The 56,878-nt window shown below is 73.1% G+C and carries 51 protein-coding genes and 2 pseudogenes (2 of these 53 running past the window's edge); 22 read left to right on the plus strand and 31 right to left on the minus strand.

The features are described 5' to 3' along the window. Positions 1–761: the 5' portion of an MBL fold metallo-hydrolase gene (locus IEZ05_RS07870; RefSeq protein ID WP_189229287.1), read on the minus strand. The gene continues 82 nt to the left of window position 1, outside the view; 761 of the gene's 843 nt are visible here — the first part of the coding sequence; the start codon lies at positions 759–761; its stop codon lies off the left edge, out of view. A 192-nt stretch (positions 762–953) separates the two neighbouring features. Beyond that, positions 954–2,648, minus strand: coding sequence for an aa3-type cytochrome oxidase subunit I (gene ctaD, locus IEZ05_RS07875; RefSeq protein WP_189229288.1), 1,695 nt, complete (start codon positions 2,646–2,648; stop codon positions 954–956). 1,161 nt (positions 2,649–3,809) lie between these two features. On the opposite strand from ctaD, the gene IEZ05_RS07880 reads away from it, so the two are divergent. Both IEZ05_RS07880 and IEZ05_RS07885 read left to right on the plus strand, forming a co-directional pair. Next, positions 3,810–5,087 carry a cation:proton antiporter gene (locus tag IEZ05_RS07880; protein WP_189229289.1) on the plus strand — a complete coding sequence of 426 codons (1,278 nt, stop codon included), beginning with the start codon at positions 3,810–3,812 and terminating at the stop codon, positions 5,085–5,087. A gap of 451 nt (positions 5,088–5,538) precedes the next feature. Beyond that, a complete protein-coding gene (locus IEZ05_RS07885) occupies positions 5,539–5,970 on the plus strand; it encodes a hypothetical protein (protein WP_189229290.1) in 432 nt (143 codons plus the stop codon). 85 nt (positions 5,971–6,055) lie between these two features. Here IEZ05_RS07885 and IEZ05_RS07890 read toward each other — a convergent pair whose 3' ends face one another. After that, complete coding sequence (locus IEZ05_RS07890) at positions 6,056–7,210, minus strand: S1 family peptidase (RefSeq protein WP_189229291.1); 1,155 nt, start codon at positions 7,208–7,210, stop codon at positions 6,056–6,058. Positions 7,211–7,422: 212 nt separating this feature from the next. On the opposite strand from IEZ05_RS07890, the gene IEZ05_RS07895 reads away from it, so the two are divergent. The 3 genes from IEZ05_RS07895 to IEZ05_RS07905 are packed head-to-tail and all read left to right on the plus strand — an operon-like array spanning position 7,423 to position 10,431. After that, a complete protein-coding gene (locus IEZ05_RS07895; protein WP_189229292.1) occupies positions 7,423–7,917 on the plus strand; it encodes an SRPBCC family protein in 495 nt (164 codons plus the stop codon). Beyond that, the gene (locus IEZ05_RS07900) at positions 7,910–9,529 is read left to right on the plus strand and encodes a phytoene desaturase family protein (protein ID WP_189229293.1); all 1,620 of its coding nucleotides are present in this window, start codon (positions 7,910–7,912) and stop codon (positions 9,527–9,529) included. The genes IEZ05_RS07895 and IEZ05_RS07900 overlap by 8 nt, the downstream gene beginning before the upstream one ends. Before the next feature lie 29 nt (positions 9,530–9,558). After that, complete coding sequence (locus IEZ05_RS07905) at positions 9,559–10,431, plus strand: SDR family oxidoreductase (RefSeq protein ID WP_189229294.1); 873 nt, start codon at positions 9,559–9,561, stop codon at positions 10,429–10,431. A 29-nt stretch (positions 10,432–10,460) separates the two neighbouring features. Here IEZ05_RS07905 and IEZ05_RS07910 read toward each other — a convergent pair whose 3' ends face one another. From IEZ05_RS07910 to IEZ05_RS07920, 3 genes are read right to left on the minus strand one after another with little or no spacing between them, the layout of a single operon-like run. Further along, positions 10,461–12,014: an FAD-dependent oxidoreductase gene (locus IEZ05_RS07910; protein WP_189229295.1), complete on the minus strand. Its 1,554-nt coding sequence runs from the start codon at positions 12,012–12,014 to the stop codon at positions 10,461–10,463. Then, positions 12,011–12,742, minus strand: a complete 732-nt coding sequence (locus tag IEZ05_RS07915; protein WP_189229296.1) for a methyltransferase domain-containing protein — start codon at positions 12,740–12,742, stop codon at positions 12,011–12,013. Before IEZ05_RS07915 ends, IEZ05_RS07910 begins: the two co-directional genes overlap by 4 nt. Before the next feature lie 17 nt (positions 12,743–12,759). After that, a complete protein-coding gene (locus tag IEZ05_RS07920; protein WP_189229297.1) occupies positions 12,760–13,962 on the minus strand; it encodes a lycopene cyclase family protein in 1,203 nt (400 codons plus the stop codon). 453 nt (positions 13,963–14,415) lie between these two features. Here IEZ05_RS07920 and crtI point away from each other — a divergent pair, with 453 nt between their 5' ends. From crtI to IEZ05_RS07945, 5 genes are all read left to right on the plus strand, one after another. Next, positions 14,416–15,918 (plus strand): phytoene desaturase family protein, encoded by a 1,503-nt coding sequence (crtI, locus tag IEZ05_RS07925; protein WP_189229298.1) that lies wholly within the window; start codon positions 14,416–14,418, stop codon positions 15,916–15,918. After that, positions 15,915–16,910, plus strand: a complete 996-nt coding sequence (locus IEZ05_RS07930; protein ID WP_189229299.1) for a phytoene/squalene synthase family protein — start codon at positions 15,915–15,917, stop codon at positions 16,908–16,910. Before crtI ends, IEZ05_RS07930 begins: the two co-directional genes overlap by 4 nt. Further along, positions 16,907–17,917, plus strand: coding sequence for a DUF5914 domain-containing protein (locus tag IEZ05_RS07935; RefSeq protein ID WP_189229300.1), 1,011 nt, complete (start codon positions 16,907–16,909; stop codon positions 17,915–17,917). The genes IEZ05_RS07930 and IEZ05_RS07935 overlap by 4 nt, the downstream gene beginning before the upstream one ends. A 16-nt stretch (positions 17,918–17,933) precedes the next feature. Next, a complete protein-coding gene (locus IEZ05_RS07940; protein WP_189229301.1) occupies positions 17,934–18,416 on the plus strand; it encodes an MSMEG_6728 family protein in 483 nt (160 codons plus the stop codon). Between the two features lie 94 nt (positions 18,417–18,510). After that, a complete protein-coding gene (locus IEZ05_RS07945; protein ID WP_189229302.1) occupies positions 18,511–19,449 on the plus strand; it encodes a DMT family transporter in 939 nt (312 codons plus the stop codon). Here the strand turns inward: IEZ05_RS07945 and IEZ05_RS07950 are convergent. The 7 genes from IEZ05_RS07950 to IEZ05_RS07980 form a co-directional block, all read right to left on the minus strand. After that, positions 19,413–20,900: an MFS transporter gene (locus IEZ05_RS07950; protein WP_189229796.1), complete on the minus strand. Its 1,488-nt coding sequence runs from the start codon at positions 20,898–20,900 to the stop codon at positions 19,413–19,415. The two genes, IEZ05_RS07945 and IEZ05_RS07950, sit on opposite strands and share 37 nt — an antisense overlap. Positions 20,901–21,194: 294 nt before the next feature. After that, positions 21,195–22,520 carry a lipase family protein gene (locus tag IEZ05_RS07955; RefSeq protein ID WP_189229303.1) on the minus strand — a complete coding sequence of 442 codons (1,326 nt, stop codon included), beginning with the start codon at positions 22,518–22,520 and terminating at the stop codon, positions 21,195–21,197. Positions 22,521–22,816: 296 nt separating this feature from the next. After that, positions 22,817–24,886 carry an iron ABC transporter permease gene (locus tag IEZ05_RS07960; protein ID WP_189229304.1) on the minus strand — a complete coding sequence of 690 codons (2,070 nt, stop codon included), beginning with the start codon at positions 24,884–24,886 and terminating at the stop codon, positions 22,817–22,819. Between the two features lie 7 nt (positions 24,887–24,893). Continuing rightward, the gene (locus tag IEZ05_RS07965; protein ID WP_189229305.1) at positions 24,894–25,877 is read right to left on the minus strand and encodes an iron-siderophore ABC transporter substrate-binding protein; all 984 of its coding nucleotides are present in this window, start codon (positions 25,875–25,877) and stop codon (positions 24,894–24,896) included. Next, positions 25,874–26,734 carry a siderophore ABC transporter ATP-binding protein CdtA gene (gene cdtA, locus IEZ05_RS07970; RefSeq protein ID WP_189229306.1) on the minus strand — a complete coding sequence of 287 codons (861 nt, stop codon included), beginning with the start codon at positions 26,732–26,734 and terminating at the stop codon, positions 25,874–25,876. The genes IEZ05_RS07965 and cdtA overlap by 4 nt, the downstream gene beginning before the upstream one ends. A 103-nt stretch (positions 26,735–26,837) precedes the next feature. Continuing rightward, positions 26,838–27,401: an MSMEG_1061 family FMN-dependent PPOX-type flavoprotein gene (locus IEZ05_RS07975; RefSeq protein ID WP_229869603.1), complete on the minus strand. Its 564-nt coding sequence runs from the start codon at positions 27,399–27,401 to the stop codon at positions 26,838–26,840. Between the two features lie 94 nt (positions 27,402–27,495). Continuing rightward, the gene (locus IEZ05_RS07980) at positions 27,496–28,689 is read right to left on the minus strand and encodes a spore photoproduct lyase family protein (protein WP_189229308.1); all 1,194 of its coding nucleotides are present in this window, start codon (positions 28,687–28,689) and stop codon (positions 27,496–27,498) included. A gap of 179 nt (positions 28,690–28,868) precedes the next feature. Between IEZ05_RS07980 and IEZ05_RS07985 the strand changes: the two genes are divergently transcribed. Beyond that, positions 28,869–29,045 (plus strand): hypothetical protein, encoded by a 177-nt coding sequence (locus tag IEZ05_RS07985; protein WP_189229309.1) that lies wholly within the window; start codon positions 28,869–28,871, stop codon positions 29,043–29,045. Between the two features lie 22 nt (positions 29,046–29,067). Here IEZ05_RS07985 and IEZ05_RS07990 read toward each other — a convergent pair whose 3' ends face one another. The 7 genes from IEZ05_RS07990 to IEZ05_RS08020 all read right to left on the minus strand — a co-directional run bounded on the left by IEZ05_RS07990 (position 29,068) and on the right by IEZ05_RS08020 (position 37,886). Then, complete coding sequence (locus IEZ05_RS07990) at positions 29,068–29,859, minus strand: SAM-dependent methyltransferase (protein WP_189229310.1); 792 nt, start codon at positions 29,857–29,859, stop codon at positions 29,068–29,070. A 110-nt stretch (positions 29,860–29,969) separates the two neighbouring features. Continuing rightward, positions 29,970–30,155, minus strand: coding sequence for an LbetaH domain-containing protein (locus IEZ05_RS07995; protein ID WP_229869604.1), 186 nt, complete (start codon positions 30,153–30,155; stop codon positions 29,970–29,972). A gap of 92 nt (positions 30,156–30,247) precedes the next feature. Further along, the gene (locus tag IEZ05_RS08000; protein ID WP_189229311.1) at positions 30,248–32,278 is read right to left on the minus strand and encodes a glycoside hydrolase; all 2,031 of its coding nucleotides are present in this window, start codon (positions 32,276–32,278) and stop codon (positions 30,248–30,250) included. A gap of 147 nt (positions 32,279–32,425) precedes the next feature. Continuing rightward, a complete protein-coding gene (locus IEZ05_RS08005) occupies positions 32,426–34,471 on the minus strand; it encodes a beta-galactosidase (RefSeq protein WP_189229312.1) in 2,046 nt (681 codons plus the stop codon). Between the two features lie 87 nt (positions 34,472–34,558). Further along, the gene (locus IEZ05_RS08010) at positions 34,559–35,902 is read right to left on the minus strand and encodes an ABC transporter substrate-binding protein (protein WP_189229313.1); all 1,344 of its coding nucleotides are present in this window, start codon (positions 35,900–35,902) and stop codon (positions 34,559–34,561) included. 99 nt (positions 35,903–36,001) lie between these two features. Next, the gene (locus tag IEZ05_RS08015; RefSeq protein WP_189229314.1) at positions 36,002–36,952 is read right to left on the minus strand and encodes a carbohydrate ABC transporter permease; all 951 of its coding nucleotides are present in this window, start codon (positions 36,950–36,952) and stop codon (positions 36,002–36,004) included. 7 nt (positions 36,953–36,959) lie between these two features. Beyond that, the gene (locus IEZ05_RS08020; RefSeq protein WP_189229315.1) at positions 36,960–37,886 is read right to left on the minus strand and encodes a carbohydrate ABC transporter permease; all 927 of its coding nucleotides are present in this window, start codon (positions 37,884–37,886) and stop codon (positions 36,960–36,962) included. A 194-nt stretch (positions 37,887–38,080) separates the two neighbouring features. On the opposite strand from IEZ05_RS08020, the gene IEZ05_RS08025 reads away from it, so the two are divergent. From IEZ05_RS08025 to IEZ05_RS08035, 3 genes are all read left to right on the plus strand, one after another. Further along, positions 38,081–39,148 carry a LacI family DNA-binding transcriptional regulator gene (locus tag IEZ05_RS08025; RefSeq protein ID WP_229869605.1) on the plus strand — a complete coding sequence of 356 codons (1,068 nt, stop codon included), beginning with the start codon at positions 38,081–38,083 and terminating at the stop codon, positions 39,146–39,148. Between the two features lie 142 nt (positions 39,149–39,290). Then, complete coding sequence (locus IEZ05_RS08030) at positions 39,291–41,093, plus strand: thiamine pyrophosphate-requiring protein (RefSeq protein WP_189229316.1); 1,803 nt, start codon at positions 39,291–39,293, stop codon at positions 41,091–41,093. A 65-nt stretch (positions 41,094–41,158) separates the two neighbouring features. Then, positions 41,159–42,238 (plus strand): SDR family oxidoreductase, encoded by a 1,080-nt coding sequence (locus IEZ05_RS08035; RefSeq protein WP_373298733.1) that lies wholly within the window; start codon positions 41,159–41,161, stop codon positions 42,236–42,238. 35 nt (positions 42,239–42,273) lie between these two features. On the opposite strand, the gene IEZ05_RS08040 is transcribed toward IEZ05_RS08035, so the two are convergent. From IEZ05_RS08040 to IEZ05_RS08055, 4 genes are all read right to left on the minus strand, one after another. Continuing rightward, complete coding sequence (locus tag IEZ05_RS08040) at positions 42,274–43,074, minus strand: ribonuclease BN (RefSeq protein ID WP_189229317.1); 801 nt, start codon at positions 43,072–43,074, stop codon at positions 42,274–42,276. Between the two features lie 315 nt (positions 43,075–43,389). Further along, the gene (locus IEZ05_RS08045; protein WP_189229318.1) at positions 43,390–43,791 is read right to left on the minus strand and encodes a hypothetical protein; all 402 of its coding nucleotides are present in this window, start codon (positions 43,789–43,791) and stop codon (positions 43,390–43,392) included. Positions 43,792–43,914: 123 nt separating this feature from the next. After that, positions 43,915–45,135, minus strand: coding sequence for a cytochrome P450 family protein (locus IEZ05_RS08050; RefSeq protein WP_189229319.1), 1,221 nt, complete (start codon positions 45,133–45,135; stop codon positions 43,915–43,917). 113 nt (positions 45,136–45,248) lie between these two features. Beyond that, a complete protein-coding gene (locus IEZ05_RS08055) occupies positions 45,249–45,938 on the minus strand; it encodes a GAF and ANTAR domain-containing protein (RefSeq protein WP_189229320.1) in 690 nt (229 codons plus the stop codon). A 590-nt stretch (positions 45,939–46,528) separates the two neighbouring features. On the opposite strand from IEZ05_RS08055, the gene IEZ05_RS08060 reads away from it, so the two are divergent. Continuing rightward, positions 46,529–47,041 (plus strand): GNAT family N-acetyltransferase, encoded by a 513-nt coding sequence (locus IEZ05_RS08060; RefSeq protein WP_189229321.1) that lies wholly within the window; start codon positions 46,529–46,531, stop codon positions 47,039–47,041. 276 nt (positions 47,042–47,317) lie between these two features. Here the strand turns inward: IEZ05_RS08060 and IEZ05_RS08065 are convergent, their stop codons facing one another. After that, on the minus strand, positions 47,318–47,542 hold the full coding sequence (locus IEZ05_RS08065; RefSeq protein WP_189229859.1) for a hypothetical protein: 225 nt from the start codon (positions 47,540–47,542) through the stop codon (positions 47,318–47,320). An 11-nt stretch (positions 47,543–47,553) separates the two neighbouring features. Continuing rightward, positions 47,554–48,840, minus strand: coding sequence for a hypothetical protein (locus IEZ05_RS08070; protein WP_189229322.1), 1,287 nt, complete (start codon positions 48,838–48,840; stop codon positions 47,554–47,556). A 375-nt stretch (positions 48,841–49,215) separates the two neighbouring features. Here IEZ05_RS08070 and IEZ05_RS08075 point away from each other — a divergent pair, with 375 nt between their 5' ends. The 3 genes and pseudogenes from IEZ05_RS08075 to IEZ05_RS08085 form a co-directional block, all read left to right on the plus strand. Beyond that, the gene (locus tag IEZ05_RS08075) at positions 49,216–49,398 is read left to right on the plus strand and encodes a hypothetical protein (protein ID WP_229869606.1); all 183 of its coding nucleotides are present in this window, start codon (positions 49,216–49,218) and stop codon (positions 49,396–49,398) included. 160 nt (positions 49,399–49,558) lie between these two features. Beyond that, positions 49,559–50,017: a GNAT family N-acetyltransferase gene (locus IEZ05_RS08080; RefSeq protein ID WP_189229324.1), complete on the plus strand. Its 459-nt coding sequence runs from the start codon at positions 49,559–49,561 to the stop codon at positions 50,015–50,017. 19 nt (positions 50,018–50,036) lie between these two features. Continuing rightward, positions 50,037–50,185, plus strand: a pseudogene (locus IEZ05_RS08085) (IS5/IS1182 family transposase); the annotation flags it as partial. Between the two features lie 88 nt (positions 50,186–50,273). Here IEZ05_RS08085 and IEZ05_RS08090 read toward each other — a convergent pair. Beyond that, positions 50,274–50,687, minus strand: a complete 414-nt coding sequence (locus IEZ05_RS08090) for a hypothetical protein (protein WP_189229325.1) — start codon at positions 50,685–50,687, stop codon at positions 50,274–50,276. Between the two features lie 231 nt (positions 50,688–50,918). After that, positions 50,919–52,130, minus strand: coding sequence for an MFS transporter (locus IEZ05_RS08095; protein WP_229869607.1), 1,212 nt, complete (start codon positions 52,128–52,130; stop codon positions 50,919–50,921). 438 nt (positions 52,131–52,568) lie between these two features. Here IEZ05_RS08095 and IEZ05_RS08100 point away from each other — a divergent pair. After that, positions 52,569–52,927, plus strand: a pseudogene (locus tag IEZ05_RS08100) (ATP-binding cassette domain-containing protein); the annotation flags it as partial. Positions 52,928–52,940: 13 nt separating this feature from the next. Here IEZ05_RS08100 and IEZ05_RS08105 read toward each other — a convergent pair. Then, a complete protein-coding gene (locus IEZ05_RS08105; RefSeq protein ID WP_189229326.1) occupies positions 52,941–53,372 on the minus strand; it encodes a hypothetical protein in 432 nt (143 codons plus the stop codon). Between the two features lie 149 nt (positions 53,373–53,521). On the opposite strand from IEZ05_RS08105, the gene nsrR reads away from it, so the two are divergent. Together nsrR and IEZ05_RS08115 are read left to right on the plus strand one after the other, a co-directional pair. Next, entirely contained in the window at positions 53,522–53,968 is a 447-nt protein-coding gene (gene nsrR / locus IEZ05_RS08110; RefSeq protein ID WP_189229327.1) for a nitric oxide-sensing transcriptional repressor NsrR, read from the plus strand. A 72-nt stretch (positions 53,969–54,040) separates the two neighbouring features. Further along, positions 54,041–55,237, plus strand: coding sequence for a globin domain-containing protein (locus IEZ05_RS08115; protein ID WP_189229328.1), 1,197 nt, complete (start codon positions 54,041–54,043; stop codon positions 55,235–55,237). An 84-nt stretch (positions 55,238–55,321) separates the two neighbouring features. On the opposite strand, the gene IEZ05_RS08120 is transcribed toward IEZ05_RS08115, so the two are convergent. Beyond that, positions 55,322–55,672 (minus strand): hypothetical protein, encoded by a 351-nt coding sequence (locus IEZ05_RS08120; protein WP_189229329.1) that lies wholly within the window; start codon positions 55,670–55,672, stop codon positions 55,322–55,324. 246 nt (positions 55,673–55,918) lie between these two features. Between IEZ05_RS08120 and IEZ05_RS08125 the strand changes: the two genes are divergently transcribed. Further along, positions 55,919–56,608 (plus strand): adenosylcobinamide amidohydrolase, encoded by a 690-nt coding sequence (locus IEZ05_RS08125; protein WP_189229330.1) that lies wholly within the window; start codon positions 55,919–55,921, stop codon positions 56,606–56,608. Between the two features lie 59 nt (positions 56,609–56,667). Here the strand turns inward: IEZ05_RS08125 and IEZ05_RS08130 are convergent, their stop codons facing one another. After that, positions 56,668–56,878: the 3' portion of a hypothetical protein gene (locus tag IEZ05_RS08130; protein WP_189229331.1), read on the minus strand. 50 nt of this gene lie beyond the right edge of the window; the window shows 211 of its 261 coding nt (coding positions 51–261); its start codon lies off the right edge, out of view; the stop codon is at positions 56,668–56,670.

The raw sequence follows: 56,878 nt of genomic DNA on the forward strand, positions 1-56,878 counted from the left end.
CCCTTGCGATCGGCCTCGGCGAGGAAGGCGTCGAGCGGCGAGCGGAAGACCGTGTAGTCGTCGTAGTGCACCGGAAGGATCCGCCGGGGGCCCAGGCGCCGCGCCAGATCCGCGCCCTGGCGTCCGTCCATGGTCACCACGAAGCCGCCCGGCAGCGTGGTGCCGCCCAGGTGCAGCACGGCCAGGTCCAGGTCGGGGAAGCGGCGGGCGATCTCGTCCAGGCCGTCGAAGAGCAGCGTGTCCCCGGACACGTAGAGCCGGTGCAGCGGCGGCCCGTCGGCCGGTCCGAACTCCAGCAGGCTGCCCATCACCGGCGGCAGCAGGCGCCGCAGCGCCGGGTGCCCGGCGTGGCGGCCGGGCAGCGCCGTGACGCGTGCCTGCGCGTCCCCGTGCCGCACGGTCTCCTGCTGCCAGGTGCGCAGTCCCACGGCACGGTGGAATCCGTGCAGGCCCTGGAGCCGGCGGGAGGCGTGCGGGGTGGTGACGATCGGCAGCGACCGGGAGAGCCTTCGCCGGGCCACCCGGTCCCAGTGGTCGCCGTGCAGATGGGACAGCAGTACGGCGTCCAGGTCCGGCAGGTCGCGGGGATCGAGGGCGGGCTCGGTCAGACGGCGGCTGGTGAGGCCGTGACCGAGGTAGGCACGCTGCCCGCGGTGGAGGAAGTTCGGGTCGGTCAGCAGGCTCAGCCCCCGGTACCGGAGCAGCACGGTGGCGTTGCCGATGAAGTGGATCCGCAGACTGTCGTCGGGGGACGGGGACATCGGCGTGCTCCTGTCCGGGAGTACTCGCCGGATCCGGCCGGCCCGGATCCTCGTGGAAGCGGGGAGTACCCCTCGTGCGGGCGTTCACCCGGGCACCGGCGGACGGCGCCGGAGGTGTCCGCGAGGCGGACCGGGGCACGCGGGCCGCGCGGCGTCGTCGTCATCACCGGCGTACGCGGCCCTGGCGGCCTGTCACTCGCCGGGCTCCACGGCGTCGCGTCGCCCGGTCGTCTCCTTCTGGTCCCGCTGCGCGAGCTCGGGATGGTGCAGGTCGAAGGCGGGGGACTCCGAGCGCACACGCGGCAGCGCGTGGAAATTGTGGCGCGGCGGGGGACACGACGTGGCCCACTCCAGGGAGCGGCCGTACCCCCAGGGGTCGTCGACCCCGACCGGCGTGCCGTACCTGGCGGTCTTCCACACGTTGTACAGGAACGGCAGCGTGGACAGGCCCAGCAGGAAGGCCCCGACGGTGGAGACCGTGTTGAGGGCCGTGAAGCCGTCGGCGGCCAGGTAGTCGGCGTACCGCCGCGGCATGCCTTCGACGCCGAGCCAGTGCTGCACGAGGAACGTGGTGTGGAAGCCGGCGAACAGCGTCCAGAAGTGCACCTTCTCCAGCCGGTGGTCGAGCATGCGCCCCGTCATCTTCGGCCACCAGAAGCTGAACCCGCCGAACATCGCGAACACGATCGTGCCGAACAGCACGTAGTGGAAGTGCGCGACCACGAAGTACGAGTCGGTGACGTGCCAGTCCAGCGGCGGTGAGCCGAGGATCACCCCGGTCAGACCGCCGAAGAGGAACGTGACCAGGAAACCGGCCGCCCACAGCATCGGCGGCTCGAAGGACAGGGACCCCTGCCACATCGTGCCGATCCAGTTGAAGAACTTCACCCCGGTGGGCACGGCGATGAGATACGTCAGGAACGAGAAGAACGGCAGCAGCACCGCGCCCGTGGCGAACATGTGGTGCGCCCAGACGGTGGCCGACAGACCGGTGATGGCGATGGTGGCACCGATCAGGCTCACGTAGCCGAAGAGCGGCTTGCGCGCGAAGACGGGGATGATCTCGGTGACCACCCCGAAGAACGGCAGCGCGAGGATGTACACCTCGGGATGGCCGAAGAACCAGAACAGGTGCTGCCACAGGATCGGCCCGCCGTTCTGGGCGTCGAACACATGCGCACCGAAGTGCCGGTCCGCCTCCAGCACCAGCAGGGAGGCCGCCAGCACCGGGAAGGCCAGCAGCACCAGGACCGAGGTCAGCAGGACGTTCCAGACGAAGATCGGCATGCGGAAGATCGTCATGCCGGGGGCGCGCATGCAGATGATCGTGGTGATGAAGTTGACCGAACCGAGGATGGTGCCGAACCCCGACAGCGCCAGCCCCATGATCCACAGGTCGCCGCCGAGGTAGGGGGCGCCGGCGGGGCCGCTGAGCGGGGTGTAGGCGGTCCAGCCGAAGTCGGCGGCACCCTGCGGCGTGAGGAAGCCGGCCAGCACGATCAGCCCGCCGAACAGGAAGAGCCAGTACGCCAGCATGTTCAGCCGCGGGAACGCCACGTCCGGCGCGCCGATCTGCAACGGCATGACGGCGTTGGCGAATCCGGCGAAGGTCGGGGTGGCGAACAGCAGCAGCATGATCGTGCCGTGCATCGTGAAGGACTGGTTGTACTGCTCGGAGGAGAGCAACTGCAGGCCCGGCCGGGCCAGTTCCGCCCGGACGAGCATGGCCAGCACCCCGGCGACCAGGAAGAACCCGAACGACGTGATGAGGTAGAGGTGGCCGATGCGCTTGTGGTCGGTCGTGGTCAGCCAGGAGATGAGCACCCGTCCCCCGCGACGGCGCGGTGCCGCCGGGCCCGGTGCGATCGGTTCGGTCTGAGTCGCCATCGGTCCAGGGCACCGCAAGCCTTTCCGGCTGTGTCGATGCCACGTCACACACCCACCGATGTAGGGCTGATTGGCTGATCGTTTCTATCCGTCCGGGTGCGTCGTAGGCCCTAAGGAGCGAACCGGCCGTCACCCGAATGGCCCCCGCGCGCTATTGGTGACGGGCGATCCGGTGTCTCCTGGAGTGTGTCAGCGGCGTCCAGGCTGGGAGGCCGGTCATGTACGAAATGTGCGTGGGCCCGGAAAAGACGGGCGGAGCTTTGGTGTGGCACGTGATGGCCAAGCAGGCCGCGGCCACCTTGTGCGGACAGAAGCTCCGCGAGCGTATCGAGGCATCCGACGGTGAGAGGGCGCGTCACTGCCCTGACTGCATGGCTTCGTTCGAGAGGCTGATGACAGCAACTCCATGCTGACGGACCGTCCGCGACGTCGACCGCCCCGCCGCATCCCGCGGCGGGGCGGTCGACGTGTCGGCGGGTCCGGGGGTGTTCCGACGACCACTCGCACGGCGCAGTGTCACGGCGTCCGGCCGGGGAAGGCGCGGATCGTGCCGGGCGCGCGGTCCTCCCGCGCCCGGCGTGGCAGGGTGTGCCGCGGCCGGGATCCCCGAGTCGGCCGCGGCGCACCCTCTCTGCCGGCACACCCCTTCGCGGCGCGGCCTCTGCGCCGTACTCCCGCGACCCCGCCGCACACCGCGCCGCGGTACGGCGGGTGCGGGGCGGCCGTGATGGGTGTCGGCCACCGCGGGTTTTGGGTGCCGTCCCCGATGGTGGCCCGGGGACGCCGCGTGTGACCGTGGAACCGCGCCGCGCCCCGGGGCCGGGAGCGTCACGGGGGAGCCCGTTCCTGCCGCCCGTTCAGCGGGTGGCGCCGGCGGCCCGGTCCAGGCCCACCGGCCACGCCCGGGCGTCGAGGCGCCCGGCGGTGGCCGAGGCGTCCCGGAGTGGGCGGCCCGGAGAACCGGGCTCGGGGCCAAAGGCCCGTACCCCCTCGCCGTCTCGTCCACGACCCCGCGGGTCCGGGAGCGGCGCCGCCTCACGCCGGCGGCCGACGGCGTTCGAGCGCAGGACGGCCGACCGCGTCACACACGAAGGAGAACGCGCATCCCTTACCGTCGACCGAAGCCCTTCCGACCCTCCACGCGGCCCGAGGCGGTGGCCCGTGGGACACGCTGACACCCTGCTCGCCATGGGCGGCGCCTTTCTGGCCGCCGCGTTCCTCGCCCGCCTCGGCGGCAGGATCGGACTTCCGACGATTCCCCTGTTCATGCTGGCCGGCATCCTGCTCGGCCCCCACACACCCGGCTTCGTCCTGGTAGAGGACGCGCACGACTTCGAGATGCTCTCCGCGCTCGGACTGGTGCTGCTGCTCTTCTACCTGGGCCTGGAGTTCCACCTCGACGACCTCAAGAGCGGCGGTAGACGGCTGCTGACCGCAGGCGGCATTTACCTGCTGCTCAACGTCGGCGCCGGCCTCGGCTTCGGCTTCGCACTGGGCTGGGGGGTGCGCGAAGCGCTGGTGCTCGCCGGTGTCCTCGGCATCTCCTCGTCCGCGATCGTCACCAAGATCCTCATCGACCTTGGCCGCATCGGCCGCCCCGAGACCCGTCTCATCCTCGGTGTCATCGTGGTGGAGGACATCTTCCTCGCGCTGTACCTGGCCGCGCTCCAGCCGGTGATATCGGGCGCCCACGGCGTCGCGGACACGGTGTTGCAGGCCGGCAAGGCGTTCGGGTTCCTGCTGGTGCTCGCCGCCGCGGCCCGCTGGGGCACCCGGCTCGTCGGACGCCTGATCGAGACCCGCGACAACGAACTGCTCGTCATCAGTTTCCTCGGCGCCGCGGTCCTCGTCGCCGGCGTCTCCGAACTCCTCGGCGTCGCCGACGCCATCGGCGCCTTCATGGTCGGTCTGATCCTCGCCGGCACCCCCTCGGGACCACGGATCCGGGAACTGGTGCACCCGCTGCGCGACGCCTTCGCGGCGATCTTCTTCTTCGCCTTCGGACTGGCCATCGACCCCGGCGACCTCGCCTCCGTGGCCGGGCCGGTCGCCGCGGCGGCGGCACTGACCCTCGTCATGAACGTCGTCGCCGGACTGTGCGTGGCCCGCGTGTACCGCTACGGCGCCGAACCGGCGGCGGAGATCGCCACCACCCTGGTGGCGCGCGGGGAGTTCGCGCTGATCCTGGCCGCGATGGCCGCCGGCGCGGGACTCGACGCTCGGCTCGCCCCCTTCATCGCCGGTTACGTCCTCGTCCTCGCCGTCCTCGGCCCCGTCGTCGCGGGACGGGCTTACGTGCTCGCCGGCGCCCTGCGGGCCGGGCGGAGGCTGCTGCCGGGCGGCCGTGCCTCCGGGCAGCCGGCGCGGGAGCGGCCCGGAGAGGACACGGTGGCCGGCGACTGCGCGTCGACGCCGGTCCACGCGGACGTCGAACGGTAGGACCGGTCGGAGCCCGAACGCCCCCGACGGCGGCATGGCAACGGCACTTTCCGGAGCCGCCGTCCGGGGTCCCGGCGACGTCGGCGCCGCCGGGGCAGGAGCGGGCCGGCGTACCTCCCCGCTCCTCGGCACTCTTGACGGTTCGTCGCTCACGCGCGGCCGACACCGCGCACGGCACGGTCGCCGTGGCCCTCCGGAGCGGGCGCGTCGGTCGCCGTGGTGTTCCGGAAGGAGACCCGCCGGTCTCCGGGGACCGGGTCCGCCGGTCGCCGCGGTCCTCCGCGACAGGACGGCCGTACTCCCGGCCCCGCACAGCGGGCCGCGTCGGCCCGCCGAGGGCCGGCCGGACTGCACCCCCGGCCCGCGGGCCGCCCCGTACCCCAGTGGGACAATCTGCCCGCAGGGGCGGCGCTGTGGTCGGGGCCGTCCGGGAGCGGAAGGAGCCGAGAGCATGATCGAGTGGGTCCCCCTGGGCAGCGGTGCCAGACCCGTTCCCCGGCCCGTCGCGGCTCCGCTGGTGTGGGCGGGAGCCTTCGCCGGCGCGCTCGTCCTGGTGGCGCTCCTCAACGGCACCGTGGGCTCCGGACGTCCGGGACTGGCGCTGGCCGTGCTCTCCCTCCTGGCGGCCCTGCTCGGCCTGTGCGCCCGGTTCACCGCCGCCCCGGGCACGGCCGTCCTGTGCTGGCTGTCCCTCAACGGCTTCGCGATACCGCCCGCCGGGGTGCTCACCTGGGCCGGACGCCGGGACGCGCTCTGGCTCGCCTGCCTGTTCGGCGCGGCCCTCGTCGGCACCGCCCTGGCCCGCCTGGTCCACGCCCGCGCCGCCTACCGCCGGCTCACGGCCCAGCCCGGCCCCGGGACGACGGCGCCGGGCGACATGTGACACGGCGGCAGGTGACGCGTATCCGTCCGGTACGGGAGGGGTCCCGCCGGGTGCCCGGCGGGACCCCTGGTGGGGCTGCGTTCGCTCAGGCCGTGTGCAGGGTCAGCCCGTAGCGGTTCAGGATCTCGTTGACCGGCTGGAACCAGGTCTCCCCGCCGCCGGAGCAGTTGCCCCAGCCGCCCGAGGTGACGCCCTGCGCCTGGTCGCCGCTGATGAAGGAGCCGCCCGAGTCGCCGGGCTCGGCGCAGACGCTGGTCTTCGTCATCTGGTGCACGGCGCCCTGGCTGTAGTTGACCGTCTCGTTCTTGGCCAGCACGGTGCCGCAGTGCCAGTGGGTGGTGGAACCGGAGCGGCACACCGAGGCGCCGACCGGTGCCTCGTTCGAGCCGCGCACCAACTGGTCCGGGACGGTGCCCCAGCCGAGCACGACCGGCACCGTCCACCAGCCGCTGCCCACCGAGACCCAGGCGTAGTCGTTGTCCGGGAACGAGGAGCCCTGGAACGTGCCCACGTACGACCGGTCCCAGCCGCTGACGCCGGCGCCGGCCCGTCCGCAGTGCCCGGCGGTGACGAAGCCGCCGTGCACCGAGAAGCCGATGGAGCAGCGGACGTTGCCGGTGTAGTACGGGTCGCCGCCGACCGTGCCCGCCGCGAAGGTCCGCGGTGCGGACGGGACCGTCCGCACGGTCACCGGGCCCGCCGCGCGGGCCCGGGCCACGAAGCGCCGGACATCGTTGTCGGCGCGCTCGTCGGCGACGACGTCGACGACCACCGTGTTGGCGGCCGGGTCGACGTGCCAGCCGCTGACGCCGGCGGGGGCGGCCAGACGGTCGACGCGCCGCTTGGCGGCGTCGAGGTGCCGCGCGCTGTGCGTGACGGTGCGGACGTCGGCGCCGGTGGAGCGGACGGCCCGGACCGTGGCGGGGGCGGCGTCCGCGGTGACGGCCACGGTCAGCCGCCCGCGGCCGGCGTCGAACCACGAGCCGCCGAAGTCGTCCCCGGCGGCCCGGCGTGCCGCGGGGGCGAGGTCGGTGGCGTGCCGTTCGGCCGCGAGCCGGTCCTCGGCCTGGGCCCGGGTGAGTCCGAGGTCCCGCTGCATGGCCTGGAGGAGACCGGCGGAGGCGGTGGGGGAGCCGGCGGGTGAGCCGGTCGCGGCGGCGGGCAGTGTGCCCGCCGCGGTCCAGCTGCCGAGGACGAGGAGGGTGGCCAGGCCACAGTTCCTGAGTCTGCTGCGTCTCACAGGGGTGCCCTTCGTCGTTCCAGCGAGGTGGGGGTGGAACAACCGCGGTCTGAGAGCGCTCTCAACGGGTTGCTTCGAGCTTAGCCACGCCCCCTTATCAGGTCCATGCCAATGCAGCGATTTTTCCGGAGCGCCGCGCCCGCCCTGGTTGGCCCCTCGCGGGAGGGGCACTCAGTGCTGAGTCCTGGCCAAGTTCGGACATGGAGGAGCGCGTGGCAGTTCGGCATCGGTTGATCAAGACGACTCCGCGGGCGGTGTGGGAGGTCCTGGCGGACGGCACCCGCTACGCGGACTGGGTCGTCGGCACGTCGTCCTCCACCCCCGAGCGGGGACAGTGGCCGCAGGTCGGCGCGACGATCGGCTACGAGGTGTGCATCGGTCCCCTCCGCCTGCACAACGAGACGGTCGTCAGACGCTGCGAGGAGGGCTCCGTACTGGAACTCGAGGCGATCGCCGGCCCGCTCGGCACGGCGCGGATCGCCATCGAGCTCCGTCCCTGGGGCGAGCAGTGCCTGGTGATCGTGGACGAACACCCCCTGCGCGGCGCCGGCGGACTGCTGCACAACATGGGCGTCGAAGCGATGATCCAGCTCAGGCACCGGGCCATGCTCGCCCGGCTGGCCAGGCTGTGCGAGGACAGAGCCGGTGAGCAGCAGCAGCGGCCGGACCCGGCGTCGTCACCCGAACCGGGAGTCGGCCATGCCTGACGCCGTCGTGATCGGCGCCGGCCCCAACGGACTGGTCGCGGCGAACCTCCTCGCGGACGCGGGCTGGAGCGTGGAGGTCCTGGAGGAGCAGCCCGAACCGGGCGGGGCCGTGCGCCACGACAGCGAGGTCGCCCCCGGCTTCGTGAACGACCTGTTCAGCTCCTTCTACCCGCTCGCCGCCGCCTCCCCGGTGCTGGCCGGACTGCGGCTGGAGGAGCACGGGTTGCGCTGGGCCCACGCGCCCCACGTCCTCGCCCACCCCCTCACCGACGGCACGTGCGCGGTCCTCGACCGCAGCGTCGGCACCACCGCCGCCTCCCTGGACGTCTTCGCGCCCGGGGACGGCGCCGCCTGGGAGCGCCTGCACGACGTCTGGGACCGCTACCGGGCCGACATCCTGGACGCCCTGTTCACACCGTTCCCGCCGGTCAAGGCCGCCGCCCGGCTGGCCCTGCGCCTGCGCGGCGCGGGCGGACTGCGGCTGGCCCGCACCCTGGTGCTGCCGGTGCGCCGTCTGGGCGAGGAGGAGTTCCGCGGCGAGGGCGGCAGACTGCTCCTGGCGGGCAACGCCCTGCACGCGGACCTCGCGCCCGAGGCCGCGGGCAGCGGCGGCTTCGGCTGGCTGATGTCGATGCTCGGCCAGACCTACGGCTTCCCCGTGCCGGTCGGCGGCTCCGGAGCCCTCACCGAGGCCCTCGTGCGCCGCCTGCGCTCCCTCGGTGGCACCCTGCGCTGCGGGCAGCGCGTCGACCACGTCGTCGTCCGCGGCCGGCGTGCGCTGGGCGTGCGCACGGCCGGCGGGGAGACGGTCGCCGCCCGGCGCGCCGTCCTCGCGGACGTGTCCGTGCCCGCCCTGTACGGGACACTTGTCGACCCGGCGGACCTGCCGGGCCAGGTCCTCGCCGACCTCGAGCGCTTCCAGTGGGACTTCGCCACCTTCAAGGTGGACTGGGCGCTGGACGGCCCCGTGCCCTGGCAGTGCGCCCAGGCTGCGGGCGCCGGGACGGTGCATCTGTCCGACGGCCTCGACGAACTGACCCGGTTCGCCGCCCAGATCGCCATGCGACAGGTCCCCGACCGCCCCTTCGCGCTGTTCGGCCAGATGACGACCACCGACCCGTCCCGCTCACCCGACGGCACCGAGTCCGCCTGGGCGTACACCCACGTCCCGCAGGACATCCGGGGCGACGCCGGCGACGAGGGGATCGGCGGCAGCTGGGACGCCAAGGAGCAGGAACTCATGGCCGACCGGGTCGAGCGCCAGGTGGAGCGCTTCGCCCCCGGCTTCCGCTCCCTGATCAGGGCCCGCCGCATCCTGGCCCCGCCGACCCTCCAGTCGATGGACGCCAACCTCCACGGCGGCGCCATCAACGGCGGCACCACCGCCATGCACCAGCAGCTCTTCTTCCGGCCCGTGCCCGGCACCGGGCGACCGGAGACACCGGTGGCCGGCCTCTACCTCGCCTCCGCGGGAGCCCACCCGGGAGGCGGCGTGCACGGCGCGCCCGGCGCCAACGCGGCGCGGGCCGCACTGCGTCAGCACCGGCTGGCCGGCCTCAGCCGGGTCCAGCGCGTCCTGACCCGCCGCGACCGAGCCGGCGACAGACGATGACCGCCGGGCCACGCGCCAAGGGGCGGCCGGTGACCGGCAGCCCGTTGCGCGACCGCACCGTCGTGGTGACCGGAGCCGCGCGCGGACTCGGCGCCGCACTGGCCCTGGAGTGCGCCCGCCGGGGTGCCCGGCTCGCGCTGCTCGGCCACGAGAAGCCCCGGCTGGACGCCCTGGCGGCGGCCCTGCCGGCCCCGGCGCTCGCTCTGGAGGTCGACGTCACCGACGCCGCCGGGCTGGACACCGCGGCGCACGAGGTGCGTGCGCGCCTCGGACCGCCGTCGGTCGTGGTGGCGAACGCCGGCATCGCCGAGGGCGGGCCGTTCGCCGGGTCCGACCCGGCCGAATGGCGCCGCGTCATCGACGTGAACCTGACGGGCAGCGCCCAGACCGCGCGTGCCTTTCTGCCCGACCTGTTCCGGACGTCCGGGTACAGCCTCCAGATCGCCTCGACCGCGTCGCTCGGCGCCGCCCCCATGATGAGCGCCTACTGCGCCTCCAAGGCCGGCGTGGAGGCCTTCACCCACGCCCTGCGCGCCGAAGTGGCGCACCACGGCGTCGCCGTGGGCATCGCCTACCTCAACTGGATCGACACCGACATGATCCGTGACGCCGACCGGTACGCCGTCCTGCGCGAGCTGCGCGCCCACATGCCCGCCCCGGCCCGGCGCACCTACCCGGCCGACTTCGTCGCCGCCCGCCTGGTGCGGGCCGTGGAACGCCGCCGCACGTCCGTGTACGTGCCCGGATGGCTGCGGCTGGCGCAACTGGCCCGCCCCGCCCTGCCGTCCGCGGTCATGCGGGTGTCCCGCCGTGAACTGCCCGGACTGGAGGCCGCGGGCGACATGAACGCCACCGGCCCGCTCGGCGCGGGCGGGCGGGCCGACCGCACGGCGGGGGAGTAGCGCCGTACACGGCCCACGCGCCGGGCCGGTCAGCGCGGCCCGTACCGCCGTGCCAGGGCGCGCAGCGGGGCGGACCGCCCGCGGTCGGGGACCGTCCACAGCGGCTCGCCCCGCACCCCCCACCGCTCCAGCAGGGCGTTGGCCGCCAGGATCCCGGACGTGGCGGCGCGCTCCATCAGCGCCACGGGCAGGTCCGTACGGACCAGGTCCCCGGCGACGACGAGCGACGGGTCGGGCGTGCGGACCGTCGGACGGTCGCCGTGGCCCCCGACCGTGAACAGGGGACAGTCCGCCCGCCACTCGTGCCGCGCGGCGACGACCCGGGCCTGCCGCGTCTCCGGGTAGACCCGGTGCAACTGGCCGACGAGGCGTTTCTCCTCGACGTCCCGGACCACCGTCGACGGCAGCGCGTAGGCGTGGAGTTCGACCACCGACCCGCCCGTGCGGGCCGCCCAGCGGGCCGCCTCGCCCTCCCAGCGGGACAGCACGCTGACGTTGTCCAGCGAGCCGAAGCCGCTGGTGCCGAGGAAGCCGGGACGGCCGGCCGCGACGGGGCGGTCCAGCCACAACCGGGAGACCAGGAACGGCGGCGCCGTCCGCAGCCGGGCCACCCGCTCGCGCCAGGCGGCGTCCCCCAGTCCCGGCGATCGACCCACCACGGCCCGCAGACCGTCGGTGTCCAGAGCCAGCACGACGGCGTCGTACGCCCGGGCGCCGGCGCCGTCGGTGACCAGGTGTCCGCCGGACGGTCCGGGGCGGACGGCGTCGACGGGCGCTGCGGTCCGCACCTCGGCCCCGTACCGGGTCAGATGCCCGGCGAGGGGGTCCCACAGCGCCTGCGGGAAGGGCTCACGGGGCACGTCGAACAGCAGGCCCTCGCCGGAGCCGAGGAAGTAGATGTGGAACATCAGGGCCATCTCGGCGGCGGACAGCCGCCGAGGGTCCGCGAAGAAGCTGCGGGAGAACACCTCGAAGGCCAGATGCCGTGCGGCGGCGGGGAAACGCAGGGTGTCCAGGAATTCATGGGCGCTGACGTGGTCCAGCTGCTCGTACACGCGGCGGGTGCGCACGTCGAGCAGGGGCAGGGCGGCGGAGGGCCGCAGGGCGAGCAGGTCGCGCGGCCGGAAGCTCGGACTGAGGAGGGCGAAGCCGAGGGCGCTCCACGGGGGAGTGCGCGGCACGCGGCGGAAGCCGTCGCGCAGGCCGCTGCTGTGCAGCAGTGGATAGTCGGGCAGCCCGGTCAGCATGGCCAGCGCGGGATCGGTCCGGCGCAGCAGGGCCCGCAGGTTGTAGTACTGGCGGAAGAACGCGTGGAAGCCCCGGCTCATCGTCGCGGGCGTCCCGTCGGGCAGGGCGACGGGCCATCCGGACACCCGCCCGCCGAGCACCGGTTCGCGTTCGTGCAGCACCACGCGCGCCCCCCGTTCGGCGAGCACCGTCGCCGCCGCGAGGCCCGCGACGCCGCCGCCGATCACCGCCACGGACGGCGGATCACCGGCGATCCGGTCCCGGCCCGGCCGGGGCGCGATGAGCCGGGCGTGCCGGTCCCGCCCCGGAACCCGGGCCCCGTCGCGCCGGCTCACCGGACGGCGCCCGTCGCCTCGGCGGCACGCCGGCCGAGGAAGGTGTGCGTGATGCCCGTCTGCCACCCGGGCAGCGGCAGCACCCTGACCCGCTCGAAGCCGGCCCGGGCCAGCCGGGCGACGAAACCCGGCGCGGTGTCGAACTCGGCGACGCTGCGCCGCAGATGCCGGTACAGAGCGCGGTCGCCGGTGGCCGTGCCCAGCGGCACGATGACGCCCCGGCACACCGCGGACCACACCAGGCGGTCGGCGCGGCGCCCGCTGAGCGCGTACTCGTGCACCGCCAGCCCGCCGCCCGGCACGAGCAGCCGGTGCACCGACCGCAGGACGGCGTCGGGGTCGGCCAGGTTGCGGAAGAGGTAGGCGGCGAAGACCGCGTCGAACGGGCCGCTCACCCCGGCCGAGTGGAGCTCCTCCACCGGGGCGTGGACGAAACGCACCCGCGACGGCCACGGCTTGGCCCGCGCCGCGCGCAGCATGCCGGACGAGGCGTCGACCCCGGTGATCTCGGCGGCGGGGAACGCCGCGGCCAGCGCCGCCGTCGACGCGCCCGTGCCGCACCCCAGGTCGAGCACCCGGCGTCCGGCGCCGCCGTCCACGAGGGCGAGCCGCCGGGCGGAGCGGCGCAACTGGGCGTGGTAGCCGGGATTCAGCGCGACCAGCCGGTCGTAGCGCCCGGCGCCCCGGTCGAAGGCGGCGGCCAGCGCGGCATCGCGCAGCAGGGACATCGATGGCTCCCGAGGGGTCAGCGGGCGGTGGTGGGGCGGCGGGGCAGCCACGGCAGTTCGGCCGCCGTGCGCAGCATCGGCAGGACGGGGGTGCGCACGCCGACCGCGAGGTCCTCGTGGAGCCGGGTCCGCCCGTCGAGGAAGCGCAGCAGCCGCCGGGCGGGGACCCGGTCGAACAGCCGGAAGAAGAGATCGGGGCCGTCGACCCGGCCGGTGTCCAGCGCACGCAGCAGCACCGCGTCCATCAGCCGCGCCCGGGCCGGGTACGGGGCCGGCGGAACCGGGCTGCGGCCCGCGCGGACGGCGCGGGCGACGGCCTCCGACTGACGCTGTACGGCGGCGAACGTGTAGCCGGTGGAGGCCCGCGTCGCCCCGCCCGCCGTCCCGATCCGGAAGACGGTGCCGGAGCCCCCGGCCTGCCGCTCGAACAGCGCGTCGGTCATCGGGATCACCCCCTGCTCCGTCGACAGGACCTCCGCGGCGCCGGTGCGCAGGACGCGGCGCGTGTAGTCCTCGAGGGCGCCGTCGTACTGCTCCCGCGTCAGCGGCTCGGGGCCGAACTCCGTGTACTCGACCAGCGCGGTGTGCCGGCCGGTCGGCAGGACGTAGCCGAAGGACAGGCCGCGCGCCGGCTGCCGGGTGCGGAAGTCCATCAGGTCGACCACCGACGGGTCGAAGACCGGCCGTTCGGTGCGGACGAACCAGCCGCGGAAGTGCTGGAGGAGACGGGTGCGGGCGGCGGCCGGGCGGCCGGGCGGGCGGGAGTCGAAGACGCAGCGGGAACACAGCGAGACGGGTGCGCCGGCGGCGTCCGTGGCCGACAGGTGCGCGGTGCCGTCCGGCAGCGCGGTCACCGTGTCGACGGTGGCCTCCAGCCGCCGCAGCCCCGGCCGGTCCTTCAGATCGCGGTCCACGAGCGCCTCGAAGTCGTCCGAGCGGATCATCTTGTAGCGCGCGGGTGCGATGTGGCGCCGGACGGCCGTCCCGTCCCGGCCGCGCACCCGCAGCCACTCCCACGACGCCGTCACCGCCGGGTCGAAGCGGCCGGGACCCGTCTCCCAGAAGCACCAGGTGCGCGGCGGCGGCCGCAGCGCACCGGCGGGCGGCTCGATCAGGACGACGGAGGGGGCCGGACGGCGGGGTGTGCCCGCCGGGAGCCGGTGCGCCAGGGAGAGCCCCGCGGCCCCGGCACCGACCACGACGATGTCCGCGTCGACCACGCTGTGCCTCCTCCTTCCCGCCCCTGCGGCCGCCGTTCCGGACGACGGCGCGCGACGACCCGCACGGCCCGGCCGGCGAGCGCGCGACGGCTCGGCTGCGGCGGAGTATTCCCTCCCCGCGCCGCCCGTGGACGCACGGCGCGCTGGACGGAGCCGGGCGGGCACCCACCGGGGGCCCGGGTACCCGCCGGGCGGGTGACTGCCGGGAGTGAACGCGCCCCGCCGGCGTCGTGCCGCGGGCAAAGAGGGAAAGGCTGACGCCGACCCGCTCCGCGGGCCGGTGCCGGACGGTGCGTCCGCGGCGCGCCCGGCCGAAGCGGGCACGGCCAGCCGGTGAACCCCGCGCGGCACACCGCCGGGGTCGACGACGAGAGGACCCGCGATGCTCCCCAGCACGGCCGGCGACGGCAGGGACCGGCCGGGGCATCGGCCGCACGCGGGGGAGGACCCGCGATGACGCGCACGGTGCCCGGCCGCACCGGCCACGTGGTGGTCGTCGGGGCGGGACTCGCGGGCCTGTCCGCCGCCCTGCACCTGCTGGGCGCCGGACGGCGGGTGACGGTCGTGGAACGCGACCCGCTGCCCGGCGGCCGAGCCGGACGACGCGAACTCGGCGGCTACCACCTCGACACCGGCCCGACCGTCCTCACCATGCCCCACCTGGCCGACGAGGCGTTCGCGGCCGTCGGCGAGCGGCTGCGCGACCGCGTGGAACTCCTGCCCCTGCATCCCGCCTACCGGGCGTGCTTCGCCGACGGCGGCACCCTCGACGTCCACACCGACGCCGCCGCGATGGAGGCGGAGGTGGAACGGTTCGCCGGGCCCCGCGAGGCGGCCGGGTACCGGCGGCTGCGCTCCTGGCTCCAGCGGCTGTACGCCGTGCAGATGCGCCGGTTCATCGACGCCAACTTCGACTCGCCGCTCGGCCTGCTCACCCCCGACCTGGCCCGGCTCGCCGCCCTCGGCGGATTCGGCCGGCTGGACGCGCGCATCGGCCGCTTCCTCACGGACGAACGCCTCAAGCGGGTCTTCTCCTTCCAGGCCCTGTACGCCGGTGTCGCACCGGCCCGCGCCCTGGCCGCGTACGCCGTCATCGCCTACATGGACACCGTGGCCGGCGTGTACTTCCCGCGCGGCGGCATGCACGCCCTGCCCCGTGCCATGGCCGCCGCTGCCGCCGACGCCGGGGCCGACCTGCGCCTCGGACGGGACGTCACCCGCCTGGAGCGGTCCGGGAACCGGGTCACCGCGGTCGTCACCGCCCACGAACGCATCCCCTGCGACGCCGTCGTCCTCACCCCCGACCTGCCCGTCGTCCACCGGCTGCTGGGCCGCCGCCCGCGCCGCCCGCTGCGGCTGCGCCACGCGCCGTCCGCCGTCGTCCTGCACGCCGGCACCACCCGCACCTGGCCGCACCTCGCCCACCACACGCTGTCCTTCGGCGCCGCGTGGCGGCGGACCTTCGACGAACTGACCCGGACCGGCGCCCTCATGACCGACCCGTCCCTGCTGATCACCCGGCCCACCGCGGGCGACCCCGGCCTCGCCCCTGAGGGCCGCCACCTGCACTACGTCCTCGCCCCCTGCCCCAACACCGACATCGGGCCGGGCGCCGAAACCTGGACCGACCTCGCGCCCCGCTACCGCGACCGTCTGCTCGCCACCCTCGAACGCCGGGGACTCACCGGGATCGCCGCCGCCGTGGAGGCGGAGTGCCTGGTGACGCCGGCCGACTGGGCCGCCCAGGGCCATGCCGCGGGCACCCCCTTCTCGGTCGCCCACACCTTCGCCCAGACCGGGCCCTTCCGGCCCCGCAACCTGGTGCGCGGCACGGACAACGCGGTCCTCGCGGGCTGCGGCACCACTCCGGGCGTCGGGGTACCGACGGTGCTGATCTCGGGGAAGCTGGCCGCCGCCCGCATCACCGGCACGGCCACGGGGGGCGGGCGCCGATGACCCGCCGCGAACTGGACGCCGCCGGCATCACCGACCCCGTGCTGCGCGCCGCCTACGCCCGCTGCCGCCGCCTCAACGCCCGCCACGGACGCACCTACTTCCTGGCGACCCGCCTCCTGCCCGCCGACCGCAGACCGGCCGTGCACGCCCTCTACGGCTTCGCCCGGTGGGCCGACGACATCGTCGACGACATGGGAGCCGACGCGGCACCCGCCGAGCGCGCCGCCGCGCTGAACCGCCTCGAGGAACGCCTGCGGCAGGCGCTGGCCGGCGGCCGGCCCGACGGGGAGCCCGTCGCGCTCGCCGTCGCCGACACCGCCGCCCGCCACGCCATCGACCCCGCGCACTTCACCGCCTTCCTGGCCTCCATGCGCAGCGACCTCACGGTCACCGACTACGCCACGTACGAAGACCTGCGCGCCTACATGCACGGCTCGGCCGCGGTCATCGGCCTGCAGATGCTGCCCGTCCTCGGTACCGTCACGCCCCGCGCCGAGGCCGCCCCGCACGCCGCCGCGCTGGGCGTCGCCTTCCAGCTGACCAACTTCCTGCGGGACGTCGGCGAGGACCTGGACCGCGGCCGGATCTACCTCCCCGCGGACCTGCTGGCCGCGCACGGCGTGGAGCGGTCCCTGCTGCGCTGGAGCCGGCGCACCGGCCGTCACGACCGGCGCATCACCGCCGCACTGCGGGCGGCCGAGGACCTCACCCGGGCCGTCTACCGCGACGCCGCGCCGGGCATCGCGATGCTGGACCCCGTCTCCCGGCCCTGCATCCGCACGGCCTACGTGCTCTACCGGAACATCCTCGACGCCGTCGCGGACGGCGGGTACGCGGTACTGCACCGGCGCGCGGTGGTGTCCCGCGGACGGCGCGCGGCCGTCGCGGCGGACGGGCTCACCCGGGTACTGGCCGCGCGGCTCAGGGCCCGGGGCACGCAGTCCGCCTCACGTCCCCCGACGGTGCCCCACGAGACCGAGGAGGCCCGGTGAACCAGGCCCCCCGCCCCCGCCGGGGCCGGTACCCCCTGCGACTGCGCCGCCGCCCCGTCCCCTGGCAGCGGCAGCGCCCCACCTGGCGCGAGGCCAGGCCGGCCGTCATCGCCGGGGCCCTCGAGCGAGCCCTGGCGCGTCCCTCGGGCAACTGGTACGTCGTCGGCGCCGCCACCGACGTACGCCCCGCCCGCCCGCTGGCCGCGACGGTCGCGGGGCTGGAGGCCGTCGTCTGGCGGGACGCACACGGTCGCCTGGTCGGGGGTCCCGGGACCTGCCCGCACCTCGGTGCCCCGCTGGCCGACAGCCCGGTGCGGTGCGGCAGGCTCGTGTGCCACTGGCACGGACTCGCCCTGGACGGCGCCCCCTTCGCCGGCTGGGAACCCCTGCCGGTCCACGACGACGGCGTCCTGCTGTGGGTGCGGCTGGACGGCGTGGGGGAGGAGCCACCGGCCCCGGCCCCGGTCGTGCCCGCCAGGCCGGACCCGGCGCTGTCGCTGACGTCCGTCTGGCGCGGCACCGGCGTCTGCGAGCCGGAGGACGTCGTCGCCAACCGGCTCGACCCGTGGCACGGCGCCTGGTTCCACCCGTACTCCTTCGTGGACCTCACCGTCGTCCGGACCCCCGACGACACCGGCGCCGACGACCGCTTCGTGGTCGACGTCTCCTTCCGGCTCACCGGCCGGCTCGTCGTCCCCGTACGGGCCGAGTTCACCGCGCCCGAACCGCGCACCGTGGTCATGCGCATCACCGACGGCGAGGGCGCCGGGTCCGTCGTGGAGAGCCATGCCACGCCCCTCGGCCCCGACGACCGCGGCAGGCCGCGGACGACGGTGACCGAAGCGGTGCTGGCCACCTCGGACCGGCCCGGCTTCCCCGTGGCCCGCCGCCTGGCACCGGCCCTGCGCCCGCTGATGCGGGCCGCCGCGGGCCGTCTGTGGCGCGACGACCTCGCCTACGCCGAACGGCGCCGGGACCTGCGCCGTCGCGGCCTGTTCCCCGGCTGACCGGAGGAGGACCGTCATGCAGACCTTCCTGCCCCACCCCGGCTTCCGGGAGTCGGCGCTCACCCTGGACCGCCGCCGGCTGGGCAAGCAGCGGGTCGAGGCCCTCCAGGTGCTGCGCGGCCTCACCGTGCCCGGCTACGGCTGGCGCCGGCACCCGGCGGTGCGGATGTGGACCGGCTACGAGGAGGCCCTCGTCCGCTACGGCCTGGAGATCTGCCGGGTCTGGCGGGAACAGGGACACCAGGACAGCTGCGCCGCCCAGCTCGTCGCCGGCCTCGCCGCCTCCCGCCCCGGCACCCCGGTGCGCGACCAGCCGGAGCTGGCCGCCGCCGGGGAACTGCCGCCCTGGCTCGGCGACGACGCCTTCCACCGCAGCCACCGATCGGCACTCGTGCGCAAGGACCCGGACGCCTACGCCGGACTGTTCCCGGAGGTCCCGGACGACCTGCCCTACGTATGGCCGGCCTCGGACCGCGAGCCGGGGGAAGGGGGAGCGTAGTCCCCGAGCGAGGACGCCCCGCGCGGATTGGTCCCCGATGGCGCCCGGGAAGTGGACCTCATGGCGGACCGCCCCGCTCCCTAACGTCGTGGCCATGAACGCCACCACCACGCGCGGGTCCCTGCTCGCCGCGCTCGCCTGTGTCCTCGTCGGAGGCTCCTTCACCGCCAACAGCCTGCTCGGCGACTATCCGTACGCGGGCGGCCAGTTCCTGCGCTACGGCCTGGCCTTCCTGCTGCTCCTCCCGCTCGCCGGCCCCGGTGCCGCGGCCCGGCTGCGCACGCTCGGGGCGGGCCGGTGGCTCCGGCTCGCGCTGCTGGCCGCCGTCGGCATGGTCGGTTTCAACCTGGCCGTCCTCGCCGCCGAACGCACCGCCGAACCGGCGGTCCCCGGTGTCTTCGTCGGCTGCGCGCCCGTGGTGGTGGCCGTGCTCGTCCCCCTCCTGGACGGGCGCAGGCCGCAACGCGCCGTGCTGTACGGGGCGACGTTCGTGGCCGTCGGGGCGTTCACGGTCCAGGGCTGGGGCCGCACCGACGGCGCGGGCATCGCCTTCTCCGTGTGCGCCCTGGCCGGCGAGGTCGGGTTCGCGGTGCTCGCCGTGCCCGTCCTGCGTCCCCTGGGGCCGCGGCTGCTGTCCACGGTGGTGTCCGGGATCGCCGCAGTCGAGTCCGCGATCGCCGGAGTGCTGCTCGACGGCGCCGGGTGGCTGCGGCGGCCGGACGCGGTGGAGACCGGGGCGCTGCTGTGGCAGGCGGCGGTGGTCACCGTCGTGGGGTTCGTGTGCTGGTACATGGGCATGCAGCGCATCGGAGCCGAACGCGCCACCCTGTTCTCCGGTCTGATCCCGGTCGCCGCCGCCTGCACGGCCCCGCTCGTCGGCACGGGCTCCTACGGTGCCGCGCAGGCCGCGGGCAGCGCCCTCGTCTTCGCCGGGGTGGCGGTGGGCTCGGGGGCCCTGGCCGCCCGGTTCCCCCGACGCGGCGGCTCCGGGACGGGTCACCGGCTGGCGGAGCGCTCCTTGGAGAAGCTGTAGAGGTCCTCGGACGTGCTGATCAGCTCCCGCTGTTCGCCCCGCGAGCCGACCATGGGCTGCGATCCGCGCAGCGGCACCTGGGCGCTCTCCGGCAGGAACTTCACCGTGACCAGGCCGATGGCGCCGGCCGCCATCAGGTAGTAGGCGGGCATGAGCTCGTCCCCGGTGATGCTCACCAGTGCCTCGGTGACCAGGGGCGTGGTGCCGCCGAAGGCGGCGACGGCGAAGTTGAAGCCGATGCCCATGGCCGCGTAGCGGACGGCGGTCGGGAACAGGGCGGGCAGGGTGGCCGCGCTCGGCGCGGCGAAGCAGGCCAGCAGCGTGGACAGGATCAGGACCCCGAGGACGGGCGCCGCGGTGCCGTCCGACTTGAGCAGCAGGAACGCCGGCACGGCGAGGACGATCATCGCGGCGGCGCCGACGGCGTAGAGGGGGCGTCGGCCGACATGGTCGCTGAGCCGTCCGAGGAAGGTGATCAGGACGACGATCCACAGCATGCCGATCAGCACCAGCACGTCGGCGAAACCGCTGGAGCGGTCCAGGGTCTCGGTCTGGTACGTCGGCAGATAGCCGGTGACCATGTAGTTGGTGACGTTGTAGAGCAGCACGATGCCCATGCACAGGAGCAGCGGGCGCCAGTGGTCCTTGACGATGGTCCTGAACTCGCTGCCCGCCGACTCCTGGGCGAGGCTCTTCTCGTGCTCGTCGAGCTGCTGCTGGAAGGCGGGGGACTCCTCCAGCTTGAGCCGCATGTACAGGCCGATGACACCGAGCGGACCGGCGATCAGGAAGGGCAGTCGCCAGCCCCAGGAGAGCATCTGGGCGTCGGTCAGCCACAGGTTCAGGGCGGTGACCAGTGCCGAGCCGAGGGCGTAGCCGACGAAGGTGCCGAAGTCGAGCCAGCTGGACAGGAAGCCGCGCCGCCGGTCGGGCGAGTACTCGGCGACGAAGGTGGTGGCCCCGCCGTACTCACCGCCGGTGGAGAAGCCCTGGACCATCCGGGCGAGCAGCAGCAGGATCGGGGCGGCGATGCCGATGGTGGCGAAACTGGGGATCAGGCCGATGGAGAAGGTGCCGGCCGCCATCATGATCATGGTGGTGGCGAGCACCTTCTGCCGCCCGATGCGGTCCCCGAGGGGGCCGAAGACGAGACCGCCGAGCGGACGCACCACGAAGGCCGCGGCGAAGGTGGCGAACGACGAGATGACCTGGGCGGCCGGGGAGGCACCGGGGAAGAACACCTTGCCGATGGTGGCGGCCAGGTAGCTGTAGACGCCGAAGTCGAACCACTCCATGCAGTTGCCCAGGGCCGACGCGCCGACCGCGCGTTTCAGCAGGGGCTTCTCGACGACCTGGACGTCCTCCTCGCGGAAGGCCCGCTTGTTGCGGCGGAGCCGGCGGGTCAGCTCCTCACGCACCTGGTGCGGCAGTGCCGCGACCGTGCTCGGCATCTTCACCCGGCCGAGGGGGCCGGACCGGCCGTCAGGCTTCGCGTCCGTCACGCTGCTGCCTTTCTGTTGCTTCACCACGTTTCGCCTGAGCGAATTCTGCGCCGCAATGATCGTCCGGCGCATGCCAGAGCTGCTGCCCGTGTTCGCGCGGGTCACACCGGCGACCGGGCGATTCGGGGCCGCCCGGGTGCGTGACGGTGCCCGAGCCGTTTGCGGATTCGAATGTCCGGGCGAACGTGCGCGCGTACCCCGGCGGCCGTTCGCCGGGGTGCGCGCGGGTCGGTGCGGGGGCGCTCAGGGCTGTGCGGGCATGGTCCAGCAGTTGGAGCCGGCCGGCTTGCCGTCCAGCCGGTCGGTGAGCCACGAGATGGCGGTGCCCTGGTCGGTGAGCAGCGGCGCGGCGTGGTTCAGCAGGCCGCTGCCGACGCCGGGGAGCAGGACCGGCGCGTAGGTGACCTGGCCGCCCCTGCGGCACCAGTCGACGGCCAGCCGGCGGGCCTGCCCGTGCGGGACGAGGTCGTCGCTGACGCCCGTGGCCACGCGCACCGGACCGCTCGGCTTCGAGGTGCCGATGCGCTGCTTGTCGAGGAACGCCTGGAGTGCGGGCTCGGCCCGGACGATGTCACCGAGCGACTGGCCGGTCTTCGTCCAGGACGCGCTCTCGTCGCCTCCGTAGGAGAAGAGCGCGTCGCCGATGCACATGGTCGACAGGTCCTCCAGCGCCTTCTCGCCAGCGCTGTTCACGTACCGCTCGGCGATGGGCCGCAGGGCCGGTTCGCTCTGGAGGAAGCCGTTGAGCGACCAGCCCAGCGCGCCCGCGAGGTCGCTGCCGTCGATCGCCTCGGTCACCTTCGCCAGGTCGGCGGGCGGCGCGCCCGCGTAGGTGCCGGCCAGCTCGACGTCCGGGGCGTAGGTCGGCTGGAGTTCGGCCGCGGCGGCCGTCGCCCCGCCGCCCTGGCTGTAGCCGAACAGCCCCACGCGCGAGTCGGCGGTGACGGACGCCGAGTCCAGGGCGCGTGCGGCGCGTACGGCGTCCAGTACGGCATGGGCCTCGTCCACGCGGTTGACGTAGGTGTGCAGTCGGTCGGTGGTGCCGAGGCCCGCGTAGTCCGTGACGACGACCGCGACGCCGCGCGCGAGGAGGCGGTAGACCGACAGGTCCTCGTACCCGACCGAGACCGTCTCGCCGTTCAGCCGCAGCGGGTGCTCCAGGCCCATCGACGCGGCGCACTGGTCGCCCTGGCCCATGGTGCCGGGGGCGACCACGACCAGCGGGCGCGGCCCGTCGCCGCGCCAGCGGGCCGTCGGCTCGATGTAGGCGCCGGTGACGGCGACCGGTTCGCCGTTCGCGTCCGTGGACTTGTACATCAGGCGGGTCGCCCGTCCCGGCAGCGGGCCGCCGATGCTGGGCAGGCTCAGCGCGAGGCGGAGCGGCTCGCTGCGGATCAGGGTGCCGTCGGCGTCGGGCAGCGTGGCGGGCGGGGTGTAGAAGGCGGGGATCTCGATGCCGCGGGACACCACCGCGGCGGGACCGTCGGTGGCGGCGGCCGGGACGGCCTGGGCGCCGAGCGCGAGAGCCGCGGCGACGGCCGCGGCGAGCATGCGTGGGCGTGAGGGCATGGCGAACCTCCTGGGGAAGGGCCGGGCCGGTCGTCCGCCGGTCCGGTGGGTGAGGGGCCGTGTCGCGCTGCTCCTGTGGGGTGTCGGGACCGTAACCGGACAAGGGTTACCGCAGGTAGCGGTCGACTGGTTACGGTTCAGTAACTTGACGCTTCGTCCAACAACGGTCACGCGGCGAGCCGAAGCCGGTCGGGGAACGCACCACGCCCGGGAGCGGGCGGTCCGACACCGGAATCCGGTGTCGGACCGCCCGCTCCCGGGCGTCGTTCAGCAGACCGCCGAGGTCCCCGCCGCGGCTACCGCCTGCTGCGTACCAGCAGGTAGAGGAAGTACGGCGTCCCGATCACCGCCGTCATGAGTCCCGCGCCCAGCTGGGCCGGGGCGATCACCGTGCGGCCCAGCAGATCGGCCGTGCAGACGAGCGCGGCGCCCAGCAGCATCGCCACCGGGACGACCCGCACGTGCCGCCGGCCCACCAGGGCGCGTGCCGCGTGCGGCGCCACCAGGCCCACGAAGCCGATGGTGCCCGCGCAGGCCACGGCGGTCGCGCTGAGCAGCACGCTCAGCACCAGGAAGCCGAGCCGGCCCGGGCCCAGCGACAGGCCGAGCAGCCGGGGCGTGTCCTCGTCCAGGGAGAGCAGGTCCAGCTCGGTGCGCCGGGCCACGGCGACGACCGTGCCCACGGCCAGCACCAGGGCGACCGGCAGCACGTCCGGCATGCCGCGCCCGTAGGTGGAACCGGACAGCCAGGTCAGCGCCTTGGTGGCGTTGAACGGGTCGGTGAGCACGATCAGCAGGCTGATCAGCGCCGTCGTCGAGGCGGCGACGCCGATGCCGACGAGGACCAGCCGGTTCTGCTGGAAACCGCCCCGCGCGGCGAGCCCGAAGACGACGAACGCCGTGACTGCGGCCCCCGCGAACGCGGCACCGGCGACGGCCCACCCCCCGGCGACGGGCGCGGTCGTCACCAGGAGCACGGCACCCAGCGCGGCCCCGCCAGAGACGCCCAGGACGCTGGGTTCCGCCAGCGGGTTGCGGGTGACGGCCTGCACCAACGTGCCGGACAGGGCGAGCGCCGCACCCGCGCACAGCGCGGCGAGCACCCGCGGAACCCGGGTGTCCAGGACGAACGAGACGGCCCGCCCGGCGTTGCCCTGAGTCCAGTTGACGACGTCACCGAGGAGCAGCTTGCTGTCGCCCAGCAGCACGGCGGCGACGACCAGCCCGGCCAGGACGGCCACGAGAACGGCCACCGTGGCGAGGAACACCGCCCGGCCCGGGATGCGCAGCCGGTCCGGCGCACCGGCCCCCGCGGTGTCCCGCAGCCGCAGCGCCATCACGACCAGGAACACGGCGCCGACCAGACTCGTGACGACACCCGTGGGCACGGCCACCGACAGGTCGTCCGGCACCAGCGCCCGCAGCAGCACGTCCGACCCGAGCACCAGGGCCGCGCCGGTGAGCCCGGCGGCGGGCAGGGCCGTACGGGAGTACGCGTACCCGCGGAACCGGCGGGCGAGCGGGCGCACCAGGGCGGGCGCGGCCAGGCCGACGAAGCCGATCGGGCCGGCCAGCGTGACCGCCGCGGCGGACAGCAGCGCCGCCAGCACGACGACCGTGACGCGCGTGGCCCGCACCGGGACGCCCACGCCGCGCGCCGCGTCGTCGCCGAGGGCGAGCGCGTCCACCCGACGGGCGGTCAGCATCAGCCCCACCAGGCCGATCACGGCGACCGGCAGCATCTGGAGGACGCCGTCGAAGCCGTTCTGCGCGATGCTGCCCTGGTTCCACGCGTAGAGGCCCTTCGTCTGCTCGGGGAACAGCAGGAGCAACCCCTCGGTGACCGAGGTCAGGCCCAGCATCAGCGCGGAGCCGGCCAGGACGAGCCGGACGGTGCCCGTGCCGAGGCCGGACAGGCCGAGCACGACGGCCGCCGCCGCCAGGCCGCCGGCGAAGGCGACACCGGAGGAGGCGATCATCGGGAGCGAGACGCCGGTGGCGCCGACCAGCCCGAGGGCCAGGTACGAACCGGCGTTCACCGCGAGGGTGTCGGGCGAGGCGAGCACATTGCGGCTCACCGCCTGGAGCACGGCACCGGCCGTGCCGAGCACGACGCCGACCAGGAGGCCGGCGGTCATGCGCGGCAGCCGGGACGCGACGACGACCGACGCGTCGTCGGGGTCGGCCCGGCCGGTCAGGGCCTTGAACACCTCGGCCGGTCCGACGGCGGCGGTGCCCTGGGTGATGTCCACGACCGCGAGGACGGCGACCAGGAGGACGAGCCCGGCCGTCACCGCGGCCGCGCCCGACCGGGACGTGGGAGCCGTCGACGGACGGGCGACGGGTTTCGTTGCGGTGACGGCCATGGCCTCGCTACTTCGTCAGCGCGCCGACGAGGGCGTCGATGTACGCCGACATCGAGGCCGGACCGCCGAACATCCAGATGCCGTCGTCGAGCCGGTGCACGTCGCCGGCCTTCACGAACGGCAGGGACTTCCACACCGAGTTCTTGGCCAGCGCGCCGGTGAACGGGGTGGCGTTCGGGTCTTCGTCGTTGCCGATGTAGGCGAACTGGACGCCCTCGGGCAGCGCGGTCAGGCCCTCGACGTCGGTGGAGCCGAGACCGTAGGCCTCGTCGCCCTTCACCTTCCAGGCGTTGTTCAGGCCGATCGCCTCGTTGACCTCGCCGATGAGCGACGTCGCCGTGTAGGGGCGGACGGAGACCTGGTTGGAGGTGACGTAGCCGTCGGCGAAGGCGATGTCCTTGCCGGCCAGTCCCGCGCCGGCCAGGGCCTTCTTGCCCTCGGCGACCTTCGCCTCGAAGTCGTCGCGGACGGTCTTCGCCTTGTCGGTGGTGCCGGTGGCCTTGGCGATGAGGTCGACGTTCTCGAGCATCTGGCCGATCTGGTCGGTGCCGTCGGCGGACGTGACCTCCAGCACCGGGGCGACCTCGCGCAGCTGCTTCACGGCGGCCGGCGGCAGGTCCGTGGTGGCGACGATCAGGTCGGGGGCGAGCGAGGCGACGGTGTCCATGCTCGGCTCGCCGCGCGTGCCGATGTCCTTGGGCTCGTTCCTCAGCGGGGCGGCGGTGTCCCAGGTCTCGTAGCCCTTGACGTCCGCGACGCCGACCGGGTCGACACCGAGCTGGACGAGGCTCTCGACGACGTTCCACTCGGTGGCGACGACCTTGGTGGCCGGGCCGTCGAGCTTCACCTCGGTGCCCTTGCCGTCCTTGAGGGTGATGGCCTCGGAGGCCTTCTTCTCCGTCTTGTCGGCGGCGGGTTCGGTGGTGCCGCAGGCGGCGAGGGTCAGCGCCGCGGCGGTGGCGGCTGCCGCGGTGAGCAGGAGGCGTCTCATGAGGTGGTGCCGAGCCTTTCGGTTCGTATGTGGTGGCGGCCGATCGGGCGGGTGCGCAGCCGGCCGGTCAAGGGGTCGGTGTCGACGTCGATCCGGATGCCGTAGACGGCGGTCAGCCGTTCCGGCGTCAGGACGTCCTCGGGCGGGCCGTCGGCGACGATCCGGCCCGCTTCGAGCAGCGTGATCCGGTCGGCGACGGCCGCCGCCTGGTCGAGGTCGTGCAGGACGACTCCGACGGCGATCCCGTGGTCGTCCGCCAGGTCGCGGATGAGGTCGAGGAGTTCGATCTGGTAGCGCAGGTCCAGGTAGGTCGTCGGCTCGTCGAGGAGCAGGACACCGGTCTCCTGGGCGAGGCAGCTCGCGAGCCAGACCCGCTGCAACTGCCCGCCGGACAGGTGGTCGGCGCCGCGGCCGGCGAGGCCGTCGACGCCGGTGAGCGCGAGCGCCCGGTCGACGGCGGCCGGACCGTCCGGGTCCGGCCGGCCCCAGCGGCCCCGGTACGGATAGCGGCCGAACTCGACGACGTCCCGTACGGTCAGCCCGCCCGGGGTCGGCCTGCCCTGCGTCAGCAGCGCGACGTACCGGGAGAACTCACGTGCCGTCAGCGCCAGGCCGTCGGTGGTGCCGTCGATGCTGAGCGTGGCACTGCGGGCCCGCTGCAAGCGGGCGATCGTCCGCAGCAGCGTCGACTTCCCGCTGCCGTTCGGGCCCACCAGGACGGTCACTTCGCCGGGCCTGAGCCCGACCGCCGCGTCGTGCACGACATCGACGCCGTCGTACGACACGGTCACGCCCGTGGCCGACAGCTCATGGCCCCGCAGGCGCGGGGTACCGGCTGCGTCTTCACCAGATCTCACGTCGTGAAGGTTAGCCTAACCTAAGAAGTGCTGGTAGCGCCGGGTGTCGGAGACCTGGAGCGGGAGGCGGTCGGGTCCGGGCGGGGATCCCGAGGAGTGGTGGTCAACTCGCCTTCGGTGCCCTGGACTTCCACAGTCCGGCGCGGTTCAGGGAGGCCGGGCAATGGAGGTAGATCTCGTCGATCTCCAGGAGCAGCGCCAGATCCGGGCGCCGGCCCTCCCGTGCCATCGCGTCGAAGAACGGCGCGCCGGTGAGGACGCGGGCCCGGCCGTTGATCCGCAGCACCTCCTTACCGCCGGGGATCAGGTAGAGCAGTCCGGCGTGCGGGTTGTCGAGGACGTTGTGGAAGCTGTCCCCCCGCCGGTTGCCCGGCCGGTCCGGCAGGGCGAGGGTCCCGGCGTCCAGGACGTGTGTGAAGCCCGGGGCGTCGCCGCGCGGCGACACGTCGCAGTTGCCGTCCGCGTCGGAGGTGGCGAGGAGGCAGAAGGGGGAGCGGGCCAGCAGGTCCCGGTCGTCGTCCGTGAGCCGGTCGTGGACCTTGTCGATCACGACGGGCCAGGGCTCGCCCAGCAACTCGCGCAGTTCGGCGCGGGAGCCGACCTCGGTCCAGCCCCGGTCGGTGACGGCGTAGGGCCGCTCTCCGGTCGTGTCGATCGCGTGCGGCAAGGCCGACCCCCACAGGTGTGCGTCCGGTTGGATGGTTGCACGCAGCACATTAACCGACATTAGGTTCGCCTTACCTAACCGGTCGGCGGCGTCGTCAGAAGGCGTAGCGGATGCGCAGCCAGGGTGCGTGCGCGTCGACCAGCCCACGGAGCCGGGCGAGGGCGTCGGCCTTGACGCCGTTGCGGTAGCGCACGTTGAGTGCCCCGTTCTCGGAGCGCTTGGCCTGCTGGAGGTCCGGCCGCCACAGCGTCTCCTCCGCCCGCGGATGCCAGCCCAGGTTGACCTCGTGCAGCTCCCGGTTGTGCGTCAGCATGATCACTTCGGCGGCGGCCTGCCGCTTCACCCGGTCCGGCAGCACGTCGTCGAGGTGTCGCAGCAGCTCCGCCCAGGCCTCCTCCCAGCCCGGTCGCACGACCACGGGGGACAGGTTGAAGTGCACCTCGTACCCGGCGTCCAGGAAGTCGCCCGCCGCGGCGATGCGTTCGGCGACCGGGGAGGTGCGCAGGTCCAGCAGCCGTGAGTCGTCCGGCGGCATCAGCGAGAAGCGGATCCGGGTCCGGCCCCGCGGGTCGAGGGCGAGCAGGTCCGGATTGACGAACTTGGTGGCGAAGGACGCCTTGGCCGTCGGCCACTGCCGGAAGGCGTGCACCAGGTCCGCGGTGTTGTCGCAGATCAGGGCGTCCACCGAACAGTCGCCGTTCTCGCCGATGTCGTACACCCAGGCCTCGGGGTCGCACTGGTTCGGCTCGGTCTTTGGCCCCTGCCGGGCGATGTGCCGGCCGAGGTGGGCGATCATCCGGTCGAGGTTGGTGAAGACGGTGACGGGGTTGGCGTACCCCTTGCGCCGGGGCACGTAGCAGTAGGCGCAGGCCATCGCGCAGCCGTTGGAGCCGCCCGGCGCGATCCAGTCCGCGGAGCGGCCGTTGGGACGCGTGGTCAGCGTCTTCTTCTCGCCGAGGACGAGCGTCTCGCCCTTGACCCGCACCCACCGCTCGACGTTGCCCTCGTTGCCGTGCAGTCCGGGGATGCGCCAGTGGGAGTCGACCTCGATCACGCGGGCGCCGGGAAACCGGGCGACGACCTGACGGCCGCGCGGGGACGCCGCGGCGGCCGGCTCGGCGTAGATCTCGCGCACGGGCAGCAGCCGGCGGGCCGCGGCCGAGTCCCGGAAGAGCGGACCGGGGACGGGCGCGGCGGCGGGTGCGGTGGCCGGGGACGGGGGCGACAGGGCGTCGAGGCCGAACAGAGTGCCGGAGCCGTCGTCCGGTGCGGTGGACGGGTCGTGCATGAGAACTCCGGTGCGCGAGTGCCAGGACGGACCCTCCCGGCCTCGGCGTGCCGCGGACGGTCCCGGTCCCTCCACTGTACGAAAGCGCGCGGCACCCTCCGCCGTGTCACCCGCCCCGTCGGGGGCATACGCGTGACACGGCACCGGCCCGGTGCCACCGATCCGAAGGGGTGTACACCGTGCTCGCCATCATCGCGGCGGTTCTGTTCCTCATCGCCTGGCTGATCAACGCGGCGGAGATCTCGACCAACGACGTCTTCACCTCGACCAACGTCATGCTCATCGGCCTCGCCCTGCTGGCCCTGCACGTCGCCGGGATCGGCAGCGGCTGGGCGGCGCGCGGGCGCCGCCGCTGAGTCACCGCCCCGCGCCCCGGCGTCAGGGGATGCGCGCCACGCCCGCGTAGATACCGCTCTCCTCCGCCGCGGGCGGCTCCTGGTCCGCGCCGTACCACTCGGTGGCGGTGACCAGCCCCGGCGGCACCAGCTCCAGTCCGTCGAAGAACCGGGCCACCTCCGCCCGGGTGCGGAAGCCGAGCCGGATGCCGCCCTTGGCGTACTGGGCGATCACCTGCTCCGCCAGCTCGGGGAACAGGTCGATCGCGGCGTGCGAGAGGACCAGGTGGCTGCCCGGCGGGAGGGTGGCGACCAGGCCGCGGACGATGCCGTGGGCGTCCTGGTCGTCCGGAATGAAGTGCATGAGGGCGATCAGGGACAGCGCTATGGGCCGGTCGAAGTCCAGGACCTCGCGGGCGTGCCGCACGATCTCCGCCGGCTCGCGCACGTCGGCCTGGATGTAGTCCGTGGCGCCTTCCGGGGTACTGACCAGCAGCGCCTCCGCGTGCCGCAGCACGATCGGGTCGTTGTCGGCGTAGACGACCCGGGCCGCCGGCACCGTCCGCTGGACGATCTGGTGGAGGTTGGGCTCGGTGGGAATGCCCGTGCCGATGTCCAGGAACTGGTCGATGCCCTGCGCGGCGAGGTGGGCCACCGCGCGGTTCATGAATGCGCGGTTCTGCCGCGCGGCGTCGCGTGCCTCGGGCGGCAGCGTCTCGCCCACCGCCTCGTCGACGGGGTAGTTGTCCTTGCCGCCCAGCAGCCAGTCGTAGACCCGCGCGGGATGGGCCCGGCTGGTGTCGAGGCGAGGGGGCTGGGAATGGTCCGTCGTCATGGCACGCTCCGTCGTCCGGGAGGTGAGGCTTCGCCGCTGTTTTCGATCATCGTACTGCCCTGCGGCCGGGCCATGTGCGGTCCCCGCGAGGGGAGTTGCACCCCAGTCCCTCACCCGTCCCGGACCAGGGTCCGGGGCGGATCGTCCCGGGCGGCGGTCCGGTTGTAGGCGTCGGCCAGCTCCTTGGCCCGCAGACGTTCCCCGGTCAGGCCCTCCAGGCCCGGTGCGCCGTCCGCGTAGAGCTGCCGCGCCGCCATCCTGCGGCGTACGTCGAGCTCGCGGGGGTCGATGGTCATGCCGTCTCCTGCTGTCTCGCGGGGCGGGCCGCGGCCCCGTCCGCACCGCCGGCGGCCGTGCGGACGGGGCCGACCGCTCAGGTCGGCGGGGATCAGCCGGCGGACACGTCCGTCACCGTCCAGCGCTGGTTGGCACCGGAGTTGGGCGGCCACGTCGTGACGGCCGCGCCCGCGTGCGTCGCCTGGCCGCCGACCTCCAGGAGGCGTCCGGTGGCGGCGTTGACCAGCGTCCAGGTGCCGTCACCGGTGGTCGACAGGAGCCATTCGGTGGCCGCGTCGCGCCTGCCGGTGTCGGGTTCGGCCACCGGGACGTCGTCGCGCACGGCCAGCCGCGTGCCGTCCCGCGGGTCGGTGAAGACGTAGCGGTCGCGGACTCCGCTGCCCGGGCGCACCGCGCTCAGTCGCCACTGCTGAGCGTCCGTGCCGCTCCCGAGGACCAGGCCCGTGGCGTCGTCCGCGACGGTGACGGCCTTGCCGCTCTGCACGCCGGTCAGGGTGTAGGTGTGGCCCTTGCGGAGCGCCGGGGCGTCCTTCGCGACACCGAAGACGCCCTCGATCTCGAAGGACGTCACGGACTGCGCGGGCACGGTGAAGGTGACCGTACGGTCGCTGACCCTGATCGGGGCCTGCTCCGCGAGCCTGCCGTCGGCGCTGGTCACGACCGGGGTGACGGTGGCCCTGCGGCTGACGTCGCGGAACTTCGACAGGTCGATGGTGACCGTGCGGGGCTCGGTGGTGCGGTTGACGTGGACGAGGGAGGCGCCCTTGCCGTCGCGGGTGACGGCGGCGGCGCTGGACGTGTCGTCCGTCCTGATCAGCCGGTCGCCGGGCTTGATGAAGTGGGTGAAGTTGCGCGCGGTGTCGAACTTGGTGTTCGTCCGGATCGGGCAGGTCTCGAGGGTGTCCCGGGCGGTGCAGCTGAACGGCAGCTGGATGCTGCCCCAGTTGCCGCCCTTCGCGGACTCGCCGCCCGGCTTCATGTTGTCGTAGTCCTCGACGGGCTGCCAGAACACCCAGGCGCGGGGCTCCAGTTCGCGCAGGTCGTCGACGATCTGCTGGGCGAGGCCGAGGCCGGGCCGCATGTCCTCGAAGTCCTGCCCGTCGCCCCAGTCGCCGCCGACCTCGCTCATCCACAGCGGCTTGTCCGCGGCCTTGGCGAGGTCGCGCACGGTGGTGCGCTGGCCGGTGCCGTAGGTGTGGACGTTCATCTGGCCGACGAGGTCGCGGTCGGCCGGGGAGTACGCGCTCCAGTTCCTCGCGAAGGTGCCGGGGTTGGTCTCGTCCATCGCCGAGATGTCCGCCTCGACCTTCGCCTTCCTCAGCGCGGGAGCGAGGGCCTGGAGGACCTTGCGCTGGAGCTCGGGCCCGATGTGGGCCCCCTCCTGCCGGCCGCCGACGGGCTCGCCGTCGGCACCCAACTGCGTGCCCCAGTAAGGCGTGTTGGGCTCATTGAAGGGATCGACGGTGTCGACCTCGATGCCCTCGGCCTGCTCCAGCCGCCTGGTCGCGCCTGCCAGGTAGGCGGCGAAGTCGTCGACCGAGTCGGTCCTCAGCTGGTCGGCGGAGGAGTCGAAGCCGCCGGAGACGTAGCCGCTGACGGTCATGAACCAGGGCGGCGAGTTGCTGAACGTCTCCCAGTGGTCGATGTCGTCCTTGATGCGCTCGACCCACCAGCGCTGGGTGGCGTCGGCGTCCTTGTTCCAGTCGGCCGGGTCGTCGGCGCTCCACCATCCGGTGTCCTCGCGGGTGGTGCCCGCGGGCGCCTTCCACCAGCCCTCGACCGCGCCGCCGGCGCGCAGATAGTCCTTGACGTCCGGTGCGTTGCCGCCGCCGATGTTGTAGCGGGCGATGTTCAGCCCGAGGCCGTCGTCGCCGAACAGGAGCCGGGCCAGCTTCTCGCGGATCTCGGGCGGGTAGTCGCCGGTGGCGTTGGCGAACCAGACCAGACTGGTGCCCCAGCCCTCGAACTCCTCCTGCTGGTACGACGGGTCCGGCCGCACGGTGACGGAGGCGGCCGCGGCGGGCTCGGCCTGCGCGGGGACACTGATCAGAGCGGCCCCGGTGGCCAGGGCGGTGAGCGCAGCGGCTCCGAGGAGGCGTCTGCTGCGGGTACGGCGTGCCATCGTGTGCTCCCGACGTGAAGGTGTGGTCGCTGCGGTGGCCCCTTCCGCCTGTTTCCGGGCAGAAGGGGACGGCCCCGGAGCGGGTGCGTGCCGCTCCGGGGAGACAGGGGGGGTGCGGGTGCGCGCTCAGTCGGTGGGCGGGTGCGCTCAGTCGGTGGGCGTGCGCAGGACGGCGACGCCCCTGGGCGCGAGGACGACGGCGCCCTCGTCACCGGTGCCGCCCACCAGGACCTCTCCGGTGAGGCCCGGGACGGTCACGGTCTCGTCGGTCCGGTTGACCAGGAACAGGAAGCGCCCGCCCGGACCGCGGCGCACGGTGGCCTCGACCAGCCCGCGCACCTCGGCGGGCAGGTCGCTCGCCACGCCGGCCGGTGCCAGCAGCCGCGGCAGCAGCCCGGCGAGCCCTTCGGCGCCGAGCCGGGTGGAGACGTAGGCGGCCGAACCACTGCCCGCCGGGCGCCGGGTGACGGCCGGGCGGCCCGCGTGCGTGCCCGTGCGGTAGTGGGCGAGGACCTCGGTCCCGGGCGCGGTGACGGTGATGTGGTCGGTCCACAGGGAGCCGGTGGCCGCGTCGTCCAGCTCCACGGTCTCTCCGTCGGGCAGCGGACCGAACTCCTCGACGCGGATGCCCAGCAGGTCCCGCAGGGCGCCCGGGTAGCCGCCGAGCCAGACGTGGTCGTTCTCGTCCACGATGCCGGAGAAGTACGTGGTGACCAGGTGCCCGCCCTGCTCGGCGTACCGGGTGAGCTCCTTGGCGAGGTCCGCGGGCACCATGTGCAGCACGGGCGCGATCAGCACCCGGTGACGGCTCAGATCCGCGCCGGTGGTGACCACGTCGGCGCGGACCCCGAGGGAGAGGAGCGCGGAGTACCAGTCGAGTGCCTCCTGGTGGTAGTCGAGCAGCGAGGTCGGGTGCGAGTCCTGCTCGCTCGCCCACCGCGACTCCCAGTCGAAGAGGATGCCGACCTCGGCGGGCTCCCGCTCGCTCCCGGCGACCGGCGCCAGCGTCCTCAGCGTGTCGCCGAGCGCGGTGACCGCGCGGAACAGGTCGCTGTCGGCACCGGCGTGCGGCACCATCGCCGAGTGGTACTTCTCGGCGCCGGCCGCGGACTGGCGCCACTGGAAGAAGCACACGGCGTCGGCGCCGTGCGCCACGTGCGTCAGCGAGTCCCGGGCCAGCTCACCCGGCCGCTTCGCCAGGTTCACGGGCTGCCAGTTCACGGCGCTGGTGGAGTGCTCCATCAGGAACCAGGGCCGGCCCCCCGCGATGCCGCTGGTGAGGTTCGCCGAGAAGGACAGCTCGTCGCGGGCCTGCGGGTGCGGGACGACGTAGTGGTCGTTGGCGACGAAGTCCACCTCGCCCGCCCAGTCCGCGTAGTTCATGCCCGTGGTGCCGGGCATCACCATGAAGTTGGTGGTGACGGGAACGTCCGGTGTGAGCTCCCGCAGCACCTGACGCTCGGCCCGCAGGTGCTCCTTCAGCGCGTCCGACGAGAAGCGCTTGAAGTCCAGCTGCTGCGTCGGGTTCGGGTGGGAGGCGGCCAGCCGCGGCGGCAGGATCTGCTCCCAGTCGCTGTAGCGCTGCGACCAGAACGCCGTCCCCCAGGCGTGGTTGAGGGCGTCCAGCGTGGTGTACCGGGAGCGCAGCCAGTCCCGGAAGGCGCGGGCCGCGTCGTCCGAGTAGTCGTAGACGTTGTGGCACCCGAGCTCGTTGTTGACGTGCCAGGCGACCAGAGCCGGGTGGCCGGCGTAGCGGGACGCCATCTCCCGGACCAGGCGCAGGGCGTGCTCCCGGAACACCGGCGAGGTCGGACGCCAGTGCTGGCGTGCTCCCGGCCACAGTGTCTCACCGCGGTCGGTGACCGGGAGGATCTCCGGGTGCGCGGTGGTCAGCCAGGGCGGCGGGGACGCGGTGGCGGTGGCCAGGTCGACGCCGACGCCGTTCGCGTGCAGCAGGTCCATGACCTCGTCGAGCCAGGCGAAGTCCCAGGTGTCCGGACCGGGCTGGAGCCGGGCCCAGGAGAAGATGCCGACGGAGACGACGTTCACGCCGGCCTCGCGCATCAGCCGTACGTCCTCCTCCCACACCTCCCGGGGCCACTGCTCGGGGTTGTAGTCGGCGCCGAAGGCGAGACGGGGGGCGGGCGCGCCGTCCGGCCCGCCCTGGAGGCGGGACAGGAGGGTGGAGATCATGCCGGTCCTTCCGGTGTGGTGCGTGCGGTGCGGGGGCGGCGCGGATGCCGCGCCGCCCCGTGCGGGCCGCCGCATCGCGTGCTGGTGCTACTGCTCGACGGTGAAGCCCTGCTCCTTGCCGTACTTGACCGAGGCGTCCTGCCAGGACTTCAGGCCCTCGGCGAGCGTGGTGCCGGAGACGTAGGCCTTGCCGACGGTGTCGTTGAAGATCGAGTTCGCGTACACCTGGTAGGGCAGGTACGACCAGTCGTCGGAGACGTTCGCGGCCGCCTCGGCGAAGATCTTGTTGGCCTGCTGGCCGCCGAAGTACGGGAACTTCGTGTCCTGGAACGTGGTGGACTGCAGATCCGCGGTGGTCGCCGGGAAAGCGCCGTTCTCCAGGCGGGTCTGCACGCCCTTGCCCGCGTTGGCGTACTCGACGAAGGCGTACGCCAGCGCCTCGTTCTTGCCGAGCTCGGGCAGGGCGAGCGCGCTGCCGCCGTTCTCGGCGCCGGCCTTGTCGCCCGCCGTCCACTGCGGAAGCGGGGCGGCGCGCCAGTCACCGGAGGCGTTCTTCACGCCCGACTCCAGGTTGGCGGGCATCCAGGCGCCGGTGGCGAGGGTCGCGATGCTGCCGTCACCGAGGCCCTTGTACCACTCGTCGCTCCAGCTGGTGACGGGAGCGAGCAGCTTCTCGTCGATGAGCTTCTGCCAGACGGCGGTGAACTTCGCGGCGCCCGCGTCGGAGAAGTCGACCTTCACCTTGGTGCCGTTCACCGTATAGGGGTGCGAACCGGCCTGCCAGAGCATGCTGGTGGCGAAGCCGGCGTCACCGGTGTCGGCGGTGATGTACGCCTTCGGGTTCTTCCTGTGCAGGTCGCGGGCGGCGGTGAGGTACTCGTCCCAGGTGGTGGGCACCTCGATGCCGTACGTGTCGAAGACCTTCTTGTTGTAGAACAGCGCCATCGGGCCGGAGTCCATCGGCAGGGCGTAGACGCCGTCACCGCCGGCCTTCACACCGTTCCAGGGGCCGGGCGAGTAGCGGGTCGCGAGCTTCTCGGCGCCGAAGCCCTTGAGATCGGTGAGCTGCTCGGTCAGGGCGAACTGGCCCATCGCGTAGTACTCGATCTGGGCGACGTCGGGCACGCCCTTCTTCGCCGATATGGCGTTCTGCAGGGCCGTGTACTGGTCGTTGTTGGTGCCGGCGTTGACCAGGTTCACCTTGACGCCGGGGTGTTCCTTCTCGAAGCCGGCGGCCACCTGCTCGAGGGTGGGCTCCCACGCCCAGACGGTGAGGGTGCCGCCCTTCTTCAGAGCCGCCTGGACGTCCTCCTGGGAGACCGACTTCCCGCTCGATCCGCCGTCGTCGCTGCCGCCGCAGGCGGTCGCCCCCAGGGCGAGGGCGCAGACGAGACCGAGGCCGCGCAGCAGGCGGCGCGAGTGCTTGTGCATGGGCGAGCTTCCACTTCTTCGTGGCCGGGAACCGGCACAGTCGAGGGTCGGAGGAACGAGGCGGAACGTGGGGGAGCGGAGCGTGGGGGAGGGGCCGGGCTATTCCTTGACGCTTCCGGCGGCCAGTCCGGACTGCCAGTACTTCTGCAGCAGCAGGAACGCGGCGATCAGCGGCAGGATCGTGATGAGGGACCCGGTGACGACCAGATTGAAGACGGCCTCGCCGCCCGCGGTCTGCGCCTGCTGGTTCCAGCTGTTCAGGCCCAGTGTCAGCGGATACCAGTCCGGGTCCTTGAGCATGATCAGCGGCAGGAAGTAGTTGTTCCAGGTCGCCACCATGGTGAACAGCAGGACGGTGACGATGCCGGGCGCCAGCAGCGGCAGCGCGACCCGGAAGAAGGTGCGCACCTCGCCGGCTCCGTCGATGCGGGCGGCCTCCATCAGCTCGGTCGGGATGGCCTCGCTCGCGAACACCCACATCAGATACAGGCCGAAGGGCGAGATCAGCGACGGGATGATCACCGCCCAGGGCGTGTCGGTGAGCCCCATCTTGCTGAACATCAGGAAGGTCGGCACCGCCAGCGCCGTACCCGGCACCGCCACCGCGCCGATGACGACGGCGAAGACGCCGCGCCGGCCGGGGAAGTCGAACTTGGCGAGCGCGTAACCGCCGAGGACGGCGAGGAAGGTGGCGCCGCCCGCGCCCAGTCCCACGTACAGCAGGGTGTTCAGCAGCCAGCGGGTGAACACGCCGTCGTTGTAGGTGAACGTCTGCGTGATGTTGTCCCACAGGGCGAAGTCCCCGTCGAACCACAGGCCGAAGGAGTCCGACAGGCCCTCCTGTGTCTTGGTGGCGCTGATGACCAGCCAGAGCAGCGGCACCAGGCTGTAGAGCACCACCAGCCCGGTGAGCACGGTCAGCAGGACGCTGCGCCGGGGCTTGCCCGGGGAGTGCGGGCGGCGGGCGGCACGCAGCTTGGGCGCGGCGCGGTGGGCGCCGGACGGCGCGGGCGCGGGACGGTCGGAGACGGTGACGACAGGACTGGTCATCGCTGCTTCACACTCCCTTGCGCATGCCGCGCAGCTGGACGACGTAGGCGATGACCATGGTGATCAGCCCCATGACGATGGCGACCGTCGCGGAGTAGTTGTGCTGCTGTCCGTTGAAGGACAGCGAGTACGTGTAGAAGTTCGGCGTGTAGTCGGTGGTGAGGGCGTTGGGCGCGAGCGGCTGCAGGATGTTCGGCTCGTTGAAGAGCTGGAAGCTGCCGATGATCGAGAAGATCGTCGCGATGACCAGCGCCCCGCGGATGGCCGGGAGCTTGATGGCGGTGATCACGCGGATCTGTCCGGCACCGTCGATCTCGGCGGCCTCGTACAGCGAGTGCGGGACCACGCGCAGCGCCGCGTAGAAGATCAGCATGTTGTAGCCGATGAACTCCCAGGTCACGATGTTGCCGATGGAGGCCAGCACCAGATCGGGGGAGAGTGGGTCGGGCAGCGTGACGCCCAGCGCGTCGTTGATGTCGCCGACCAGTCCGAAGCGGGTGCCGTACAGGAAGCCCCACATCAAGGTGGCCACCACGGCGGGCACGGCGTACGGCAGGAAGATCGAGATCCGGAAGAAGTCCCGGCCGTAGAGGCGGCCGCTGTCCAGGGCCAGCGCCACCAGGAGCGCGATGCCGAGCATGACCGGCACCTGGACGGCCAGGAAGAGCGCGACCCGGCCGAGCGAGGCCCAGAACCGGTCGTCCTGGAAGGCCTGCGTGTAGTTGTCCAGGCCGACGAAGGTGGTCCCGCCGATGAGCTGGTCGCGGAAGAGGCTGAGGTACACCGAGTAGGCGATCGGCGCGAGGAAGACCAGGGCGAACACGGCCACGAACGGACCGAGGAAACCCCACCCGGTCCAGGACCGGCGGTCCCGTCTCGTCGGTGGCGGTGCCGGCCGCGGCTCGGCGGCGGCCGGCGGTTGCAGCGTCGTCATGTCGTCGTTCCTCGCTCGTCCACGTCCTGGAGCTTCGCGATGTTTACGTAAACATCGCGCACCGCGACATGGTGCCCGGGCTGTTATGTTTACGTAAACATCTGATGGCGGCATGTCTACACTGCCCCGATGACGACGGTCAAGGGTCCTTTCTGACCGGGGCCCGACAGCGACAGAGAGGCGGCTGACGGCGAGTGAGCACGGCTGAGGAAGTCCCGACGAGCGCACCCGCGCGTCCCCGGCGCGGCCGGGACCGCACGGCCTCCATGGCGGACGTGGCCCGGCTGGCCGGGGTCTCCTCGCAGACCGTCTCCCGTGTCTCCAACGGATACGCGGGAGTCACCGAGGAGACCCGGCAGCAGGTCCTGGCCGCCATGAAGGAGCTGGGTTACCGCCCCAACAGCGCCGCCCGGGCGCTCAAGCGCGGAGAGTTCCGCACCATCGGCGTCATCACCTTCTCGCTGTCCACCACGGGCAACGTGCGCACCCTGGAGGCCATAGCGACGTCCGCGGCGAGCGAGGGCTACGCGGTGACGCTGCTGCCGGTCGCCGTGCCCACGCAGGACGAGGTGCGGGGCGCGTTCTCCCGGCTGGAGGAGCTCGCCGTCGACGCGGTGATCGTCATCATGGAGGTCCACCTGCTGGACGCGGCCACCGTCACCCTGCCGCCCCACGTCCAGGTCGTGGTCGTCGACTCCGACGCCGGCGACCACTACACGGTCGTCGACACCGACCAGGCCGGCGGCACCCGTGCGGCCGTCCGGCACCTGCTCGGCCTCGGGCACGACACGGTGTGGCACCTGGCCGGACCGGAGGACTCCTTCGCCGCCCAGCGCCGCACGGACGCCTGGCGCCGCACGCTCGCCGAGGCGGGCCGCACCCCGCCGCCCCTCACCCGGGGCGACTGGTCCGCGGAGTCCGGTTACCGGGCCGGCCTGGAACTCGCCGCCCGAGAGGAGTGCACGGCCGTCTTCGCGGCCAACGACCAGATGGCCCTGGGACTGCTGCGCGCCCTGCACGAACGCGGCCGGCGCGTCCCCGAGGACGTCAGCGTCATCGGGTTCGACGACATCCCCGAAGCGGGCTCCTTCCTGCCGCCGCTGACCACCGTCCACCAGGACTTCGCCGAGGTGGGCCGGCTCTGCGTCCAGGCCGTGCTGCGCAAGATGCGCCAGGACGGCCCGGAGCGGGGGACGACCCTCGTGCCCACCCGGCTGGTGACCCGCGACAGCACCGCGCCGCCCCCGGCGCGGGGACGCTGAGGGCGCCACCGCGTGGGTCCAAGTGCCCGGGGGCTCCGTACGAAGCCCGGGTGACCGTATGGGTGAGTACCGCCCGGTTTGCGAGCTGCCGGGGAAGGCACTCAAACACCTCACCGTTCTTCACGCGCGCCCGGGAGTGCCCATGACTCAAGTCGCCGACTTCGTACTTCAGCGCCTGCGGGAGTGGGGTGTCGAGAGGGTCTTCGGCTATCCGGGTGACGGCATCAACGGTCTGCTCGGCGCGTTCGACCGGGCGGAGGGCAGTCCGGAGTTCATTCAGGCGCGGCACGAGGAGATGGCCGCGTTCATGGCGTGCGCGCATGCCAAGTTCACCGGTGAGGTGGGCTGCTGTGTGGCGACGTCCGGGCCGGGTGCGGTGCATCTCCTCAACGGTCTGTACGACGCGAAGCTCGACCATCAGCCGGTGGTGGCGGTGGTGGGGCAGCAGAAGCGGCTGTCGCTGGGCACCCACTACCAGCAGGAGATCGCCCTGGATCAGCTGTTCGCGGACGTGTCGGAGTTCTGCCAGATGGTGGTGCACCCCGGTCAGGCCCGGCACGTCGTCGACCGGGCGTTCAAGACGGCGCTGACCACGCGGGGCGTGGCCACGATCATCATTCCGAACGACGTGCAGGAGGAGGACGCGATGCCCTCCCCGCCGAAGACGCACGGCTCCGTCTTCTCCAGCGTCGGCTGGAGCCGGCCCCGTGTCCTTCCCGATCCGGACGAGCTGCGCAAGGCGGCCGACGTCCTCAACGCGGGCGAGAAGGTCGCCATGCTGGTCGGCCAGGGCGCTGCCAAGGCCCAGGACGAGGTGGTCGAGGTGGCCGAACTCCTCGGCGCCGGCGTCGCCAAGGCCCTGCTCGGCCGCGAGGTCCTCCCCGACGACCTGCCGTTCGTCACCGGTCCGATCGGTCTGCTGGGCAGCAAGGCCAGCGACAGCATGATGCAGGACTGCGACACCCTGCTGATGGTCGGTACGAGCTTCCCGTACTCGGAGTGGCTGCCCGACGAGGGGCAGGCCCGAGGCGTGGAGATCGACATCGACGGCCGCATGATCGGCATCCGCTACCCGATGGAGGCCCACCTCGTCGGCGACGCCAAGGAGACGCTGAGGGCGCTCCTGCCGTTGCTGCGGCGCAAGGAGGACCGGGGCTGGCGGAAGAAGATCGAGAAGGACGTCCGCGAGTGGAACGACCTGTGCGACCGCTGGGCGGGGGAGCACTTCGGCAAGACGATCAACCCGCAGGCGGTGGCCGCCGAGCTGTCGCCACGGCTGCCGGACGGGGCGATCCTCACGGCGGACTCCGGTTCCGGCACCAACTGGTGGGCCCGCCACCTCAAGCTCCGCGACGGCATGCACGCGTCGCTGTCCGGAACGCTGGCGACGATGGGTCCCGGCGTTCCGTACGCGATCGCGGCGCGCTTCGCGTATCCGGACCGGCCGGTGATCGCCTTCGTGGGCGACGGCGCGTTCCAGATGAACGGCATGAACGAGATGATCACCGTCAAGCGGTACCTGGACCGGCTCTCCGGGACCGCCCCGCTGATCTTCTGCGTGTTCAACAACCAGGACCTCAACCAAGTCACCTGGGAGCAGCGCGCCATGGCCGGCGATCCCAAGTACCCCGGCTCCCAGGACATCCCGGACGTCCCTTACGCCGCCTACGCCGAGCTGCTCGGCCTCAAGGGGATCGTCTGCACCGACCCCGACAAGGTCGGTGCCGCCTGGGACGAGGCGCTCGCCTCGGACCGGCCCGTGGTGCTCGAGTTCAAGGTCGACCCGGAGATCGCGCCGATCCCGCCGCACATCATGGTCGAGCAGGGCAAGAAGGCCGCCAAGGCCGCCGTACACGACCCCGAGCGCGCCGGCATCGCCGCCAAGGGCGTCCGCCAGAAGCTCACCGAGTACGCCGAGCACCTGCCCGGCCGGGGCAAGAAGTGACCGGCGCCGGCCGGTTCGGACGCGGCGGGCGGCGTCGCGGGGGTGACGGCATCGAGGTGGTGGTCGTGACCGGCGCGACCGCCGGTGTCGGCCGGGCCACGGCCCGGGCCTTCGGCGCGCGCGGCGCCGCCGTGGCCCTGCTGGCCCGCGGCGAGCACGCCCTGGAGCGGGCGGCCGAGGAGGTCAGGGAGGCGGGCGGACGGGCGCTGCCCCTGGTGGTGGACGTCTCCGACCCGGACGCGGTGGACGCCGCCGCGAGCCGCGTGGAGGACGAGTTCGGCCCGATCGACGTGTGGGTGAACGCCGCGTTCACGACCGTCTTCGCGCCCGTACCGGAGGTCTCGCCCGAGGAGCTGAAGCGGGCCACGGAGGTGACGTACTTCGGCTTCGTCTACGGCACGCAGGCCGCGCTGCGGCGGATGGTGTCCCGCGACCGGGGCACCGTCGTGCAGGTCGGCTCGGCCCTGGCCCAGCGCAGTGTCCCGCTGCAGGCAGTGTACTGCGGTGCCAAGCACGCCATCCAGGGCTTCACCGAGTCCCTGCGCTGCGAGCTGCTGCACGACCGCAGCGGGGTGCGGGTCACCATGGTCCAGATGCCGGGCCTGAACACACCCCAGTTCAGCTGGGTCCTCAGCCGGCTTCCCCGGCATCCGCGTCCAGTGGCCCCGGTCTATCAGCCCGAGGTCGCCGCCGAGGCCGTCCTGCACGCGGCCGGCCACCCCGAACGGCGTGAGTACTGGGTGGGCGGTTCCACCGTCGCGACCCTGCTCGGGCAGAAGCTCGCCCCGGGCCTGCTCGACCGCTACCTGGCCCGCACCGGCTACGACTCGCAGCAGACCGACGACCCCGTCGACCCGTCCCGGCCGGTCAACCTCTACGAGCCGGTGGACGACGCCGCGCCCGTCGACTACGGCGCCCACGGCCTCTTCGACGACGAGTCGCACGGCCGGAGCCTCCAGTTCTGGTTCTCACGCCACCGCCGCCCGCTCACGCTGGCCGCGGTGGCCGCCGGGGCCGTCACCGCGGCACTGGCCGGCGGCGTGGGCGGGCGCGTCGACACCGGCGGCGCCGAGACGGCGAGGCGGACGGTGCGCACCGGCACGAACACGTTCGGGAAGGGCCGGGGCAGGCTAGCGCGCAGCTGACGCCGCCCTCCGCCGTACCGGCGGGAGGGACCGGATCACGGCTCCCGGTCGATGTTCCGTGTCCACCAGTGGTGCTCGCAGAACCAGTGGCCGACCATCGAGCCCCCGAAGACGACGAACCCGACCCCGATGAGCCAGGACTCCACCACCAGCACGATGCCGACCGTGCCGTAACTGATCGCGTTGTCGAGGATCAGCGGGGTGAAGACGAGGTAGGAGAAGCCGCGCAGCCCGATCAGGCCCACTATGGTGGCCAGCGCCCCCGGCAGCAGGTCACGCCAGCGGACCTGGCTGCCCAGCAGGAAGTGCTGCCCCCACCAGAAGAACAGCATGCCGGTCGCCGTGGACAGCACGATCCGGGCCGAGCCGTGCAACGCGGTCCTGGTCTGCACCTCCTGGTAGAGGTACGCGGTCAGGGCGATCACCCAGGTCAGCTGCCGCCAGACGCGATGCCAGGGGCCGGACGGCAGACCCCAGATGCGTTCGTAGCCGTTCTGCACGCTCGCCGCGAAGGACACACCGAAGACGGCGAGGGCGATACCGCCCCAGACGCTCGTGGTGCCGACCACCTTGGTCGGCGGGCTGATGATGTCGGTCAGCACCTTCGCGGACCGGCCGGACAGCCCCATGCCGTCGGCCAGCCAGGAGGCGAAACCGCCGCGTCCCAGGGGATCGGCGGCGGCCACCACGATCAGCAGCGGCGCCAGCGTGACCAGGGCCAGCGTGGCGAACCCCATGGCCCGGTGCATCAGCTCCAGTTCCCGGCCGCGCCGGACCAGCGCGGACGCGGCCAACCGGTCCCACAGACGGAGGAAGGGGCGCCGGTACCGGTTCACGGGTGCTCCTCGGGCGGTCCTCGGACTGGCTCGCCGATGCGGAACTGAGTGACCCGGGGACGCCCCGGACAAACGTGACACCCGGTACGCACACCCGTCCGCGCCGCCCGAAGCCGCCGAACGAAGGACGACCGTGCTCCCGGTCCGGGCGCACGCCGGCGGACGGACCGGGCCGGCGTGCACCCACGGGGAACACGTCGGTCGCCGCGTTCGCGCACGCGCACCTGGCGCCGCTGACCGAGGCGGCCCCAAGTCCTCGCCGGTCGAGTGGGCGGACGCGGAGCTCTACCGCGTCCACGGCGCGCGACCGTCCTGTCAGGGGTCCATGCGCTGCCGCTGACGCATCTGCTCGTTGTGCCAGGCGATCGCGCGGCGGATCTGCGGCTCGTGCAGGCCCGTCCGGCACGCGAGCTGATCCATGGAGAGCGCCGGCGGCCCCGTGGTCAGCGCCCGGGTCAGCTTCGCCGCCCACAGCTCCTCCTCCACGAAGGGCCGGTCCTGGTAGCCGTCCTTGACCACGTCGAAGTGGTCGTCGCAGCACGCGGTGATGAGCCGGAGCCCGTCGAACCATTCGTGGGTGGCGTGGGCGGAGGAGGAGTCCGGCACGTATCCGCGCACGGCCTCGTCCTCCGGGAACACCCTGGCGCACAGATCGCACAGTTCCATGGGAACGGCCCGCGCGGTCCGGCGGCCCCTCCTGCGCTTGCGGTTCCACATCGCGCCTCCTGGAATCACCGCCCAGCAGCGTCGACGCCGTATGCCGTGTCGGTCCGGCGTCCGGAATTCCGGAGTTACCCGATGGGAAGGGGACAAACGCCCCTCCCGTCCCACCGGTCCCGCCTAGGACAGGCGGACCGGCAGCTCGTACAGGTCGTTCTGCGTGACCACCGGCTTGTTGCGCAGTCCGGACACCGGCACCGCCAGGTCCAGCCCGGGGAAGCGCGCGTAGAGGGCGGGGAGCGCCACCCCGGCCTCCAGGCGGGACAGCGCCGCGCCGGGGCACACGTGCGGGCCGTGCCCGAACGCGATGTGCCGGTTCCGCGAGGTGCGGGTGATGTCGAACGCGCCCGCCGTCGGACCGTGCGCCCCCTCGTCCCGGCCCAGCGCCCCGTACGACACGATCAGCGCGTCCCCGGCGGGCAGCACCCTGTCGCCGACCGGGACGTCCTCGGTCGCGAAGCGGATCAGAACGTGCGAGGTGGGGGTCGAGTACCGCAGCGTCTCCTCGACCACCGCGGACCAGTCCGCCTCGCCGGACAGCACCAGGGCGCGCTGCTCCGGGTGCGCGGACAGGTTGACGACGGCGTTGACGATCAGCGAGATCGTCGTCTCGTGGCCCGCGGCGACCATCAGCTGGAGCGTGGAGACGATCTCCTCGTCCGTGAGGCGGTCGCCGTCCTCGGAGGCCATGACCAGCGCGCTGGTCAGGTCGTCACCGGGCGTGGCACGCTTCGCGGCGACCGTCTCCGCCATGATCCCGGCCAGCTCGGTGAGGGTGGCGACGACCTCCTCGGGCGGGGTCTGGGTCGAGAAGAACTTCTCGAACAGCACCTTCAGCCGGGGCAGCCGGGCCTCCTCGATCCCCATGAGGTCGGCGACGACGTACATCGGCAGCGGGTAGGCGAAGGCCGCCTTGAGATCGACGACGCCGTCCGTGGGCAGTTCGTCCAGCAGCCGGTCGGTGAGCTCCGTGATCCGCCCCCGCATGTGTTCGACGCGGCGCACGGTGAGCGCCTGCGCGACGAGCGCCCGCAGCCTGCGGTGCTCGGCGCCGTCCACGGTGAGCATGGAGCGGCCCGGGTTGGCCAGGCCGATCAGCGGCCAGTCCGCGGGGATCTCGCCCCGCTGCCACGCCCCCCACACGTTGATGTCCTTCACCAGGCGGGGGTCCGTGAGGAGGGCCTTGGCCTCGGCATGGTGGGTGACCGCCCAGATGGGCACGCCGCCCGGCAGCTCCACGGCGGCGAGCGGTCCGGCCGCGCGCAGCCGGGCGCTCTCGCCCTCCAGGTCGGTGACGAACGGATCCAGCGGTATCCGCGCCTCTTCGGTACCGGTCGTCATCGGGCATGGCCTCCGGGGCAGTGGTCGGCGGCACGGCTGAGCGGGGAGCTTCCGTGCGGCGCCTCAACGGGCGATCAGTGTACGAGAGTTCGTGATCGCCGAAGGGGGTGGGCTCAGGGAAGGCCGCCCCGCTCGCAGACCAGCCGGGCGACGTCGCGGAGCTTGACGTTGCGCTCCTGGGAGTAGCGGCGCAGCGCGGCGAAGGCCTGGTCCTCGGTGAGACGGTGACTGCCCATCAGGATGCCCATGGCCTCGCCGATCGTGTGCCGGGTGCCGATGGCCTCCTGCAACTGGGCCTGCGTGCGGGCGCTGGAGAAGGCGACCGAGGCGTGCGAGGCCAGCAGCCAGCCGGCGGTCTCGCTGGCCTCGGTGAAGGCCCCGGGCCGGCGGGAGTAGAAGTTCAGCGCGCCGAGGTCCTCGTCCTCGGTGAACAGCAGGATGCCCATCATGCTGCCGAGGCCCAGCTTGCGGGCCTCGGGCACGTACTTGGGCCAGCGCTCCGCCACGTCGGTGAAGTCGGCGATCCGGAACTGGCGCTCTCCCTGGGAGGTGCGGGCGGCGTCGAAGCAGGGCCCCTCTCCGACGCGTTCCTGGAGCTGGTCGCTGTCGATCACCAGCTGCTCGGTGGGCGCCAGCGACTGCACCCGTCTGCCGCGCAGCAGGAGGATGCCGGCGGCGTCGCACCCCTCGACCAGCTCGGTGGCCGCGCCGGTGATCCGCTCCAGCGTGTCGCGTACGGACTCCTGGGCCAGCAGATCCCGCGCCAGCGAGGCCATCTTCTCGGCGAACGTTCGCCAGTCCATGCCGTCCTCCCGTTCCGCCGTGCCGGCGCGTCACTGCGTCGGTCGACCCTCTAGGAGTGCCCGGGGGCGAGCGGATGCAAAAGCGCCGGGAGTCGCCCGGGGCGGGGTCCCGCGACATCTTGTTTCGCGCTGCATCTACACGCATCACGCGCTGATGGACATCCCGTCACGGGCCACCCGGTCCCGCCGTGACGCTCGCCTGCAACACGCATCTATGTCGCGAATGCACCGGATTGACGCGGCAGGGCCGCACCAGCACCGGCCTCGCGGCCCGAAGCACCAGGTCACACCACCCTGGCCACCCCGGGAGGGCTGCTTCCTCTGAAACCGCCCGAGATCATTCTGAGCCTGCCGGGCGGGGGAGGTGTCTGAGGATGGGCGCCCGGAAGGCTGTATCGTTGCTGTGTTCGTGCTTGTTCAGGAGCTGAGGATCGGGGAGGTGAGGTTGATGACCGCGCTCGAGGCCACCGTGCGCAGCGCCCGGGTCTCCCTCACGTCCCGGACCGTGGCCTGACCCCCTGCACCCTCGCTGAGAGCGTGAGCTCGCGGGCAACCACACGAACATCTCCTGGAACGGATCTTCCATCGTCATGGGCGACACCTGGATCACGCGCGCCGAAACCAGCGCCGACATCCCCGCCATTCGCGATATCGTCCTCGCCGCCTTCCCCACCCCGGCGGAGGCCGACCTCGTCGACGCCCTGCGCGCCGACCCGACTGCCTGGATCGATGGCCTCTCCCTCGTCGCGGCGAACGAGGCCGGCCACCCGGTGGGCTACGCCCTGCTGACCCGCTGCCACATCGACACCACCCCGGCCCTGTGCCTGGCCCCGTGCGCCGTGCGCCCGGAGCAGCATCGGACCGGTGCGGGCACCGCGGCCATCCGCGCGGCCCTGGCCGCGGCAAGGTCACTGGGCGAGCACCACGTGGTCGTCCTCGGGCACCCGGCCTACTACCCCCGGTTCGGGTTCACCCGTGCCTCCGGCCACGGCATCAGCCTGACCATCGACGTCCCCGACGACGCCCTGATGGCAATCAGCCTCGACGCCGACCATCCGCTCCCCAGCGGAACCGTCCACTACGCCGCTGCGTTCGGCATCTGACCCGCCTCGTGCCGGGCGGGGGCTCCAAGCTCCCGCCCGGCACACTCCACCGGGCGCCGATCTGGGGTTCTCCTCGTCGTCGTGCTGCCCATGACGCCCCGAGCAAGGCCAACAACGGCATCGACACGTCCGCGCCCCCGTGCGCAGAACAGCAGCTGCGTGGTTCTGCCGGGTTCACTCCCCTTCCCGTCGGTGAGGACGTCGGGGTGGTGTCGCCCTTGCTGGGCGATCGCGGTATGCCCGTGCCCGGCCCAGAGTGCCCGCACCGCATCGCTCTCAAGCTGAGCGGGAGTTTCCGCCCCACAACTGACTCCTCAGCACGCGAACGCTATCGAGGAAGGCGCGGTGGGCCCGGCGACCGGCCGCGCCGATGCCGTTGGCGAACTGCCGCAGGACCTCGCGCCGCTCGGAGACGAAGTGGTCGCCGCACTGTCGATCCGGACCGGAGCCGGCAGGCCGGCGTTCCGCCGCGGCGGTGGCCCGCTCGTCGAAGCCGGCCACCGGTCGTCCTGTCACGCGCGCACGCGCGCGTCCCCGCTCGTCGGCCGTTCCCAGCCTGGAAGCGGCAGGGTGCGGCGCCAGGCGGGGGCCACGAGTACGGCTGTCAGCATGGCGGCGACGGGTGTGAGGGCGAGCGGGAGGTAGCCGGTGAGGTGGCCGGCGTTCCCGGTCAGGGCCGGGAGCAGGGACGCCCCGACCGCCACGTACAGCCCGACGACGGTGAGCCGGATGCCGGGGGAGGTACGGCAGACACCCCTCCAGGGCCGGGTTGCCGTGTCGGGGGTGGTCGTCTCCTGCGTCGCCGCGCCCGTCAGGCGGCGGATGTCGGAGCGGGAAACGGAGCAGTCGAAGCTCTGGCCGTCGGGGGCGACGAATGCCGCCGGGACCAGGCCCGCGCCGTTCACCATGCTCCAGCGCCGGGACCAGACCAGCCAGCCCGTCCTCTCGCCGAACTCCGTCGCCAGGGCGAGGATCTCGGCACGGTCGACATGCAGTTCGACCGCGGTCACACCGTCGACTTCGGCGCTCAGCCAGACCCTGTCGACCACCTTGGTGCTGCCGGCCCGGCCGCCGACCGTGGTGCGGGCGTCGTGGACCGCGGTCAGCCGCTCCACGTACCCGGCGTTCACCCGCCCCGTCGCCGCGTCCTCGGTCAGCAGCCGGCGCGGACCGTACGCGCTGACCCGCTCCGGGTTCACGACGGCGGCGGCCGCCCAGCACGCCACGAGCAGGAGAACCGCGAACGGCATCAGCGTCCCGCCCTCGAACGGCACGTACCAGGGTGAGAGGTACGACGAGAGGTCCACACCGTCGTCCACCCAGCCGCCCAGTCCAGGGCGGCCGGGTGCGTGCAGAACCCGGACGTCCATGCCCTCCTCCGGCGACGAGCCGACGATCCCGCGGTCCACGGCGAGCACCGTGCCATCAGCCAGTTCGACCCGCAGATCCGCGAAGTAGTAGGCGCCCCGCTTGCCCTTGCCGACTCCGGTGGGTTCCCGGTCGTCGGCCTGGACGACGGTCCCGGTCGATATCTGCGGCTGCGCCCGCTGGATCGCGTCGAGCGCCTCGCTCTGGGTGCCGTCCGGCCGCAGCCCCACGAGGAAGGCCGAGGCGATGGCGGTGGCGGCGAGCACGAGGGCGAACGCGGGGCCGAGCGGGACGGGGAAAGACCGGGGGAGCGCTGAGGGGATCGGCGGAAGCTCCTCGTCGAGCCCGGGGGCGGGCGGGCCCGGCTCCGACAAGGGCGCCCGGCGTGTGGCCACTACCCACCCCAGACCGCACACGAGTGCCATCGTCATCGAGACCAGCATGTCGACGCGCGGCGTCGCGGCGGTGAACCGTACGACGGGAAGGAGGACTACGGCCGCCGCGCATATCAGCGCCGCCGTCCCCCATCCGCGTGTCCAAACCGTGGATCTTCGCATCTCCACATCCAACCCTGTCGACGGCCTCGGGGGGAGCCGGGGCTGATCCACCGCGATCTGCCCAGGTGTTGCGCCGGACGTCCACCACCTACCAGCCGAGCGCGCCACGAACGTCTCCGGCCCCAAGGCCCTTCCCGGCAACCGTTTCGGCCCGGCGGGGGTCCTCTCTGTCAGGTCCCGCCCGGGGCTGCCGGAAACAAGGGAGGGGGAGTGCCGTGGGGGTCCGTGAGCTGGTCCGCGAGTCCACGCTTGACCGTCGCCGGTGCCGGGCTGCTGAGTTGCTTCCTCGCCCACGGCGCCTGGCAGACCTCCCGCACGCCTGCGAAGGGCCGCCGTCGGGGCCTTGCCGCCGTGACCGCTGCCGGCTTCACCGGGGCCGCCGCGACGGCTCTGTTCCTGCTGCTCTACGCCCCGGGCTGCGACTGCCTGTGACACCGCTCGGCTGGTCGAGGCCCGAGGGCCTGCGGGCGGGGCAGCACATCGCTGGGTTGCTCGTCCGACTGACTGCGCGCGCAGGATCCGGGCCGCCCGCACACGGAATCAGAAGTGCGACGGGGGGGCGAGAGGAGCTTGGCGCGGTAGTCTGACGATCATGGCGGACTGGGGGATTCGGCCGGCTGCGATGGCGGACGTCGAGGCGGTGGCCGAGCTGCGGGCCGTGGTGCTGCGGGCAGATCTGGAACGGCTCGGGCGGTATGACGATCAACGAGTGCGGCAGCGACTGCGGAACGGGTTCGCTCCGGCGCACACCTGGGTGATCGAGGTGAGCGGCGCTTTCGCCGGCTGTGTGTCGCTACGCCCGGCTGAGGACGCCCACTGGCTGGAGCACTTCTACCTGGCCCCGCACCTGCAGGGAAGCGGCATCGGAACGGCCGTGCTGCGTGTGCTCCTGGAGCGGTGCGACCGCGATGGCACCGTGGTCCGGCTGAACGTGTTGCAGGGCAGTCCGGCCCGGCGGCTGTACGAACGGCACGGATTCACGCGCGAGACCGAGGATCCGGTGGACGTGTTCATGGTGCGTGAGCCGACCCCAGGCGTGCATGACGCATAGTCACCTTGCGGGTGTGCGGCTGGGAAGACGCCAGACCGAACATGCCACCCCGAACCGAAGGACCAGGGGGCCAACCGCAAACGCGGTGGCAGTGGGGGCGGCCGGCCCACCGGCTTCGACAAGACGATCTACAAGCAGAGAAACGAAGTCGAGCGCACGGTGACCCGCACCGACCCTACGGGCCGCAGCACCCCGGTCCGAGCCGAAGCCGAGGCCGGCCAGCTCCCGCCACAGCTGCCGGCCACCTCAGCAGAACTCACCAGGAACTGGCCGGCGGTCCAGCAGATTCCAGGGCGGACCGCACTTCCTCGACCGTCGGGGGACCGGGGTCACCAACGGGCTGACCGACCTCTGACGACCAATCGGGACGGAAACGCGCCACGAAGTCGGCGAAGTCGGTCCGCAGATACCGAGAGTCCGACGGCTTCAGCCGGATCTGCTGACGGCTGTCGGCCCACCAGACCTCGAAATCGGCCACCGTGCCTTCCACCGGCCACTCATCGCCGCGTTCCGCAAGCAGCAGGACGTCGACGAAGCCCCCGACACTCAGTCCGATGTCCACGAAGATCCCGATCGCCCCGGGCCGGGGAACCTTCACGACGGTCCCTTCGAAGACCTCCCCGAAGCGCAGCCCCTGCCGGATCCGGGCCCACTCGGCATCTGTCACCACGGACGCATCCTCGCACCCCTCGGGTCCGCGACAAGTCCGGGCCTCGTGTCGTCGGATCCGCCGCTGTGTGCCGCCGTGCTTCCCGACGATCGTCCTGGTCGGCCGGGCTGGGGGTGGATGCTCTCCGGGCCGTCCGGGCGGGATTGCTTGCGGGGTTCGTCCTGCGAGGCCGCGCCGGGCCGCCTTGGGCCGGATGGCAGGCGGACGCAGTGCCGTGTGTGCATGTCGACCTCATTTGCGGTGCTTGCCGTGGCGTGGCCGGTGGTGGGTGCTGCGGGTGAAGGCGCAGGCGAGGCCGAGGCATTGCAGGACGGCGCAGACGGTGATCACGGTGTGTATGTCTGCCGGGTTGACGAGTGCCATGAGGATGCCGGCGAGGGGGTAGGGCAGGAGCAGGATCAGCACGGTCACGGACAGGGTGCTGCCGAACACTTCGGCGGGAATGAGGTGGGATCGAAGGGTGCGAAGTACGACGGTCAGGACGCTGTCGCCGGCCATGAAGACGGCGGTCAGGACCAGGTAGGCGGGGTAGGAGCCGGCGTGCGCGATGAGGAAGCACGGCACGATGGTCACCAGAGCGGCACAGCGGCCCACCCTCGTCAGTCCCCACCGGTCGATCGTGACGCGGCAGGTGGTGACCGCAAGCAGCGAGGCGGCGGCCGCGCAGGACCACACCAGGCCGACCGAGGCGCTGGACTGGCCGAGTTGCTTCACCACGATCACCGGGGTTGCCGCTTCCAGAAGACCGAGGGCCAGGTTGGACAGTGCCAGCCCCGCCACCAGCCATGCGAGCCTCGGCAGCGCGCGCAGGGTGGACCAGCCGGTCCGCCACCCCCGTGCCCCAGGCCCGGTTGCTTGTGGTGCCGACGGGGGCGCGTGACGTGTGCCCGGGGCGATGGCGGCCGTGAGCATCGATAAGCCGCTGATCACCGCGAGCATGCCGCTGGAGCCGCCCTGCTGCAGCAGGAGGCCGCCCGCCGCGGGGCCGGCCAGAGCAGCTGCCTGGTCGATGCCCAGCAGGACCGACTGGACGCGGTGTGCCGCGCCGCCGGCGTCCCGGCTGACGACCGCGCCCGTGCTCTCGGCCGCGATGTAGCTGAACTGGGTCAGGCACCCAGCGCACGCGGCCAGGAGCAGTACCAGGCTCGAGGCCGTTCGGACGTCGGTCATGGCCAATGTGGGCGCCGCAAGCCCCGCGACCAGCGCCCGGGCCGTGGCGGCCAGCCGGAAGACCCGAGCGGGTCCGAAACGGTCGACGGCCATGCCGGCCAGACTGAACGTGCACAGCCGTGGCGCCCACGCCAGCATGAAGGCGATCCCGGTCAGCGACGAGGAGTTCGTCGTGCCCAGCACCAGCAAGGGGATGCCGTAGGTGGCCATGGAGGCCGCGGCCGCATCCGCGAGGCGAGGCAGATACACACCCCGTACCCGGCCATGGGTCACGGTGCGGGCATGCCGGGGCGGAGCGGACCGGACTTTCGTAGATATCAAGGAGACGTGCTTTTTCTGTGAACGGTAGCGGCGGTCAGTGATCGACAAGCAGGAAAAGGCGCAAGCCATGACAAAGTGACTTTTCTCGGCGAACCCCTTCCTACGAGAACTGGGCAGGCCACTTTCCGGACCGTGGTCACACAGGCGGACCCGCTCCCCGGCAGGGAGCGGCCGCCCGACGCCGTACAGCCCCCAACGGACGCGTGGGCGCTGCGGCGTAACACCGATGATCAACCGGCTCACTTCTAAGAGCGTGATCAACTTGCTAAACGTTACGCCGGGTAAGTCAAGGTCACGCATGCCGAGGCGAGTAGCCGGACCGCGCGGCTGGTGGCGGGGAAGGACGTCGACCGAGTCCGCGACAAGTTCGGGCCCGATGTCATCGGACCTGCCCACATCGACGGCCGCAGCCCCCGGGCCGCCCGGGAGCGGGCGCTGAACCTCCTCGGCGCCGTCGGCCTCGCGGACCAGGCCGACCGCCGCCCCCACCAGCTGTCCGGCGGCCAGCGTCAGCGCGTCACCATCGCCCCGGCGCTGATGAACGACCCCGGGGTGCTGCTGGTCGACGAGCCCACCAGCGCCCTCGACCACGAGCGTTCCGCCGCCGTCGTCGGCTTGATCACCCGCCTCACCCACGAGCGGGCACCGCCACCGTGCTGGTCACCCACGACCACGCCCATCTGGCCGCGGCCGACCGTGTCACCGAGGTGCGGGACGGACGCCTGAGCGTGCCCGCGCCGGCCTGCTGACCGGGACCGCCGTTCAGGCGGGGTCGGGGCGGAGCCGGTCGGCGGCACCGGGCGGCTGGATCCGCATGCCGGGCCGGCGCCGGTGGACCGTCAGATACGTCACCCCGTCGGGCCCGGCCTGGACGGCGCGCGTCGCACCGTGCGGCAGCCAGGTCAGCAGCCCCGGCCGCAGCGGCCGGTCGCCGTCGGTGCAGACGAGGGTGGCCGCCCCGTCGAGGACGAGCAGCAGGACGTCGAGGTCGGGCTCGGTGTGGGTGCCGACCCGTCCGGACGCGGGAACGCGGACGACGTTGGCGTCCAGCTGGCGTCCCGGTTCCGCGAGCCGCCACAGGGCACCGGTCGGTGCGTCCCCGGCGAGGGCCAGGAGCTCCGCGGTGTCGCACAGGACCCGGGGGAGGGGAGTCCCCTCGGCCGGGGTGGGGGTGCCGCCGTCTTCCGCTGTCATCGGATGCCACCGTCCGCCGTGCCCAACCGCGGCCGCCCGCCGCCCCGTTGGGCGGCCGTTCCGGCGCGGCCCGTCAAGTGACGCACTCCACAGGGCCCCCAGCCGCAGGTAAAGGGGAATCTAACATGCGTATTTGTTAGGGTCCCGCTGTGCGGCTGACGAAATTCACCGACCTGGCGCTGCGTTCCGTGATGCGCCTGGCGGTCCTGAAGGACGGCGACGACCCCCTTGCCACCCGCGAGGTGGCCGAGGTCATCGGCGTGCCGTACACGCACGCCGCGAAGGCCATCACCCGCCTGCAGCACCTCGGTGTGGTGGAGGCCCGGCGCGGCCGTGGCGGCGGACTGACACTGACCGACCTGGGGCGGCACGCCTCGGTCGGCTGGCTGGTCCGGGAGCTGGAGGGCGACGGCGAGGTCGTCGCCTGCGAGGGTGAGACACCGTGCCCGCTGCGCGGGGCCTGCCGGTTGCGGGGTGCCCTACGCGCGGCCCAGGAGGCGTTCTACAGCGCGCTCGACCCCCTGACCGTCGCCGACCTGGTGGCCTCGCCGACCGGTCCGGTCCTGGTGGGGCTGACGGTTCGCCCGTCCGGCTGACGGGCGGACGGGGCGGCACGTGCCGACCTGTGACTCAAAACACGAAAATCATCTACCAATTAAGGAGTCGCCGTGCTCTCCGAACAGTCCGTCCCCGTGGTCCGGGCCACCCTTCCGGCGGTCGGAGCGGCCATCGGTGACATCACCGAGCTGTTCTACCGGAAGCTCTTCGACGCCCACCCCGAGCTGCTGCGGGACCTGTTCAACCGGGGCAATCAGGCCAGCGGGGAGCAGCAGAAGGCACTGGCCGGGTCCATAGCGGCGTTCGCCGGCATGCTGCTGGAGCGTCCCGACGCCCGTCCCGACGCGATGCTCTCCCGGATCGCGCACAAGCACGCCTCCCTCGGAATCACCTCCGACCAGTACAAGGTCGTCCACCGTCACCTGTTCGCGGCGATCGCGGAGGTCCTCGGCGACGCGGTCACCCCGGAGGTCGCCGCGGCCTGGGACGAGGTCTACTGGCTGATGGCCAACGCGCTCGTCGCCATCGAGACCCGCCTCTACCAGGAGGCCGAGGTCGCCGAGGGGCAGGTCTGGCGGCGCATGGAGATCGTCGAGCGGCGCGAGGAGAGCCCCGACGCCGTCTCCCTCGTACTGCGGCCCGCCGACGACCGCCCCGCGCGGCCGTTCCGCCCGGGCCAGTACGTCAGCGTCCAGTCCGAACTGCCCGACGGCTCGCGGCAGATCCGTCAGTACAGCCTGTCCGCCGCACCCGGCCGCTCCGACCGGCGGATCACCGTCAAGCGCGTCCGGGGCGCCGGACAGCCGGACGGCGAGGTCTCGTCCTGGCTCCACGCCACCGCGTGCGAGGGCGATGTCCTCACCGTCTCCGAGCCGTTCGGCGACCTCGCGCCGGCCGAGGGCGACGGCCCGCTGCTGCTGGTCTCCGCCGGAATCGGCGTCACCCCCATGCTGGCCGTGCTGGACCACCTGGCCGCCACCGGCACCGGCCGTCCGGTCACCGTCGTCCACGCCGACCGCACCCCCGCCGACCACGCCCACCGGCAGGAGCAGATCGACCTCGTCGGCGCGCTCCCGGACGCCCGGATCCACCTCTGGTACGAGGAGCCCGGCGACCAGGCGCCGGAGGCATCGGCCGGACTCGTCGACATCGAGAGTCTGGACCTGCCCGCGGGACTCACGGTCTACCTGTGCGGCCCGGTGCCCTTCATGCGCGCCGTCCGTGGCGACCTGCTGCGCCGCGGGGTGCCCGCCGAGGCCGTCCACTACGAGGTCTTCGGCCCCGACCTCTGGCTCGGACAGCAGTAGAACCGCCGGGCGGACGGACGCCCGACCGCCGGCACCGGGTGCCGGCGGCGGACCCCGCCGCCACCGGCACATTGCGCAACGGCGTTAGGCCGCTGCGGTGAAGGCGGTGCTGATGGCGGTGTCGACCCGGGCGTGCACGACCAGTCGGGGGCCGGTCGTGTCGGCGTTGTCCTCCAGCAGCCGCCGGACAGGGGCGCTGTGGGTGACGACGCTCATCAGGACACCGAGGCGACCGCACCACTGGTGGGCCCGGAGCACGGCACTGACGGCGGCACCACTGGAGGCCTCCTCGGTCAGGACGATGACGACCGGAGCCGGCTGGTGGGCGTCGACGAGGTGCGTGATGTGGGTGGACAGCGCGGCCCGCCCGTCGATTCCCGGATCCTGATCCACCGTGATGACGAGGACTCCATGCTCCAGGGTGTGGGACAGCATCGTGGTGGCCTCCGATCTGACGCCTGATGGCGAAGTGCCTTCAGTGAAAGTGCCCCGGACCCGCTCCGCAATGCGCGGCGACGGCGACACCGCCGAAGGGGCGTTCCCGGCGTTCCCGTGCCGCGGCACCGGGTGCCCGGTGAGGCGGGGAGCGGGACCGTGCTCCCGAAGGGCGCGGCGGGCCCGCGCACGGCCGCCGCGTACGATCGTCCGGTCCGTCCCCGAACCGGCAAGGAGCCCCGACCGGTGCCCGCCCTCCTCCCCGCCCCCCGAACCGGGCCCCGTCTGCTGGACCTGGAGCGCCTGACCCGCGTGGAGGACGGCGAACGGCTGCACGCCCTGCTGTGGCGGCCCGGGCCGGGCTGGCGGATGGCCGGCAGCGCCGTGCTCGGCGGCGGCATCGCCGACTGCGCGTGGGTCCTCAACGCCCAAGTGGCGCACGGATATCGACGCACCGACCCCGCCCGCCACCTCGCCGACCTGGCGCTGGCCGCCGGAGCCGAGGGACGGGGCATGGGCCTGATGACCGCCGCCGACGTCCGCGACCCCGGCCGCGCGCGGGACGGCGGCACGGAGGCCGTCGTCACCGCGGGCGTCTCCGTGCGCGGATGGGCGGCCGCACCGCAGGAGGGCGGCACGGGGACACCCGGGCCGGGCACCATCAACATCCTCGCCGCCCTGCCGGTGGCCCTGAGTGACGCCGCCCTGGTCAACGCGGTCATCACGGCGACCGAGGCCAAGGTGCAGGCACTCGTCGAAGCGGGCCTCGACTGCTCCGGCACGCCCACCGACGCCGTGTGCGTCGCCGCCCGCGCGCCGCAGCCCGGCACGGAGGCCCACGCCTTCGCCGGCCCCCGCTCCGAGTGGGGCGCCCGGTTGGCACGGGCCGTCCACCGCGCCGTGCACGACGCGCTGCCCGCCGCCGCGCACGGCTGAGCCGGCCCAAGTCCCGCGCGCTCGCACCCGGTTTCGGTGGCCGACGGCCGCCCGAGCGGCTACAGCGAGTTCCTGCGCCGTATCGCCGCCGCGCGCAGGGCCAGCGCCGCGGCCAGCAGCACCCAGGCCACGGCGCAGTACGCCCAGGCCGTCGCACCCCGTGCCACGCCGACGGCGCTCCAGACGGCCCACAGCGCGAGCACCACGCACAACGCCGTCCACGAGATGTCGGCGACGCGGGTGCGCAACTGCGCGCGCTGCCGTGTGCCG

Source organism: Streptomyces flaveolus, from assembly GCF_014648815.1.
Lineage (GTDB): Bacteria > Actinomycetota > Actinomycetes > Streptomycetales > Streptomycetaceae > Streptomyces > Streptomyces flaveolus.

Excerpts from the sequence above, each read along its gene's own strand:
- ctaD (WP_189229288.1), bottom strand. The coding sequence starts at position 2,648 with ATGGCGACTCAGACCGAACCGATCGCACCGGGCCCGGCGGCACCGCGC.
- IEZ05_RS07885 (WP_189229290.1), top strand. The coding sequence starts at position 5,539 with ATGATCGAGTGGGTCCCCCTGGGCAGCGGTGCCAGACCCGTTCCCCGG.
- IEZ05_RS07900 (WP_189229293.1), top strand. The coding sequence starts at position 7,910 with ATGCCTGACGCCGTCGTGATCGGCGCCGGCCCCAACGGACTGGTCGCG.
- IEZ05_RS07915 (WP_189229296.1), bottom strand. The coding sequence starts at position 12,742 with ATGTCCCTGCTGCGCGATGCCGCGCTGGCCGCCGCCTTCGACCGGGGC.
- crtI (WP_189229298.1), top strand. The coding sequence starts at position 14,416 with ATGACGCGCACGGTGCCCGGCCGCACCGGCCACGTGGTGGTCGTCGGG.
- IEZ05_RS07930 (WP_189229299.1), top strand. The coding sequence starts at position 15,915 with ATGACCCGCCGCGAACTGGACGCCGCCGGCATCACCGACCCCGTGCTG.
- IEZ05_RS07940 (WP_189229301.1), top strand. The coding sequence starts at position 17,934 with ATGCAGACCTTCCTGCCCCACCCCGGCTTCCGGGAGTCGGCGCTCACC.
- IEZ05_RS07945 (WP_189229302.1), top strand. The coding sequence starts at position 18,511 with ATGAACGCCACCACCACGCGCGGGTCCCTGCTCGCCGCGCTCGCCTGT.
- IEZ05_RS07950 (WP_189229796.1), bottom strand. The coding sequence starts at position 20,900 with ATGCCGAGCACGGTCGCGGCACTGCCGCACCAGGTGCGTGAGGAGCTG.
- IEZ05_RS07955 (WP_189229303.1), bottom strand. The coding sequence starts at position 22,520 with ATGCCCTCACGCCCACGCATGCTCGCCGCGGCCGTCGCCGCGGCTCTC.
- IEZ05_RS07960 (WP_189229304.1), bottom strand. The coding sequence starts at position 24,886 with ATGGCCGTCACCGCAACGAAACCCGTCGCCCGTCCGTCGACGGCTCCC.
- IEZ05_RS07965 (WP_189229305.1), bottom strand. The coding sequence starts at position 25,877 with ATGAGACGCCTCCTGCTCACCGCGGCAGCCGCCACCGCCGCGGCGCTG.
- IEZ05_RS07980 (WP_189229308.1), bottom strand. The coding sequence starts at position 28,689 with ATGCACGACCCGTCCACCGCACCGGACGACGGCTCCGGCACTCTGTTC.
- IEZ05_RS07990 (WP_189229310.1), bottom strand. The coding sequence starts at position 29,859 with ATGACGACGGACCATTCCCAGCCCCCTCGCCTCGACACCAGCCGGGCC.
- IEZ05_RS07995 (WP_229869604.1), bottom strand. The coding sequence starts at position 30,155 with ATGACCATCGACCCCCGCGAGCTCGACGTACGCCGCAGGATGGCGGCG.
- IEZ05_RS08000 (WP_189229311.1), bottom strand. The coding sequence starts at position 32,278 with ATGGCACGCCGTACCCGCAGCAGACGCCTCCTCGGAGCCGCTGCGCTC.
- IEZ05_RS08005 (WP_189229312.1), bottom strand. The coding sequence starts at position 34,471 with ATGATCTCCACCCTCCTGTCCCGCCTCCAGGGCGGGCCGGACGGCGCG.
- IEZ05_RS08010 (WP_189229313.1), bottom strand. The coding sequence starts at position 35,902 with ATGCACAAGCACTCGCGCCGCCTGCTGCGCGGCCTCGGTCTCGTCTGC.
- IEZ05_RS08015 (WP_189229314.1), bottom strand. The coding sequence starts at position 36,952 with ATGACCAGTCCTGTCGTCACCGTCTCCGACCGTCCCGCGCCCGCGCCG.
- IEZ05_RS08020 (WP_189229315.1), bottom strand. The coding sequence starts at position 37,886 with ATGACGACGCTGCAACCGCCGGCCGCCGCCGAGCCGCGGCCGGCACCG.
- IEZ05_RS08030 (WP_189229316.1), top strand. The coding sequence starts at position 39,291 with ATGACTCAAGTCGCCGACTTCGTACTTCAGCGCCTGCGGGAGTGGGGT.
- IEZ05_RS08045 (WP_189229318.1), bottom strand. The coding sequence starts at position 43,791 with ATGTGGAACCGCAAGCGCAGGAGGGGCCGCCGGACCGCGCGGGCCGTT.
- IEZ05_RS08050 (WP_189229319.1), bottom strand. The coding sequence starts at position 45,135 with ATGACGACCGGTACCGAAGAGGCGCGGATACCGCTGGATCCGTTCGTC.
- IEZ05_RS08055 (WP_189229320.1), bottom strand. The coding sequence starts at position 45,938 with ATGGACTGGCGAACGTTCGCCGAGAAGATGGCCTCGCTGGCGCGGGAT.
- IEZ05_RS08060 (WP_189229321.1), top strand. The coding sequence starts at position 46,529 with ATGGGCGACACCTGGATCACGCGCGCCGAAACCAGCGCCGACATCCCC.
- IEZ05_RS08070 (WP_189229322.1), bottom strand. The coding sequence starts at position 48,840 with ATGACGATGGCACTCGTGTGCGGTCTGGGGTGGGTAGTGGCCACACGC.
- IEZ05_RS08080 (WP_189229324.1), top strand. The coding sequence starts at position 49,559 with ATGGCGGACTGGGGGATTCGGCCGGCTGCGATGGCGGACGTCGAGGCG.
- IEZ05_RS08105 (WP_189229326.1), bottom strand. The coding sequence starts at position 53,372 with ATGACAGCGGAAGACGGCGGCACCCCCACCCCGGCCGAGGGGACTCCC.
- IEZ05_RS08120 (WP_189229329.1), bottom strand. The coding sequence starts at position 55,672 with ATGCTGTCCCACACCCTGGAGCATGGAGTCCTCGTCATCACGGTGGAT.